The following is a 56,269-nucleotide window of genomic DNA, read 5'->3' on the forward strand; positions in this document are numbered from 1 at the left end:
TGATGGACGCACGTGCCGGCACCAGCGGCGAGCTGGAGAGTGGCCGGGCCTGGCTGTACGCCCTGTTCTTCCGGGGTGCCGGCGAGACGATCGCGGGGGCGTTCGTGCTGCGGCTGACGGTCGAGCCCTCGAGCGAGACGCTGGTGCTGCTGAGCTCGCTGGCCGAGCCGACCGGCGCGGGGCTCGCCATGGCCGGGCTCATCGCCCGGCAACGCCGGCAGGTGCTCGAGCTGCGCGAGCTCGGTCTCACCCAGGCGCGACTGAATCGGACGTTGGCGGCGAAGATCCTGCAGGTCGACAGCCATCAACGAATCCTCGACACGTTGACCGCCGCAGTCCGAGCGGGAGACGGCGACGGAGAATCACGGCTGGTCACGGCGTTGAGCGCGCTCACGCGACGATGCGTCGTGCTGCAGGATTCCCTCGGTCATCAGCGAGCGTTCGTCAGGGCGGACGACTCCCCTGCGCCGTCCAACATGCGGGCTCTCGTCCTCCGTCACCCGGCCGGCCCTTCGCCGAGCGGATGGCGTCCGAGGGAGATCCGCTCGGGCGAGGAGACCGTCGGCGTGATCGGGGTCTACGACCCGGATGACGACCTGACCGACGACGACCGGTTCGCCATCGAGCACGCGATGGCGATGATCGCCGTCGAGCTCGTGCACCACCGCAGCATCGCGCAGGTCGAGATCCGGCTGGGCCGCAACCTGGCCGACGACCTCGTCGTCGGCACCGATGTGGTCGATGCACTCGCTCGCGCGGAGATGCTCCGTTTCGATCTCGGCGGCTCGCTGCGGGCGCTGCTCGTCTCATGGGAGCACACGCCGCCGAACGGCATCGACCTCGGCGCGGCGGTGGGCCACGCGCTCTCGGCGATGCGCGTCCCCGCACTCATCTCGCGGCGGCCGGACGGCATGCTCGCGATCGTCGCCGAGCGCTCGGACCTGTCGACCCTCTACGGCAGGCTGTCGTCTACGATGCTCAGCGCCCGGGGCACGATCGGGGTCGGCGCAGCGGGCCCGGTCGAGGATCTCCCGAGCTCGTTCACCGAGGCAGGCAGGGCGTTGAACATCCGGATCGGGTCGCGCCGGCCCTACGGCGTCTCCGACTACGACGACCTCGGCCTCCTGCGCATCCTCGACGCGTCGAACGACGGGGCCGAGCTCGCCGGGTACCTCGATGAATGGCTCGGCCCACTCCTCGCGCACGACCGGGAACACCACTCCGACCTCGTCCACACGCTCACGCTGTACCTGGACTCCGGCGGCAGCTACGACCGTGCGGCGGCTGCGCTGACCATCCACCGCAGCACCCTCCGGTACCGGCTCGGGCGCATCCGCGAATTGAGCGGTCGCGACCTCACCGACCCGGAGCACACGCTCAACCTCCACATCGCCGTGCGCGCCCAGGCGGCTCTGCGGGGCGGCCTGCGCTGATCAGCGCCGGCCCGATGACGCAATGAAGGAGGAAACCCGTGACATCCGACCCACGCGAGGCAGAGTTCGTCGGCGAAGGACGGCGAGCGATCGTGGCCGGCCTCCTCGACGTGTTCGATCGAGCACAGGCAGACCGGCGGCCCGTCTGGGTCTCGCTGGAGGCGCCGACCGGCTGGGGCAAGACGCGCATCGTCCGGGAGTTCTACTCCGCGCTGGCGCAGTCTCGCCAGACCGAGCCGGCGTACTGGCCATCGGCGATCGTCACCGATCGTGCCAAGGTCTCGGAACGACGCAAGACCATCAACCCTCCCGACTTCGAGCACGTGCCGATGAGTCGACCGGATTACCTGTGGTGGGGAATCGCCTGCGGCAGGCGCAACGGCACGGCCACCGAGTCGCTGCTGCAGGACGTCGGCGTGCTGCGCAAGCACATCGACCATCTCGAAAGCGCGTGGTGGTACCGGGCGGGCTTCGTGGAGAAGTTCGCTTATCCCGCGTTCCTCGCGCTCCGTGCCAAGGTGCTTGAGGAGGGGACGGCCGCGGTCGTCGACTTCGGCGTTACGAAAACCGCTGAGATGGTCGGGGGCGCGCTTCCGGGTTTCTCGGCGATGAGCTGGCTGATTCGGAAGGGAGTGGGGGAGACGAGGGCCGCCCGGGCCCGAAGCAAGAACCTCAGGAGCGCAGAGGGGATCGTGTACCGGCCTTCCGAGGTGGACGAGGTGGTGTCATTCCTCACCAAGATCGCCCCGCAGGTTCCCGTCGTGCTGGTCGTGGAGGACGTGCACGACGCCGACGGCCTTCTCCTCGAGCTGCTCAAGCGTGTGATCCGCCGCGACGCCCCGGTGATGATCCTGACCACCGGATGGCCCGGGTTCGTCGACGCCGACCCCGGCCTCGTGCGCGTCATGCGCAGTGCGGGCGAGCGGTTGATCCGCATCGACGAGGAGTCGACGACGCTTCCGCCCCCGTTCCCACTCGATGCGTCGCTGCATGCCCTGGACACCGCAGACCTCGAATCGATCGTGCACGCGCATCACGCGCAGGTCGGTGCGGCCACCCGGGACGCGCTGGTGTCCACCTACCGCAACCCGTTCGCGTTGGAACTGGTGCTGGAGACGTACGGCGACCCCGACGACGACGTGCTCGAGATCGATCCGAGAGATCTCGAGCGGCTGTCGGGCAAGGTCGAGGACCTCTACAAGACGGCCTGGGAGCGGCTTAGCGACCCCGGTCGCGAGGCGTTGACGCTGGCGACCCTGGCCATACCTGCCATCGTCTCGGTCGATGTGGGCGGCGACCGATCGTGGGATCGGGAGATGCTGGCGACCGCGCTCGCGCAGCTCGGCGATGACCGCGGCGATCCCACCACAGGGAGGACTGTGATCGAGCGCGCCTGGGTGCGCACGATCGACGAGTTCTTCTGCCAGTTCCACGACGTGGCGCAGATGAAGCTCGCCGCCAACGACTTCGCGAAAGCGCCGCGACGGCTGCGGGTGCGGCGTGCACTCATCGAGCAGGCCAAGGATCTCATCGCCGATCGTGACACTCCTTCGCATCGAGCGGCGCAGGCCGGCCGGCTGTTGCTGGCCTACCGAGCCGACCTCGACGACCGCGAGTTCGTCGACGCGAGTCGCGCGCTGCTCGGCGTTCTCAGCGATCTGCACCAGGAGAACCGGGCGATCGAGCGCTTGGGCGATGACGTCCTCCCCCGACTCGACCTGCGCGACCAGCGCGACCGCGAGCTGCAGTGGACCTTCGCCCAGACGCAGCGGGAGCTCGGCAACCCGAGGAGGGCGATCGAGCTGCTCGACGAGCTTCTGAGCGTGGAACAGCACGTCTTCGAGCCCGACGCCTCGGAGGTTCTGGGGACTCGTCGGTCAATCGCGAGCGCCATGGCGCTCGACGGCCGACCGCAGGCCGCCGTCGAGATGCTCGAATCGGTACTGGCTCAGCAACTGATCACACGCGCTGAATCCGACGCCGATGTGCTCGACACCTGGGGGGAGCTGGCCCTCGCCCTCTCGGACTCCGACCGCCCGTCGGACGCCATCCGGCTCTCGGAAGACATCCTCGTCATCCAGGCGAAGTCTCTGGGCAGCGATAGCGCGGACCTCATCAATACCCGCGCGCGACTGGCTTCGGCCTTGGCGGACTCGGGTCGAGGGGCGGAAGCGCTTCCTCTCTGGGAACAGGTGACAAGCGCACTCGCCGCGAGGTCGGGCCGAGACAGTCCCGACACCCTTGCCGCCAGGTCGGGCGTGGCGCGCGCCACCGAGGACGCTCTCGGTGCGCAAGAAGCGATCGGGCTGTACACCGCGTTGCTCGCCGACGAGCGACGGGTGCTTGGCCGAGACGATCCGCGCGTGCTCGTCACGCGCGAGAACCTCGCTCGATCTACTGACGACGCCGGTGACCATGCGAAAGCAGCTGCCCTGTTTCAGGATCTCGCAGACGACAAGGCGCGAATCCAGATATGAGTCTCCGTGCGATGGCGGCGGCAAAATACTTGGTACTGCATCTCGGAAAACTAAAGGTTTCGAGACGTCCCAAAGAATCACCGTGACCATCTGAACGGCACAGCCACTTTCCCGCAATTGCACGACTGACAGGCATTACTAACTGTCTTGAAATGTTGTCCCGACGGGTTTGGCGACGTCGAAGCGCTCCTAGAGATTTTCGAGACACAATCAGCGCACAGGACTGCTCTTCGATAACCGCACCAGAGAACCACAACTCCAGGTCGATTCGCTCCCCTCCGTGTCTACGGGTGTCCGCATAACTGACGAGCTGGACCACGCGCCGGAAAGAGTCGCAAGATCCCCCCGTTGTAACCGCAAGTCGCCTCTGATTAGCTCGCAGCATGAGACACACGCTGGATGGAAGTCGGCGACGGGACGGCGACGTCGTCGCGCTCACGTGGGCCGTCATCGTCTCCTGGCTCCTGGCCGTGGCCGTGCCCGCGGGCGTTCTCGTACTCCTCAGTCACGCGCCAGATACATCCCCGCCCAGAACCCTCCTCATCCTCGGCGGAGCGTGTGGTGTCTTCGCGATACCAGCGGCCGCGGCGACTGTGGTACTTATCGTCATCCGAGTTCGTCAGCGGCGTTCGGCAACGACGGGCTAGGGGAACTCACAAGAATCCGCCCCGCCGGCGTCAGGGATTCGACCTCGGCCTTCGGAACCACCTTCCCGACGACAGCCCAAGGGCGCCTCCCGGTAGGAGTACGACCTGTACAGGCCGGAAGCTGCACCCGAGAAGCACCAAAAACACCTACAAAATAAGAAAACCCCCGCGCGAACGGGGGTTTTCTGTGGCGGTACCGGTGGGATTTGAACCCATTAGCCCACCCGCGCCCACATAAATAGGCGCGTCAGATGCTTGATTTTCCGCTGTTTCTACCAGCTTTTCGATAACGGTGGATAACACCGGGTCACGGGCAGTTGTGGGCGAATTGTGGGCGCTTCTACCAGTCGCGAATAACAGCGCACCCCGTGACGAAGTCCTCGTCCGGCATTCCCATCGGAGGCTCGGCTATTGCCAACTGCTTGAAGCCGGCCGGACGGTAGAGAGACTCAAATACTTTCACCTGGGCGTCGACGACCAGGAAGCGGCCCGCTATCAGTGCGCGTGACTGACGGATGATTTCCTTTGCCTCATCCAGAATTACCGAACCGGGAAGCTGCTCTCCCGTAAAGCGGTCTGACCTGGCGAGCTCCGCAATTGTGTAGGCACCCGTTTGGAGCATTGAAATACTGCCGCTGAGCTTCTTCCGAATGCCGGACGAGGCTTTGGTGAAATCGATACTCGTCATGCCAACGGTGAAAAAGGCGGGAACGTCAATGCCCTCGTCGCCAGCAGCACAGACAAGGACGTAAGTGCGACTGTGCCCATGAGACTCCCAGCCCTTTACCTTGCTGCGCGCGAACTCCTGCAAATGCGGCGACCGGGCGCACTCGAAAGAAGCGAGCCGCTCGCGGACCGCTTCTCGAAGTGGTTGGTACGTATCACCCTCAAGATCGGAGAGGGCGAAGACACTGTATGCGACCCGATCTGGACTCGGGTCAGTCACTCTGCCGAGCGCCAACAACCAGACGCTGAAGAGCAGTAAGACGACGATCCATCGTGTTGGCGTCGGGTCGAGCGGATACGAATCCAGGCGTAGCCACAGGTGCGCTGCCTCGAGACTCGAGGTCAATCAACTGGTTAACGCCTTCGTTGGAGAGAACATAGGCGCTGCCGAGAGCAGTAGATGCCATGGGGTTTGTTCCTTCTACATGGGGTGGGCAGACTGTCGGAGGATTTCGGTGTCGGACTCCGGCAGTCACGCAGTTCGACAATGGTACGTCATCGATCTAGTGCGACGGTACCCCGGATACAGGGGGTGCGCACGGATCCTGGACTCGCGTCGGCCTGCACGTGTCCTGCGTGCGGCCGAAAGCCACGGGGCGCATTCAGCACTGCGGACGTCATCGATTTGGTGGCGGAGGAAACCGCTTCCCCGTGCGACGCGTTTGATCGACCTTACGGCGACTTGGACGGGCCCAAAGATCCGCTAGTGGCTTGTCCAAGTAGGCCTTAACGTCTGATGGCCAGAAACGCCACTCCCGTCCCACCTTGAACGAAGGAAAGAGCGGATCGCTCGTAAGGGTGTAGACGGTGCTTCTCGAGATATTTAGCCACTCGCCAAGTTCCGCGACAGACATGGCCTTCTCTTTGTCCATATGGCCAGCCTAAGACTTGACCCTCGGTAGGTCAGTCGTTGCTCTGATGTTCTGCCCGGGCAAGGTCGGCCACCGCCTTCGCGAGCTCGACAACAGCAAAGCTCAAGCACTCGAAAGCGCGATCCGGCTCGCCGTTGTTTCTCATCATGGCAGCAGCGTCTGCCTGGTTTGCTGCTTCGTCTGCGTGCTTCGCCGCGGAAATATAGGACATGACGAAATCCTAAACACCCCACGCTCTCGGATTCGAGATCCGAAAGGGTGGAATCGAAAACGCGACCCGGCAAGGATCTTCACCAGCCAAGGACCCCCTGCGGGTTTTAGGAGCCCATGCCCGCCATGCCGCGCGTGAACTCGCGAGACAGAATGGTGAGAGCTGTCTGGGGGTCAAGGGATTCCATTGGACGCATCGTTACGTTCTGCTCGTTGGTGACTGACGGACGCATCTCCGCAGCCATTGCGGATGCCAGTCGCTCGTAGTTGAGGCTCTCGACGCTGGCACGGGCGTAAGTGGGTCGCATGACGGTGGTCTGACCACGGTTCATTGCTTCGAGCAGTGCCCGGTTCCGCTGGGTGCCGCGGGCGTTTACGACGAACTCGCGGCCGTGAACTACGCCGGCGACGTCCTCGACTCCACCTGCACCCGTGTATCCGCCAGCCGAGTACCCCTTAACCCCAAGGGCTTTACCGACGACTCTGCGGAGGTAGCCAGCCTGAGTGTTGATCGCCTTCGTGATCTTGTCCGCGTTCTTGTCAGCCGCGGCAAGGGCACGCTTCGCGGTTGCGACTTGAGCGTCCGCCCGAGCGATCAGCGTCTTGAAGCTTGCGTCGGCAACCGTCTTTCCGGCAGCAGCGCCGATCGTGCCCAGCTGCTTGTAGGAGGAGTTGATCGATGCGATGTCGCCACCGGACGCCTTCGCTAGGGAGCGCGCCAGCGGCAGCCCGTCAGCCGTCCCCAGAGCGGCAATCTCCGACAGCATGGCCGGCGCGATACCCCGGTCCCGGAGCTTCACCAGGAGGCCCGCAAACTCCTTCGCCGACCCCACACTGCGCGTCAGGCCAGACCGAAGCGATGACGTCGAACGGAACCCGCCGACGTCGAACTTCGACACAGCACCCGCTGTCGACGATGCCAGAGCCGCCGAGTCATCTCGGAGGCCCTTCGCTGCATCCTTGAGGCTGTCGAGCCTGTCCGTGGCCCTCTCGACGGCTTTGCCGGCGCGCTCGGAGGCTTTCTCAAGGGCAAGCATGCGCACCTCGGAGCGGTTCGCCTGCGCGGCAAAGCGGGCACGGGCACCCCGGGTGTACTTGTCGGCTTCCTGGGCCATCGAGTACAGGTCCGAGACCGCCTCTTTAGCGTCGTAGGAGTTCGACCGCACACCAGAACGGAACGCGACCCGGTCCGATGATGTCGACCCGGTCGGGAGCTTCTTCGCCGCCTCCAGCTTCTTCCGGTCAGCCGCTACTTCGTCTTGCAGCTGGCGCACCTTCTGACGTAGGGCCGCCTTCTCCGGGCCCTTCGCGTCCTGGTACGCGCGCTGCGCGGCCTTCTGCCGGGCGATGTCCGCGTCGAGCTCATTCTGAGCCCGGCCGACGGCACCACCATTGGCGTACTTCGGGAGCTTGCCGGCTCGCACCAGGGCGCGCATGTGGAGCATGGCGCGCTGTCCGCCGATCTTGGACACCTCGTCGGCCGTCCACACGTGCTCACCATTGGAGAGACGGGCGAGGATGTCGTCTGACGTGCCGGTGCCCGGGCCGACGATAGGACCACCGGTGGCGTAGGTGCCCATCTGTCCGTTGCCGGACGCTTTGCCGTTGGTGTCTTGCCGGGTGGTGCGGACGATGATCGACCTGACCGTTGTGCCGTTCAGCTTTTCGAGCTCGGCAAGTAGCGACGCGGCACTCGATCGTGCTGCAGCGTCTTCGAGGAAGGCCTGGGTGGTGACGTTCCTCGGGATGAGTCCGAGCTTGTCGGCGTAGCGCTGAGCTGCAGCGCCGGTGATACCGAACTGCGAAAGGGCTTCGATGAGGCGTTTGCGGCCGGCGGCGATCGCTGCGGAAGAGTCCTTTTGCGCTGCCGTGGCCGACTTGGTTTTGGAACTCTGCTCGAGCGTGGCTGCCGCGACGGCCTTGGCTTTCTCGGCAATCCCGTCGAGGGCCGCCTGGTTGTTGCGGCCCTGCTCCGAATTGATGTCGAGGGTCGTCCCGTTGTCCTTGACGGAGTCGGTGACGGCATCGATGGCCGCTTGCATGTCGCGCTGGGCCGAGCGGAGGTCGAGGGTGGTCGACCCAAGCCCGTTGATCTGGTCTTTCAGCCCCGAGAGTGCATCCGCGCTGTTGTCCGCGGACTCCTGGATCTGGTCAAGGCCTGAGGCGACCTCGTCGGACTTGCCTGCGATCTGATCCTGAGAGTCGGCGACGTCGACGCCGGCGTCTTTCAGGTCCTTGAACTTCGTCTTGCTCTTCTCGAACGAGTTCGCGGCGTTCTGTACGGCCGTGCCCGCCTTATCTGCGGCGAACGCGTTGCCGTTGAAGAGATCGCCGATGCCGTCGTTCTGGTAGCTGCGGATCTGGTTGGCCACCTTCTCAGCCGCGTCGCCGCCTTTGAGGACGGCCGCCGTGACTTCCGCCTGGGAAAGACCGGCCTTCTTTGCCTGCGCGAACGTGCCATCCTCGGCAAGCTTCCGCGTCAGGGTCGCTTTCGTGAGCTTCGTCGTCGCCCCCGTGACCTTGTCGAGGGTGCTGGCGAGCTCGTCGGCTGCCGCGTTGACCTGGGCCCGCTGGGCGACGAAATAGCCGACTGCGAGGCTGAGGCCACCGATGGCAACGCCGGCGGCCGCTGTTCGGAGCGCAGCGGAGCGCAGGCTGATTTGCATGTTTCCGAGCTCGTGGCGGAGAGCGGCCAGGCGCGGAATTGCGGTGAGGACCGCCCCTCCGGTGAGCGCAACACTCGCGGTCAAAACCCCACCCGCGAGGCCAGCGGCCTGCAGCGGTTTCGGCACCTCGCCGGCCATGTCCACAAGCCCGGTGAGGGTCTGCGTCAGGGTGCGAAGGGACGAGTTGGCGTTGGATCCGGTCTGGATGAGAACGGTGTCGAATGCTCCCCCGAGGCGCTCGATGTCGCCTTTTAGGTTGTCAAGTTTCAGGGCGGCGGTTTCGGCGGCGTACCCGTTGTCGTCGACCTTCTTCGTCCAGTTACCAATACCGTCCGAGCCTTGGGAGTACAGGACGTTCGCGGCACGCACGGCGTCGTTGCCGAAGATTGTCGCCAGGGCGGCATTCCGTTGCTCGTCTTTCAGGCCACCGAGGCGACCCTGGAGCACGCCAGCGATTTCCTGGAACGACTTCATGTTGCCCTGGGCGTCGTAGACCTTGATCCCGTATTGCTCCATCACGCCGGCGGCCTGCGATGACGGGTTTTGGAGGGCCAGGATTGCGGTTTTGAGCGAGGTTCCGGCATCGGATCCTTCGAGGCCAGCTGATGCGAAAGCGGCCAGGGTCCCAGTGGTCTCCTCGATCGAGAATCCCGCTTGAGAGGCGACGAGTCCGCCCTGGTTCAGGGCCTGGGAGAGGTCTTCGACAGATCCCTGCGCCTTGCCCGCACCAGCGGCGAGGAGGTCAGCGACGTGGGGGACGTCGGAACCGGTGAGCTTGAACTGCGTAAGCTCGGTGGCGGCGATCTGCGCCGCCTCTGCGACGTCGAGCTCGCCAGCCGAAGCCAGCGACAGTGCACCATCCAGGCCGCCGCCGAGGATGTCTTTTGTGGCGACGCCAGCTTTCGACAGCTCCGTGATGGCGTTTGCAGCCTCGGTCGCCGAATAGACGGTGCTCGCACCAGCCTGAACAGCCGCAGCCTGCAACTGCGCCATCTCGGCGGCACCCGCGTGCGTAGCAGCCTGGATGCCCGAGATGGCTTGCTCGAAGTCAGCGTACTTCTTGACCGCCAGCACGACACCCGCGGCCGCCACCGCTCCAAAAGCCAGTGAAGCTTTACCGAGCCGCTCGAAGCCCTCGCGCTGCGCCGAGAGACGGGCAGCTGCGGAACCGGTGCGCTGGGTAGCCTCGGACGCCCGCTGCATCCCGTTGATGTAGTTCGTGACGTTCGCGACGAGAGAGACGCGTGTAGTGCGGTCGGCCATGGCAGGGCTCAATCAATCCAACCGGCCGAGGGACACCGGAACATTTCCTCGATGGGGTGTGACGCCCGCCATGACCGCCCAACGGGCGTACTCAAATTCTACCGGCGACCACCGACATCCCGACGGATGTGCAAATGTGCCGCGATTCGAGGGCGTTTAGGTCTACAAATCACGCACTTTGCAACGTGTTTCGCGGACGCTTTTTCGGGGGTGGGAGCCCCGTCGATCGTTGATTTTGCAACGATCGGCTGAGGCTGCTAAATCCCCTGTTCCGGAACTTTTCAGGTCTGCGAACAGCGAGGGACCTCCCCGGCGGTACTGCACACCGGGGGTGGGGAGGGGCTGACCCCCCACCCCTGGTACTATTTCGAGGGTCCGGACGTCGGGCTCGTGGCTGAGTCGTCGCCGCCATCCTGGCGATGCAGTGGCGCACTCGTCAGGTGGTAGTTGCGGCAGTACGGGCACAGGTAGTAGCGGATCTCATCACGCGATCGCGCGCGACGGCTTGGATATTGGGTCGACGCGAGGGCCAGCTTCGCGTCGAGTTCGGTCGGGTATCGCCTTCGGGTCCTACATGCCATGGGTCTCCTCTCGATGGCTAGCAGGCGAGGGCATGAGCCGTGATGGTCACGCCCTCGCTGCGGCCCCGAGCGCGGCAGATCGCCCGCTGCGCCCGATGGTTGGTGTGTTGCGGGTCGTGTTCCTACTGGTGGAACGAGGACGTGGCGGAGGCAAGGTCGATGTGGCGAGTGTCCCCGTGCTTGACGTATTCGTGCTCGACGCCTATGGCCGCGTAGTAGTCAGCTCTGGCTTCCTCGAGGGCATGGAGATTCTCGATGCTTGGGTTCTGCACGAGGATCCGGCTTGCGTTGGTTGCGTCTTCGAGTTCCCGAATGGAGGGGAGCCAGGGCGTTGACTTCGTGGCTATCTGGACCAAGAAGTATTCCGGTTCAGCTTGGTAGTCCAAGGGGTGGGCCAGTTCGACTCTGCCTCGAATCCAGTCGAAGTAGGAGCGAAGGTCGTCCGACGTTGGCCGGCCGGCGGGGTTGTGCATGTTCTCGAAGGTGGTGGTGAAGTAGGGCACCACTTCCATAGCGTCGGAGAACAGGGCGATGCGTTCGTATTCCACCTGGTTGAAGGGGGTGACGTTCTCGTTCCAGGCCGCCTTCGTGTACTGGAACTGGGCTAGCCGAATTTCTTCGTAGGCCACCTCTAGCTCGCCAAGACGCTTCCACGCTTTCAGGGGTGCGCCGCCTACCCGAATCACTTCGCTCGCGGTCTGGGCCCCGTCTAGCTGCAACGCGAGCTCCTGCGCTTCGGCGACGAGCTTGCGGAGCTCTTCACTGAGGTAGGCCAGCGGGGCTTCGACGTCTTGGGGGGTGACGATGTCTGTGCGCTCGATGATGCCGGACAGGATCCTCACTTCGATTTCACGGAGAAGTTCTCGTGCTTCGTCGTGGCGACGGGCAACGAGGATGGGTTCGGCAAAGTCCTCGGGGATGGGTTCACCCGCGGCCATCATTGCCTGCACCTGAGCCGTGATTCTTTCGGTGACAGCGATCTCTGTAGGGACGAAACCCATAGAGGTCAGCGGCTTGTCGAAGGCCTCGGCGTAGGCGATCAGTGGCCTTTCGGTGAGGCCCAGCGACCGTAAAGCGTTTGCTTCCAGGCCGTAGCCGGGCAGCAGGGCGTTTGCGCGAGAGGTAATAGTTTCAGTCACTGTTTTGTCTTTCTCTTAGGAGTGGGGGTGGCGCTGAGCCACTTGAGGACTGCGACAAGAGTTGATGAGATGACGTCGTCTCCCGCCTCCGCTCGAGCGAATGCCGACTCGCTGATTCCGGCGGCACCCGCGGCGTCTCGGAGGGTCAGCGCCTCGCGGCGGCGCTTATCGCGAATCAGAACCGGAAGTGCCGCGAAGATGTCGAGGAGCTCGCCGTAGGGCGTCAGCGGTGCGCTCACGCGGCATCACGGGGTGGGTGCGGGTGTCGGGCACGGTAGGCGTCCCGCCCAGTCTGCTGGGTGGCCGCGATGTCGGTCTTGTCAGCTTCGGCCGGGGCTTGCTGATCCTCCGGCTGTGTAGCTTGCAGCGCTCGCGATGGGTGGCGGTCACGGTAGGCGGCAGCGCCGGCGTCCAGGCCCGTTGTGTTCTCGGTCAAGGTGTGTTCCTTTCGGGATACGACGAGAGCCGCCCTCGTGTGGGCGGCTCTCGTCAGGGGTGGTGGTGTCAGGTGGTGGTGGGTGGGTCCGGGTCGGGTTGCACCGCCGAGCCCGGTGCATCTGGTTGCTGCATCACCTGGCAGATGGCGAATGTGGCAATCACGGCCCGCTGGTCAGCGTCGACCTCGCCGAGGACCTGCCGAATGGCGTCGAACATCACGCCTGGGAATCCGCGCAGGTCATAAGCGAGGCGAACGATCTCGTCGATATGCGGACCCAAGATGCTTATGTCCAGGATCGCTTCGGGTAGCCCGTCGGCGTCGAGGAGGTACAGGGGCTCGTCGTCGTCGGAAGTCTCGTTCTTATCTGTCACCATCCCTCCCTTCGGAGCGTCTCGGCGAGCTCGTCGATGCGCTGTGCCAAGTCTTCGGCGGCCTCGAGGGTGATCACGGCAACCGTCGCACCGTCGTCGGCGAGCACAGCAAGGGATGGAGCCTCCTCGCCGGGTATGCGCTTGCGTCTCACGTCCACGAGCGAGCCTCCGTTCGTGAATCCTCCGCGAGCGCGTTGGGGTCGAGGTCGTTGCTACGTGAGGGTGGGGCGAGTACTTCGCGGTCGAGTGACGCGGTTGGTCGTGAGTCTTTGCCCAGACCTCGTCGACGCTTCCGGGCTCGGGCTTTGTGGGTGGGCCATGTTGCGCCGCGGGATGGACGGAGGAGCATTCTTCGTTTCCTTTCGGTGGTGGGCGCTCGCGTGCGTGGGGCACTTTTCGGGTGTCCTGTTTTCCACAGAGTTATCCACAGCAATGGTCGCTTTTCGGTGTAGCTGATATTTGTCCCTGATACCTGTCCCTGGTACCTGTACCTATTAGTGCCGCAGAGAGATGCACGGTGATGCCGCACAGAGATGCACGGCCGTGCCGCAGAGAGATGCACGCCATGCCGCACAAAGACGCACGGGCGAGCAACCGTGCGTCTCTGTGCGGCACGGTGGTCAGACAACTGCGCGGAGCGTTTTTGTCGACCGCTTCTGCCAGTCGACGTCCTTCGCTCGGTACGACTCCGGAACGTTGAGGTAATAACGCAAGCTCGCGAAAGAGCCGTGACTGGTGCGGCCGTGCTTGACCTTCCGAATCAGCCCCTTTTCCTCCAGCTTTTCCGTGTTCCGATTGATGGCGGCCCTGGACAATTTGGTTTTTAGGGCGATGACAGCCTCAGAGGGGAAGGCGTAGCCGTACTCCGGGTTCTCGTGCTCGGCGAGGCAATTCAATACGTGCTGCTCGGTGGGCCCGATCAGCTCAGGTGGCTGATCCCACGCCCAGTTCCGAGCCGACATGCTCACGTGATTTCTCCTGGTGGCAGGGGCCGATCATGGTGCCGCAATGGGTGTTCCCCCTTCTGCCCCAGGGCGTCGAATGTGTGGCAACCAGGTGTCGATCTCGTCGGCTCGGCGATTGAGCGCATCAGCGAGCGCCCGGGCTTCGACAGGTGTTAGGAGCTCAGGTTGGTCGAGCTCTGCGGCGTCGGTAACGATCGCCACCATTCCAGCCACCAGCCCGATTTGAGCGGCGAGCACGCGGGCCACTATGGCTCCCTTCGATTGAGTCGGTCGGCCTCGGCCGCAGCATCTGTGAAGACCCGCGCGAGCGCGGCTCCATAGCTGCGTGCCTCGGCTGGTGTTCGCTCGTCGGCGTCGTCCAGCCCGCCGACGACGCGCCACGGGTCATCGTTCTTGCGCCACAGCTGAACCTCGACGGCACCCAGCGCATAACGGGCCGAGGCGACATGAAAGACCACCAGCTCGTCGTCTGCAGATCCGCCCCAAGGGTTGTGCCAACTGTCGTGGACCTCACCGGCGCAACCAGGAACTAGGCACGGGTGCGGTCGTGCCGCGGTGTGGCAGGCTTCGGTTTCCAGATCCCAGTCGACGTTCCAGGCTGTCATGTGTGATCGCGCCTTCACGGTGCTCATGCTGCCTCCGCCCGACCAACGGCGAGCGCCGCAAGAGCATCGTCGGCTCGATTCCAACACCAGGCGAGCCGGACCGGAGGGGCATCGTCAAACGGCACTTCACGGCCGTCGACCTCGGCAGGGCGGAGGGCATACCAGGCTCTTGCAAGCCGCTCTCGAGTGGTCATCGTTCGGGGCGGGGCGACAGGGGCCGGGTTCGGGCCGCGGCGGTATTTCACGGCGACGCTCATGCGGAGGCCTCCCCGGTGTTCAGGGCCAGGCACAGCTCGCGCGTGTATGTGAGCGCTGTGATGAGGGCAGTCGTCATCTCGTCGTCAAATGCCCCCTCGTCGACGCGCAAGAACGGCTGCCACGGCTGTCCCTCCGTGTGATCGGCCCACAGCTCGAAAGACGGATCGCCGTTCCACGACTGAATAGGACCCCGGATGGTCGCGGTTTGGTGCATCGGCGGTTCGCCGTTGAACATTTCGTGAGTGCGGGCGTAGTCGACGCACCAGGCTTCGTCGCAAAGCACTTCCACGACAGTTGCGGGTTTGCGGGTGGCCCCCTCAAGGGGACTGTTGCCGACGGTAGTGGCGGGTACACTAGTGGTAGTCATCTTGTTCCGATCCTTTTGCTTGGTTGAGGAGCACGGGCCCCGGTTGCGCTGGCAGGCGCTGCTCCTCTTGTGGGAGCGCCGGGGTCTTTTTCGTGCGGAGGTGGAAAACCGCTCGTCGGCCGGTGCGGCTCGAGCGGGGGAAAGCGATCGACGTAAGGTGGCGAAGTACCTCCTCCGCGACGTCGGGCGCGAGGTGTACTTCAAGTGGTGCGGAGCGCTCGTTGGTCACGTCCGGGGCGGGGCCGACGAGTTTCCAGTCGGCGAGCGCTGCGTCTGCACGGAGGAGACGAACGACGGCATCGAACGTGGGGTCTCTGTGAGGGAGAACCGAGCGACCGTAGTCAAGCCCGGGTGAGGCATTGTGAATATTCGGTGACGTCATCCCGCCTCCCGAAGCTGTTCTCGGACCAAACTCTCGATTGCCAGAGAGATACGGGAAATTACCTGCGGGGACACGACCATCTCGCCGTCTTCGACGCGAGAAAGCGTGCGAGCGCCCATCGAGGCCCGCGCGGCAACCTCGTTTCGACTGAGACTGTGACTCACACGGCTCTGCTTGATCGGCGTGATCATGCGACGTGGTCCTTGGTTTGTGTCCGCGACGCGCCTTCAAGCCAGGCCAGGACATCGGCTTTGCGGTACCGAACCGTCCGCGCGGAGATCTTTCGGTAAGCGGGACCCGTGCCTCGATATCGCATCTGAGCGAGAGCCGGCACCCGCATATTCAAGTAAGCCGCCAACTCTTTCGTCGTGCTGTTTTCCGGCAAATCGCCGAACTCTGCCTCCGTAGGCGTTTCGGCTAGGACGAGCGATTGTTTCACTTTTGCCTCCTCTGGTTTCTTGTAACGCGTGGTTGACTCCGGTTAGTGAACCATAGGCAGGGTCGCTAGGTTGTGTCAACTATCGCGGTTAGTGTTTCTTGAATGGAGAATGATCGGGTTCGAGGAAATGGCATTGGCCCCACTGGCCAGACGCTTGCCTTCAACATTCGGCGGTTGCGAACAGGAATGGGAATTGACCTTCGAGGACTCAGTAGCCGGCTTCGGGAGATCGGGCGACCCATATCGCCATCAGCCTTGAGCAAGCTTGAAAACGGCGACCGAAAGGTGGATGCAGATGACCTGGTTGCTTTAGCGGTTGCGTTGAACGTGAATCCGAACGCACTTCTCTTTCCACCGGTTGACGCTTTTGGAGCAACGTTGACCATCACCGGCGATGAAAACGACGCGCATGTGATTTGGGACTGGGCCCGTGGGCTAAGGCCGCTGCATTACGACTTTCAGAACGCCCTAAGGCCCGGAAATAGCGTGGCGGTCGGTAGAGAGGCATTCCGGCAGTCGCGGGAGGTCTCGAATGATCTCTTTCGCATGCGCGTAACGCCCGGGTACGCGGACGATCCCGGGCCGAACGTCTACTGATGGCGTCTGTCGAAAGTTACTCAACCAAGGCGGGTCTTCGGTACCGAGTCAGATACAGAACCCCTGACCGGCGGCAGACGGACAAGAAAGGGTTTCGCACAAAGGAGGAGGCCAGACTGTTCCTCGCCTCGGTGGAGGTATCGAAGGCTCGCGGCGATTTCATTGACGCGAGCGCCTCGCGTGTCACTGTGGGTGAGCTCGGGGCAGGGTGGCTTGATACGCAGACGCAACTGAAACCGTCGTCCTTACGTCCCCTGGAGATTGCCTGGAGGCTTTACGTCGAACCTCGCTGGGGTGGTGTGCGTGTGGGCGAGGTGCGGCACAGCGAAGTGCAGGCGTGGGTCACGAGCCTCACGCAGGGTGAGAAGGCTCGTGGGGCCACAACGGTTCTGCGAGTCCATGGCGTCCTGTCGTCGATCCTCGATGCTGCTGTCCGCGATCGCCGCATCCTAATGAACCCAGCCCGCGACTTAAATTTGCCCCGCAAGACTCCCAAGCCGCAGCGCTTTCTGACGCACGTCCAGGTGGAGCGCCTCGCTTCGGAATCCGGCCGGCATGGAACGCTGGTGCGGTTCCTCGCCTACACCGGTCTGCGGTGGGGTGAAGCTACGGCTTTACGTCTGCGGGATCTCGACATGCTGCGCCGACGTGCGATGGTCGAGCAGAACGCCGTCAACGTGGGCGGTCACATCATCGTTGGTACTCCGAAGTCGCATAAGACCCGGAGCGTCCCATTCCCCTCGTTCCTCGCTGAGGATCTGGCCCGAACCTGCGAAGGTAAGGGTCGTGATGATCTTGTTTTCGGTACTGGATCCACGCACCTGCGATCTCCGGACAACCGGCGCGGGTGGTATGTCGGCGCTCGCACGCGGTGCATTGCAACTGACTCGACCTTCCCCAAGCTCACCATTCATGACCTACGGCACACGGCCGCATCGTTGGCCATCAGCTCGGGAGCAAACGTGAAAGCTGTTCAGAGGCTCATGGGTCACGCGAGCGCGGCGATGACGCTGGACGTGTACGGGAGCCTCTTCGACGACGATCTCGACGCAGTGGCGACCGCCCTGGATAACGCTCGATCACGGGCAGTTGTGGGCGATGTGTGGGCGGAAACTGTTTCCGGGAACTAGAAAACCCCCGCCGATCCTTGTGTTTCCAAAGATTTGCGGGGGTTTTCTGTGGCGGTACCGGTGGGATTTGAACCCACGGTGGAGTTAACCCCCACACATGTTTTCGAGACATGATCCTTCGGCCGCTCGGACACGGTACCGAGATCGAGTTTAGTACAGATTCGGGAGCTTGCCGAATCGCCCGGATGAGCCGACGGATCCTGCGCTTCGGCCAGGCGCAGACGGCCGAGCGGCCGCACACCCGCGAGGGCGTATCGTGCCGGAATGACCAACACGAAGGCGATCGCCGGAGCGGTCGGCGGAGCAGCCGCAGCAGCCGTCGCGGGCACGGCCTACTACCGCCGCTTCATGGCCCGCCGCCAGGTCGCGGCCGACGTGCTCAACAGCACGCTGCCCGTGCATTCGAAGTGGTGGCGCGAGCGCTTTACCCAGCAGGGAGCGCTCAGCTACGTGGCTCTCGGCGATTCGGCCGCGCAGGGCATCGGCGCGTCGGCTCCGTCGCGCAGCTACGTCGGCCGCATCGGTCAGCACATCAAGCGCACCACCCGCTCGACGGTGGGCGTCAAGAACCTCGCGGTGAGCGGCTCCACGACGCGCCTGTGCAAGATCAATCAGGTGCCGCGCCTAGCCGATCTGACTCCTGACATCGTCACGGTCGCGATCGGTTCGAACGATGTCGGCGAGTTCAACGCCGCGAAGTTCGAGAAGAACATCCGTGCCATTTACGGAGCCCTCCCCTCGCACGCGATCGTCGCCGACCTGCCGTTCATGCTGCTGCCCGACCTCGAGAAGAAGGTCGCCGTCGCGAACGAGATCGTGCGCCGTGTCGCCGGGGAGCTCGGCCTGACCGTCGCCCCGCTCTATGCGACCACCCGCCGGCAGGGCTACATCGGCACCTACCGCAACACTGCGAAAGACCTGTTCCACCCGAACGATAAGGGCTACACGGTGTGGGCGTCGGCGTTCTTCCCCGCCATCGACGCGCGCCTGGCCCGGATCGCCGCCGAACGGGCAGCAGCCGATGTGACCGCGTCGCGCCGGGTCACGAGTGTTGCCTCGGCCGTCGCCGACCGAGCTCACGGGGCTGCGATCGCGCGGTCCGACGACGACGTCACCGCGACTTCCTGAGCCGAACCCCAAACCCGACACACCAAGGATCCGCGGCCACCCCCGCTTGCTCCACCCGCACCAGCCGGGCCCCTGTGAGCAACACCCGCCGGTGTCGGTGGCACCACCTAGAGTTGCCCCATGGCTCGCCCTACCTCCACTTTCCGCTGCACCGAGTGCGGCTGGTCGTCGATCAAATGGGTCGGCAAATGCGCCGAGTGCCAGTCGTGGGGCACCGTCGTCGACGCGTCGGCCGCTGTCGCCTCCAGCCGCGGTGTGAGCGCGATCGCGGTGCCGGCCGATCGTGCCGCGCGACCGATCACTGAGATCCCGGCCGAGAGCGTCTCGCACTGGCCGAGCGGCATCGCCGAGTTCGACCGGGTGCTCGGCGGCGGTATCGTTCCCGGGGCCGCGATCCTGCTCTCGGGCGAGCCGGGCGTCGGCAAGTCGACCCTGTTGCTCGAGGTCGCGTCGCGTGCCGCCGCGCAGGGTGCTCGTGTGCTGTACGTCACCGCCGAAGAGTCGGCCTCGCAGGTGCGGCTCCGCGCCCAGCGCACCGGCGCCATGCACCCCAACCTCTTCCTCGCCGCCGAGGTCGATCTCGCCGTGATCCTCGGCCAGATCGAGCAGACCAAGCCGTCGCTCGTGATCGTCGACTCGGTGCAGACCGTGTCGTCGTCGGCCAGCGAGGGCATGGCGGGCGGTCCGTCGCAGGTGCGCGAGGTGGCCTCGACGCTGGTGCGCGTCTCGAAAGACCGCAACCTGCCGATCCTGCTCGTCGGTCACGTCACCAAAGACGGCAGCATCGCCGGTCCGCGCCTGCTCGAGCACCTCGTCGACGTCGTCTGCCAGTTCGAGGGCGACCGTCAGACATCCCTGCGCTTCATCCGCGCCCACAAAAACCGCTTCGGCCCGACCGACGAGGTGGGCTGCTTCGAGATGACGGGCGATGGCATCGCCGAGGTCAAAGACCCGTCGGGCCTGTTCATGTCGCGGGGCGGCGCCCCGGTCTCTGGCACCTGCATCACCATCTCGATGGAGGGCCGCCGCGCCCTGCCCGTTGAGATCCAGGCGCTCATCGTCTCCAGCACTGCGCCGCAGCCGCGCCGCGTTGTCAACGGCGTCGACGCCTCCCGCGTGGCCATGCTCCTCGCCGTGCTCGAACGTCGCGCGGGCATCCGCCTCGGCGACGCCGACGTCTACGTCTCGACGGTCGGCGGCATCAAGCTGACCGAGCCCGGCGCCGATCTCGCCATCGCACTTGCACTCGCCTCGGCCAGCCGCGAACGCGCCTACCCCCACACCCTGGCGGCCGTCGGCGAGATCAGCCTCGCGGGCGAGATCCGACCCGTCTCCTCCGGCAAGCAGCGCGCCTCCGAGGCCGCGCGGCTCGGCTTCACGCAGATCATCGACTCGTCGTCCGAGCACCTGCGCGAGGCGCTCCGGCAGGCGTTCTCCAGCGCGTCCAGCGACCGCGACCGCGAGCTCGACGCCGCGTTCTGAGCCCCGACCGTTCAGAAGTCTGGCAAAACCGGCCGATCCATGCCCCCAAACAGTCCCCTCGGGCCACTTCTGCCAGAGTTCTGAACCGTCACCCTACGATTTCGGCGTTTTCAGGCCTGCGACCCGCCTCAACCGCCCGATTAGGTAGGCCGAAGGCCCGCCAGCCCGCGCGCCTACGCCCGCAACGCCCGCAGCAGATCTTCCGGGTTCGCGGCCATCGTGTGCGGCCCGGCGATGTCGAAGAACACCTGCTCGAGCACGTCCAGGTGCGCTTCGATGAAGTCGCGCAGCTTCGCCCCGTCGTAGAGCATCACGAGTCGCACCTTCTCATTCGGCACCATGGCCTTGTACGTCTCGGCCGACGAGAACAGCAGCAGGATCCGCTTGTCGGTGTTCTCCCGCCCGAAGACCCGCACCTGCTCGTCTTTGCGGTCGGCGAGCACCAGGCGCGGCACGACCACCACGTCGTTGCGGAGCGCGAACGCGACCGCGGCGACGTCTTGAGCGGCGAGCGCCTGCTCGAGCTGCTCCGAGCGGAATTCGGGTTTCGGGGATGCCATTCGATGGTGCCGTTTCAGTTCAGAATCATGAGCGCCGACGTGGCCGATTTGATCGACCCGACGGCGACGGACAGGTGGTAGCTGGCTCCGCTGGCCGGCACCGATGCCCGCGAGCTGTTGCAGGTCGACGACGACGATCGCGTGCGATCCCAGGCGATGGCCGGGGTGGTCAGCGTCTGGCCGGCTTTCACCGTGATCTTCTGGTGCGTGCCGTTGACCTGGCAGTCTTTCGACGACCAGTACGTCTCGGCGCCGGAGGTGATCGACAGCACCTGCTCGGCCGATCCGAGGTCGAGCGAGCACGCCGACGTCGACGTGTTGGTGATCGACATCGAGATCTGCGGCTGCTCCAGCGAGGTGTACGAGGCCTGGTCGGCGACGGGCTTGAGCGTGATCGCATCCGCGTCGCAGGTGGCATTCGAGGCCGAGACCGTAGGGGCGTCGGTGGCTTTCGACGTGGCGGCGGCCGTGGGGGCGGGCTTGGGCGTGGCAGTGCGCGAAACCGCAGGATCCGACGTGGTCGGGGTCGAAGCGGGCGTCGCGTCGGATCCTGAACCCGGCTTTGCCACGATCAACACGACGATGATCACCACGAGCACCAGCACCCCGATGACGATCGCGCGGCGACGCCAGTACACCGAGCTCGGTTCCGAGCCGACGGGATGCTTGATCGACGACATGCGCACAGGGTAAGCGCCCGCCGGTACCGCGACCCGGATGTGCCCGGCGAGTCACGCGGGCGTGCGGCGGATCGTCAGGCGGAGCCCCGGTCAGGCGGGTCGACCGCGACTCAGACCGGGGGCAGCACCTTGAGCATGCGCGTGTTGCCGAGGGTGTTCGGCTTGACGCGGGCGAGGTCGAGGAACTCCGCGACGCCCTCATCGGACGACCGCACGAGCTCGGCGTAGACCTCGGGCGAGACGACCGATTCGCCGATCTCGAGGTAGTCGTGCTTGACGAAGAAGTCGACCTCGAAGGTGAGGCAGAAGATGCGGCCGACGCCGAGCGAGCGGGCGTCGTTCTCGAGCCCCTCGAGAAGCTTGTGGCCGACGCCGTGGTGGATCCACTCGGGGTCGAGCGCGAGGGTGCGCACCTCGGCGAGGTCGTCCCAGAAGACGTTGAGGGCACCGCAGCCGATCGGCACCCCGTCGGGGTCGAGCGCAATCTGGAACTGCTGGATGCTGCCGTACAGCGTGACGTTGTCTTTGCCCAGAAGGATCCGACGGCTCACGTACGGCGCAATCAACCGTTGGATGTGGGGCACGTCGCTCGCCAGCGCCTTGCGGGTGGTGATAGCGGCAGACGTCATAGTCGCAAGCCTACGGGAACGCCGAAGGCGGCCCTCCCAGTGGGAGAGCCGCCCTCGAAGTGGTGCGGTCCAGACTTACGCCTCTTCAGCGCCCTTGTCGAGCACCAAGACCTCTTCGCGGCCCGGTTGACGCCCGGTCTCGAAGGTGAACTTGCCGTCGACGTAGTCGACCTTCACGTGGTCGCCGGCGTTGAGCTCACCCTGGAGGATGTGCTCCGACAGCTGGTCTTCGACCTCGTGCTGGATCGCACGACGGAGGGGCCGAGCACCGAGCGACGGGTCGAACCCGACCTTGATGAGCTGCTCCTTGGCCGCGAGCGACAGCTCGGCGGTCATGTCGCGGTCGAGCAGGCGGTCAGAAAGACGCTTGACGAACAGGTCGACGATCTGGAGAAGCTCCGGCTGCGTGAGCTGCGGGAACACGATCGTCTCGTCGACGCGGTTCAGGAACTCGGGCTTGAAGTGCTTCTTGAGCTCCTCGGTCACCTTCGAGCGCATGCGCTCGTAGGAGGTCGCCGTGTCGCCCTCGATCTGGAAGCCGACGGGGCCACCGGTGATGTCTTTCGTGCCGAGGTTGGTCGTCATGATGATGACCGTGTTCTTGAAGTCGACGACTCGACCCTGGCCGTCTGTCAGACGTCCCTCCTCCAGAACCTGGAGCAGCGAGTTGAAGATGTCGGGGTGGGCCTTCTCGATCTCGTCGAACAGCACCACGGAGAACGGCTTGCGGCGGACCTTCTCGGTCAGCTGGCCGCCCTCTTCGAATCCGACGAATCCGGGAGGGGCACCGAACAGACGCGAGACGGTGTGCTTCTCGCCGTACTCCGACATGTCGAGGCTGATGAGAGCGTTCTCGTCGTCGAAGAGGAACTCGGCGAGCGCCTTGGCCAGCTCGGTCTTTCCGACACCGGTCGGGCCGGCGAAGATGAACGAGCCCGAGGGGCGCTTCGGGTCTTTCAGACCGGCGCGGGTGCGTCGGATCGTCTTCGAGAGCGCGGCGATCGCCTGCTCCTGGCCGATGACCCGCTGGTGCAGCGCCTTCTCCATGAAGACGAGACGCGAGGTCTCTTCTTCGGTGAGCTTGAAGACCGGGATGCCCGTGGCCTGAGCCAGGACCTCGGCGATGACGCCCTCGTCGACGGTGCCGGATGCTCCGACATCGCCCGAACGCCACTGCTTCTCGAGGCGGAGACGCTCACCGAGGAGCTTCTTCTCCTCGTCGCGGAGCGAGGCGGCCTTCTCGAAGTCCTGATCTTCGATCGCGGCCTCCTTCTGGCCACGGACGACGGCGATCTTCTCGTCGAACTCTCGCAGCTCCGGCGGGGCCGAGAGGATCGAGAGGCGCAGGCGGGCGCCGGCCTCGTCGATCAGGTCGATGGCCTTGTCGGGCAGGAAGCGGTCGGCGACGTAGCGGTCGGCGAGGTTCGCCGCGGCGACGATCGCGCCGTCGGTGATCGAGACCTTGTGGAACGCCTCGTACTTGTCGCGCAGCCCCTTGAGGATGTTGATCGCGTGAGGCAGCGAGGGCTCGTGCACCTGGACGGGCTGGAAGCGACGCTCGAGGGCGGCGTCTTTCTCGAAGTGCTTGCGGTACTCGTCGAGCGTGGTCGCGCCGATGGTCTGCAGCTCGCCTCGGGCCAGGAGCGGCTTGAGGATCGAGGCCGCGTCGATGGCGCCCTCGGCGGCACCCGCACCCACGAGGGTGTGGATCTCGTCGATGAAGACGATGATGTCGCCGCGGGTGCGGATCTCTTTGGTGACCTTCTTCAGGCGCTCTTCGAAGTCACCGCGGTAGCGGCTTCCTGCGATGAGCGACCCGAGGTCGAGCGAGTAGAGCTGCTTGTCTTTCAGCGTCTCGGGCACGTCGCCCTTGACGATCGCCTGGGCGAGGCCCTCGACGACGGCGGTCTTGCCGACGCCGGGCTCACCGATCAGCACGGGGTTGTTCTTAGAGCGGCGGGAGAGGATCTGCATGACGCGCTCCATCTCCTTCTCGCGCCCGATGACCGGGTCGAGTTTGTTATCGCGCGCAGCCTGGGTCAGGTTGCGACCGAACTGGTCGAGCACCTGCGACCCACCCTGCGGGCCAGCCTGCGTTTCTCCGCCCACTGCAACCGCCTCCTTGCCCTGGTACCCCGAGAGAAGCTGGATGACCTGCTGGCGCACCCGGTTCAGGTCGGCGCCCAGCTTGACGAGGACCTGTGCGGCAACTCCTTCACCCTCGCGGATGAGGCCGAGCAGGATGTGCTCGGTGCCGATGTAGTTGTGGCCGAGCTGCAGCGCTTCGCGCAGGCTCAGCTCAAGGACCTTCTTCGCACGGGGCGTGAAGGGGATGTGGCCGGTCGGCTGCTGCTGGCCCTGACCGATGATGTCTTGGACCTGCTCGCGCACGGCGTCGAGCGAGATGCCCAGCGACTCGAGCGCCTTGGCGGCGACGCCTTCGCCCTCGTGAATGAGGCCGAGCAGGATGTGCTCGGTGCCGATGTAGTTGTGGTTGAGCAGCTTCGCTTCTTCTTGAGCGAGGACGACAACGCGACGGGCACGGTCGGTGAATCTCTCGAACATCTTCAAACTCCCTTGGTGACGGGCTGGAACGTCACCGATATGACGGTCGACGCCCCGAGGGGGTGGGCGTCGCGTATGTCGAGAGTAACCACGGCACGGGCGGGAGTCTGCCCCTGTTCGCTGGCGGCGTGACGGTCTTCCAAGCGTCGCTCACTAGCCTCGGGTCATGGGCAACTACACGGTCGGTCTGATCCCCCACCCCACGAAGCCGGTCACGCCGTCGATCGACGTGCTGCGCGAATGGCAGGGGCCGGCCGGCGCCCACCTGATCGCGCTGACCGACGATGCGGCACGGGTCGGCGAGGGCATCGAACTGGTCGACGAGGCCACGTTCGTCGAGCGGGTCGACGTCGTCGTGTCGCTCGGTGGTGACGGCACGATGCTGGGGGCCATGCGCCTCGTCTCGCAGCGCCCTGTGCCGGTGCTCGGAGTGAACTACGGCAACGTCGGGTTCTTGGTCGAGATCGAGCCCGCCGAACTGCCGGGCGTGCTCGACACGCTCGCGTCGAACGAGTTCTCGCTCGAGTCGCACCACGCCATCGAGGTCGTCGTCTCGTCGACCGGATTCGAATCCTCCTTCCTGGCCTTCAACGACCTCTCCGTGACGCGCCGCCCCGGCCAGGGCGTCGTCACCGCCGATCTGCTCGTCGACGGCACCCCCTACGGCTACTTCAAAGCCGACTCCGTGGTCGTGTCGACGCCCGCGGGCTCGACGGCCTACAACTACGCCGCGGGCGGCCCGGTCGTCAGCCCCGCCGTCGCCGCGACCATCGTGACCCCGGTCGCTCCGATGGCGGGGATCGACCGGACCATCGTGCTCGGGCCGAAGGAGCTCCTCAAGTTCGTGGTCGGCGCGGGCACGCGCTCGGCAGCTCTCGAGCTCGACGGACGCGTGGTGTCGGACGTCGGCGAGGGCGCCGTCATCAAGGTGCGCCTCCGCGAAGACGCGGGGATCGTGGCCCGCCTCGACGCGGGTCGCCACGGCCGCAAGGGGCGACTGAAGCTGAGCCTGATGGACCTTCCGCTCCGAGAAGACCAACTGCTCGAGTTGGTCCCCCCGGCGGTCCGGGCCCGCTTCCTGCGACAGCACTGACCCGCTCGCCGCGCCCTCTTTCGGTCGCTCGTGGGCGTTCTCCGCCGGTGCTCGTCACGCTAGCGCCTCCGCCCCGATGTGTCGAGAGAGACGGTCGATCAGCGCCCTGGGCGCACCGAAGTCGTCGTCGGTCACTCGCAGCACTCGCCAGCCCGCGTCGTGGAAGTTCTCGTAGCGCAGCACGTCTCGACGCCACTGGCCCCGGTCGCTGCGATGCTGATCACCCTCATACTCGATCACCTTCTTCTGCCGTCGGTACACGAGATCGCCGTGCCCCAGCACCCGCCCGCCGTCGTCGGTGACCTCTCCGTTGAGCTCGGGTGGCTCGGGCAATCCGCCCCGCACGATCAAAAGCCTGAGCTCGGTCTCTTTCGGCGACCAGACGTTCGGTCGGATCCACCCCAGGGCCTCCCGCAGCCGCCGAGCCCCCCGCCGGCTACCCCAGCGCCGAGCCGCCACCTGCAACCGCTCGACCGGGAGCTCCCTCGCGGCTTCGAACGGCGACCACCGCCCGGCGAGCGCGTCGCCCATGATGACGATGTCGTCGAGCGGCAGGAGCGCGGCGCACTGCAGCCAGCACGTGACGGGGTCGACCACGGGGAGGATGTCGACGAACCGACCGCATACACCCAGGGAGCGATGGGCGACGACACCCGGGCGGCTCGGATGCGCCCCACTCGGGCTGACGACGTGCAGCGGGCCGGATCCTGCGCCCCCGGGAAGAGGGAGACCCCACAACGCGGCGGCCGTGAGGTGGCTGAACAGGTGATCCGGCCGCAGAGCAGGCATGAGGGCCGCACATCGTTCTTCGATGGTGGAGACCGTCCCGGCGACGCGAATGCCGTGGTGCGGCACTAGAAGATCGGTGGCGTCGATCCGTGCCCGGCGAAGGCCCAGAGCGCGTGCCTCTGCCACGGCGAAGGGAGCGCCAAGCAGGAGGGGAGGGAGGGGAGATCTCATGCATCAAGCCTGGCGAGCGGGGCTACCCCCGGACGGCGAGCACCCAATTCTGTGGAGAGATGCGGGCGCGTAATTCCCTGTGGGGACTAGGCCGCGTTCTCGAGTGCCGCCAATTGCAGCCGCCCTGCCTCCGGCGGCGGCATTAGGCGGCACTCGCATACCAGCCGTCGAACCCGGGCACCCCGAGTGACGGCAAATGCCACCGGGCAAGGCCGGGAGACGACATTCGGCGACACTCGGCGGGCCGGCCGACCGCCACCCACCGCCCACGGCAAAGGCCCGCCCGTATTCAGCACGGACGGGCCTAACAACGCCGACAAACGGGACGGGGCGGCCCCGGAAAACGCTCTACTGCAGGTATAGCTGCAGGTCTTGCGACACAGCCTTTGCGAACATGCGCAGGCGAGCTCGCGACTCGACGCGCGAGACGGCCTGGCGCGACGAGTGGACGCGCTTGGAGATCTCGTCGAGGGTCATTGGCTGGTCGTCGTCGAGGCCGAAGCGCATGCGGATCACGCGGGCCTCGTCGTCGGGCAGGCCTTCGACGAGCGAGTGGATGTCGCGGTTCAGCAACGACGTCTCGGTCGCTTCGCCGGGCGAGGGGGTCTCTTCGTCTTCGATGAAGTCGCCGAGCTCGGAGTCTTCCGCGTCGCCGACGACGGTGTGGATCGAGACGGGCTCGTGCGAGCGCGACTTGAGGTCGACCAGGTCGGCGACCTCCATCGCTACCTCGGCGGCCACCTCGTCGACAGTGGGCGCACGGCCCAGGTCGACGGTGAGGTCGCGCTCGGCGCGCGAGATGCGGTTGATGCGCTCGACGGTGTGAACCGGGATGCGGATGGCACGCGCCTTGTCGGCGAGGCCGCGGGCGATGGCCTGGCGGATCCACCAGGTAGCGTAGGTCGAGAACTTGTAGCCCTGCGTGTAGTCGAACTTCTCGACGGCACGAACGAGGCCGAGGTTGCCCTCCTGGATGACATCCATGAAGGGGAGGCCACGCTGCGTGTAACGCTTGGCGATCGAGACGACCAGGCGGAGGTTCGCCGTGATCATGCGGTCTTTGGCACGCTCGCCGTCGTGGATGAGCCAGCGGTAGTCGCTGCGGTCGGAGGCCGACACCTTGCCGGCGGCGTCGAGCTCGGCGAGCTTCTCTTCGGCGAAAAGTCCGACCTCGATGCGGCGGGCGATCTCGGTCTCCTCCTGGGCGTCGAGGAGGGGCATGCGGCCGATGTGGCGGAGGTAGTCGCCGACCTGGTCGGTCGAGGCGCCCCGCACCTGCCCGAGGACTTCCACTTCGACATCGTCGTCAGTGGAGGTGCTGGTCTGTGCGGCGGTGGTGGCGCCCTTGGTGTTCGCGCGGACGTTGCTATCGATAGTTGTCGACATGTTTTCTTCTCCATCCCTAGCGAAATCAGGCCCCTGCTGAGACCCCGATTCGACGGTGAAGCTCCGATGCTCGGATGTTTTCGCCGCACTACGAGTCTTCCGAGCGGGTACAGCCCTCCCAAAACCGTTCAGGGCGTTCCCAAGTAATCTTTGGGGACGCTCCCAGAAAAGACGGCGTATCGGGGTACGCCACTGCACATTCTTTGACATGCAGTGCCCTTCGGGTGTACTGCCCGTTCTCTCTCTACGGGGTACGCCAGGCCCAGGCAATAGCGCTGAATTCCCAAGGTTCCGTACCCCCGCTCTCGCCGATTGGGGGACGCCGGGGGTCACGAAGGTGTCCGGCGCATTTCGTTCCGATGTCCAGAGCCCCGCGCAGAAGGGGGACACCAGGATCCGCGCCACCGCCGCTCGACCCACCGTCCGCCCCGCACGACGACGACACCCCCGCACTCGAGGTGCGGGGGTGTCGGTTGCTGCGAGGGTGTCGTCGCGGAAGCCCGCTTACGCCGCCGGCCGGGCCTCTTCAGCTTCGGCCTTCGCGCGCTCTTCGGCCTCGATAGTGGCGTAGGCCGTTCGCTCGTTCTTGTCGGCGCGGAAGATCGCGCGCATGGCGAACCAGAAGATCAGGCCGACGAGGATTGTCGGGGCGATCGAGAAGACGATCCCGCCGAGGAGCGAATCAGGCATGCCCTCAGGGTACGTCACGAAGCCCGGACGCACACCGGGATCACTTGACGAGCGGGAAGAGGATCGTCTCGCGGATTCCGAGGCCGGTGATGGCCATGAGCAGCCGGTCGACGCCCATGCCCATGCCGCCCGTCGGCGGCATTCCGTGCTCGAGCGCCTTCAGGAAGTCCTCGTCGAGGCGCATGGCCTCGACGTCCCCGCGAGCCGCGAGCTGCGCCTGCTCGACGAAGCGCTCGCGCTGCACGACGGGGTCGACCAGCTCGGAGTAGCCGGTGGCGAGCTCGAAGCCGCGGACGTAGAGGTCCCATTTCTCGACGACGCCCGGCTTGCTGCGGTGCGCGCGCACGAGCGGCGACGTGTCGAGCGGGAAGTCCATCACGAAGGTGGGGCGCTCGAGCGAACCCTTGACGAAGTGCTCCCAAAGCTCCTCGACGAGCTTGCCGTGGGTCTCTTGGGCGACGCTGATGCCGAGGTCGGAGGCCATGGCCTGCAGCTCGGGCAACGGGGTGTCGACGGTGATGCGGGTGCCGGCGGCCTCGCTGAGCGATTCGTACATCGAGATGCGATCCCAGTTGCCGCCGAGGTCGAACTCGGTGCCGTCTGCCCAGGTGACCACGTGGGATCCTGCGACCGCGAAAGCGGCCTTCTGGATCATCTCTTGCGTGAGGTCGGCGATCTGGTTGTAGTCGCCGTACGCCTGGTACGCCTCGACCATCGCGAACTCGGGCGAGTGCGTCGAGTCGGCGCCCTCGTTGCGGAAGTTGCGGTTGATCTCGAAGACGCGCTCGATGCCACCGACGGCCGCGCGCTTGAGGTAGAGCTCGGGCGCGATGCGCAGGTACAGCTCGGTGTCGAAGGCGTTCGAGTGCGTGGCGAAGGGCCGAGCCGAGGCGCCGCCGTGCATCGTCTGCAGCATCGGGGTCTCGACCTCGAGGAACTCGTGCTCGTCGAACGTGGCGCGGAGCGACTTCATCACGGCCGCGCGAGTGCGAACCGTGGCGCGCGCCTGCTCGCGGACGATGAGGTCGAGGTAGCGGCTACGGACGCGCGTCTCTTCGCTCAGCTCGGAGTGGAGGTTCGGCAGCGGCAGGATCGACTTCGAGGCGATCTGCCACTCTTTGACCAACACGGAGAGCTCGCCCCGCCGCGACGAGATGACCTCGCCCGACACGAAGACGTGGTCGCCCAGGTCGACCATGGCCTTCCACCGCGCGAGCGACTCGTCGCCGACCTCGGCCAGCGACACCATCACCTGAATGCGTTCGCCGTCGCCCGACTGCAGAGCCGCGAAGCAGAGCTTGCCGCCGATGCGGAAGTGCACGATGCGCCCAGCGAGACCCACGATGTCGCCGGTGGCGGTGTCGGTCTCGATCTCGGAGTACTGCGCGCGGACGGCCGGGATCGTGGTGGTGATCGGCACGGCGACCGGGTAGGCGCCCTCGCCGGACTCGATCAGGCGCAGGCGCTTCTCGAGGCGGACGGCCTTCTGCTCGAAGACCTCGTCTTCTGTCAGGTCGGCAGGCGCGTCGGTCATCGCTCGAACTCCAAAGATCAGGTGAGGGGGCCGTCGTCGTCGAAAGACGGCATCTCGATGGTACCGGGGCCGAGCGACCCGTCGGCTGTGCCCAGCGCGCGGTCCATCGCGGATCGCACGAGCGGCGCGATCACCCGACCGGGTTCGTCGAGTCCGAGTTCGCGGAGGATGCCGACCGACTGCGACACGATCGCGGCCGAGAAGGTCGTCGCCGTCTCGACCGCCTCGGCGTACTTCGCCCGGTCGGCGTCGGCGACGACGACGGGCTCGGCGCCCATCTCGACCACGAGCGCCTGCCCGATCGGCAGCACCGGGCCCGGAGCCGTGACGGCGCAGTAGGCCTCGCGCAACCGGACGAGGTCGATGGTGGTGCCGGTGAACAGGAGTGCGGGGTGGATGGCGATCGGGATCGCGCCCGCGGCCCTCGCCGGGTCGAGCACCGAGAGACCGTGCCCGGGCGACGTGTGCACCACGAGCTGCCCGGCCTGCCAGGCCTTGGTCGCGGCGAGCCCCGAGACGAGGTCGTCGAGCTGGTCGTCGGGCACGGCGAGAAGCACGAGCTCGCTCCGTTCGACGATGTCTTGCACCGACAGGATCGGTACGCCGGGCAGGATCGCGTCGGCCCGGTCGCGGCTCACCTCCGACACGGCCGAGATGCCGACGATGGCGTGCCCGGCTGCGGCGAGCGCGGCTCCGAGGATCGGCCCGACGTGGCCGGCGCCGACGATTCCGACACCCAGTCGCCCCGAGGGCCGGCCGGCCGGGCTCACGAGGTCTCTCCGTCGACACGGCGAAACGAAGGATCCGGCGCCGGCCACTGCTGACCCGAGGTACTGGGCGCATCCCCGACCCCCTCCAGCCACCGGTGCGTCTGGTCGGCTCGAGCCGCGCCCACGGCGTGTGCCGCCGACGTCTCGAAGAACTCGGCCGCCTGCGCCTGGTCGAGCGCGCCGATGCTCGCGGTGATCGGGCCCTGCACGGTGTGGAACTGCAGGGCGGCCAACCCGAGTCGGCGCAGAAGGGGCCCCTGCGTGATTCCGACGCTCTGCACGCGCGGCAGTGGAACGACGATCAGTTGACGCCAGATCGCCCCCTTGCGCAGCAGCACAGCGCCCGGGGCTTCACGGAAGCCGTTGCGGCGCCACGAGAACCAGCGGAGCACGGCGGCACGGCGGGGCGAATTGGCGAAGCCCCCCTCGTCGCCGCTCGACGTCATGCCCGCCTCGATGAGCGACAGCGTCTCGGACGACTTCTCGACCGCCAGCCCGGGCTGCGCCGCGACGACGTCTTCGGCGGTCGTGTGCCCAGCGGCGAGCGCCTCGGCCGCGTCCGCCTCGGCGGCCGAGAGCCCGACGAGCTGCGGCAGGATCAACTCGAGCACGCGCGTGACGTCTTCTTTGCTGCCCACGGGCAGGATCGTCGTGTTGGCCTGGTTGTCTGCGCCCTTGGTCGACGAGTGCGAGGCACGGTTGATCTTGACCTCCCACCAGCCGAACGGCCGCCAGGCGAGGGGCTGGCTCAGGCGGATGGAGTGCACCCGGCCGGGCGGCAGCGTCTCGTTGCTCGTCGAGAGCAGACCCCAGCCGATCCGGATCCCGTCGGGTGTGGAGGCGATCGAGTAGCGGAGTGACTTCACCACACGACGCGAGTAGTAGCTGAACGACCCGAGGAGCGTCGGGAAGAACACGAAGAGCAGGAAGTACTCGCCCGTCGTGACGATGCTGACAACCACGGCCACGATGATGGCCACCAGAAAGAGCGTGAAGCCGCTGAGCACGGCCGAGCCGATCAGGCGCCCGAGGTGCATCCGCACGACCGAGCGCGGTTCGGTCTCTCCTTCGCCGAGCGGCTCGGCGAGGAACTCGTTGAGGCGCTTCTCGAGCACCCCGCTCGCGCCGACCTGCTGCGCGATGCCCGGCTGCGCTCTCCCGGCTGCTTCGCGCTCCGACTCCGCACGACCGCTGGCCCTGCGCAGGATCTCGGACCGCACCTCTTCGGCCGACGCCGAGCGGAGGTAGGCGAGCGGCACGTTCGCGTCGTTGCCCGCCTGGTTGATCTCGAGCTTCGCCGCCCCGAAGATCCGGGCGAACAGCTGCCGTTGCACGTTGATGCCCTGGATGCGGTCGAGGCGAGCCCGACGGTTGGTGCGGAAGAAGACTCCGCTGCGGACTTCGACGGTGTCGGCGGTGACCCGGAAGGTGTTCATCCGCCACGAGACGTAGAAGATCGCGACGATCACGACGAGCAGGGCGACGATGCCCAGCACGATGAAGAGGAGGAGCCCGTGGTCGACGGCATACCCGACCGGATCGTCGCTCTGGCCACCGCGGCGCCCGTCGGGCCCGGGCAGGAAGAACTCGACGAGCTGCTCCCGCAAGCTGTTGACGAAGATGCCCAAGACCACGATGAGCACGAAGCCGCCCTTGAGCAACGGGGTCGCCGGGTGCAGCCGGTGCCACTCGCCGTCGGTGAAGTCAATGGCGGGCGCGGCGGTCTTGGCCGACGCCCCGGGCTTGGCCGGCGGCCGCGGGGGCTCCGGCGGGTATTCGGGCCCGGGCGTCCAGCCGCTCACAGACCGGCCCGCCGCGTCTCGGCCAACTGCACGAGCTTGTCGCGCAGCCGATCGGCCTCGGCGGCGGGAACCCCCGGGATCGTCACAGCCGACGCCGCGGCGGCGGTGACGAACTTGAGGTCGCTCAGGCCGAGAGCGCGCACGACCGGGCCGCGGTTGACGTCGATCAGCTGCATGCGGCCGTAGGGCACGGCGACGAAGCGCAAGAAGAAGATGCCGCGGCGCACGAGCAGGTCGTCATCGCGCAACTGGTAGCCGATCGATCGGACTCGGCGCGGCGTGAAGGCGACCAGGAGGATCGTGACCATAAGGATCCCGGCCGTCAGCGCATAGCCCCACCACTGGCCCGTGAACCACGTGAATGCCGACACCCCCGCCAGCACGAGGCCGCTCAGCGCGTAGCTCGCCATCTCGGGCCACTTGTATTTCGGCGAGATGCGGGTCCAGCTGGCACCGTCGAGGTCGAGTCGGTCGGTCACTGGGGCTCCTGAGGTCGTGGCTGCTCTGCCTATGATCGGCGGTCGTCGTCGGACTGCCGCCCAGTCTGGCAGGCTACCTGACCCTCCGGCCTTCTCACCCTGGGGCCTCGGCGCTATTAGCGGTGTCGTCGCTCGCGAAGGTACGTGAAAACCCCTGTGGCAGCAGAGAGCACCGCGAGCATGTAGCCAAAGGTCCAGGTAAACGCCGCGTCCGTTTGCCGACCCACGAAGAAGAGTCCGATCCCGACAGCTATCGCCACGACGAGAACACCGTAAGCACGCCGAGAGGTCTGCGTCGATTTCTTCATGAACTCACTAGCCCTTTACTGTCGCCCAAACACCCTGAAGCGCAATGACCCCGGCTGAGGTCACCACCGCACAAGTGAAGCTATTCGCTGAGCACCACCTCTGCAGGGAGCGGTATCCGCTCTTGATTCTCTTTCGGAGATCAGCAAAGGTCTTGACGCGCCTGTTATCGGTTTCGCATGTAGATCCCCTTCAGCGGGCGGGGCCTCTCGCAGCCCCCTTCTCAACCCGCAAGCAACATATCAGAATGTCACGTATCTCGTTTTGAAAGTGACCGTTTGTGGCCAGGCGAGCTACTGCCTAGAGCCGCGCCTGCTGCGGCTGCCCCTTGTCGGAGTCGCCGTCCTCGGGCGGGATCGAGCACATGTGCTCGGCGACGAGTCCGGCCACGAGCAGCACGACTCCCCCGACGACGCCGACGACGGTCGGCACGAGCGAACTGGCGGGAACACTGACGCCGCGGGTCAGCATGTAGATCAGCATGCCGCCGACGAAACCGCCGAACAGCGCGCCCGAGAGGCTCGACGCCTTGGCGATGAGCACGACCCGCGTCGCGTAGTAGGCGTCGATGCGCTCTTTCGTGCGGCCTCGAGCCACGCGGAAGACCGGCACGGCCAGCGAGATGACGATTGCCGCGATCGCCAGCAGCACGAGGCCGAGCGTGATCGACGGAACCGCCACCGGGCGCTGCGTCGAGGCGAGAACGGCATTGAAGACGAAGCCTGCCGCGAGGGCGACCACGAGGAAAGCGACGACGGTGGAGGGGCTCGTGCGCTTCATGGGGTGGCTCCGGTGTGGTGGTCGGCGATGTCGGCGTCGAGGCGAGCGGCCCCGGCAACGCGAGACACCGGTTCGGAGAGCTGCGCGAGGAGGGGGGCGATCGGGCCGGATCCTGGGATCGCCGCTTCGGGGTCGACCTGCAGCCAGGGCTCGAGCACGAACGAGCGTTCGGCGGCTCGGGGGTGCGGCAGTGTGAGCCGCTCGGTGTCGAGCACGACGTCGTCGTAGGCGAGGAGGTCGAGGTCGAGGGTGCGGTCTCCCCAGCGTTCGACGCGGAGCCGGCCCTCGTCGTTCTCGATGCGGTTCAGCTGGTCGAGGAGCGCCTCGGGCTCGAGCGTCGTCGCGAGCAGCACGGCGCCGTTGAGGTAGGCCGGCTTGCTCTCGTCGAGTCCGTCGACGGTGAGGGCGACGCTCTCGATGGGAACGGAGGCGGCTACGACCTCGACTTCGGGGGTGGCTCGTAACGCGCTCACGGCACGGCGCAGCGTGGCGTCGCGGTCTCCGAGGTTCGACCCGAGAGCGACCACCGCCTTCGACGGGGGCCTCACGCGCGGCTCCGCTCGATCGTGATCGAGACGTCGGCGAACGGCACGGTGATAGGTGCTCCCGGCTTGTGCACGGTCACCGTGGTGCGCAGGGCGGCTCGGTGAGACAGGACGGTCGCGGCAATGCGCTCGGCGAGCGTCTCGATCAGGTCGACCGGCTCGTGCTCGATGTCGTGCACGATCTGCTCGGCAAGGACTCCGTAGTGCACGGTCTGGTCGAGAGCGTCGCCCGACGAGGCGGCCGTCGCATCGATCTCGACGACGACGTCGACGACGAACTCTTGGCCGTCGACCCGCTCGAAGTCGAAGACGCCGTGGTGCCCGGTGGCGCGGACACCGGTGAGGGTGAGTCGGTCAGGCACGAGAGCCTTTCTGCCAGGCGTCCCACACGTCGAGTGCGGCGCGGGTGGATGCGACATCGTGCACTCGCACGCCCCAGGCACCGGCCTGAGCGCTGAGTGCCGAGATGACTGCGGTGGCGGGGTCGCGTTCGCCGACGCCCGCCTCTTCGGGCAGGAGTGCCCCCAGGAATCGTTTGCGCGAGGCCGCGACCAGGACCGGCAGTCCGATCTCGGAGAGCTCGGCGAGATGCCCGAGGAGCTGCCAGTTGTGCTCGGCGCGCTTCGCGAAGCCGAGCCCCGGGTCGATCACGAGGCGATCCGGGTCAACGCCCTGCACGACGAGCTCAGCGACCCGCTGGAACAGCTCCGCCTTGACCTCGGCGACCGCGTCGCCGTAGACCGCGCGGGAGTTCATGGTGTCGCTGTGGCCGCGCCAGTGCATGGCGATGTACGTCGCGTCGGTGTCGACCACGACCTGGGCCATGTTCGGGTCGGCGAGGCCGCCCGAGACGTCGTTGACGATGTCGGCACCGGCCTCGACGGCGGCGAAGGCGGTCGCGGCGTTCATGGTGTCGATGCTGATGCGGAACCCGAGCGCGGCCAGCTCACGGATGACGGGGATCACGCGCCGTTGTTCTTCGTGCACCTCGACGCGAGCTGCCCCGGGCCTGGTCGACTCGCCGCCCACATCGATGATGTCGGCGCCGTCGGCCACCAGCGAGCGGGCGTGCGCGATCGCGTCGTCGTATCGGGCGTACCGGCCGCCGTCGCTGAACGAGTCGAGCGTCACGTTGAGGATGCCCATCACGAGCGTGCGTGCCGGCGGGGCATCGGCGACGGCGGGCGCGGCCACGGGGCCGGCACGACGGACGACGGCGATGGCGCGGGTCGCGACGTCATCAGCCGCAGCCGTCGGCGAAGGGGTGGCAGGCGGGAGCGCAGGATCCTGGTGGTCGCCCACCGACGAGACCTGCGGGGCGCGACTCGGCTCGGCGCCCGGCAGAGCGAGGGGCTCGACGAACAGCCCGCCCGCGATCAGTCGGCGGCTCGGGGTCGCCGCCCGATCGTCGGGAACGCTCTGCTGAACCGCCCCCTCGATCGTCGCCGGGGGCTTGACGGCGTCGGCCTCGCGGCGGCCGCGGGCCACGCGGCGCAGGGCTTCGCCCTGAGCGGCGACCGTCGCCCGGTCGGCGGCCAGCTTTTCGGCGGCCACCGCCTCGGGGGCGACCACGGGGTTGGCCCGCCGGCCGCTTGGGCGGGGCGCCGGGGGCGGTGATGCCTCGGGCGCCGGGCTTGCGGGGCGGTCCGATCGACGAGCGTCGCTCTGAGGCCGGGTCGCGCCGGGGTACCGCTTCGCACCACGCGGCCGCAGCCACGTCTGCTCGATCTCGGGGTGGAGACCGGGCGACGTGGCTGCGGTGGAGTCGAGGTCACTCGTGGGAGCGCGATGCGCTCCCCGAATCGTCTCGTCGGGGGTGGGCTCGGTCACGGCCTAGGCGGGAGCGATGCCGGGGGTCGTGCGGGGCGGGCGCTTACGAAGCGAGGGCTTGGACTCCGGCTCGGAGTCGACGCCGCCATCAACGGCTCCGGCATCGACCGGGATGCGCGACGGGATCTGGATCGCCGGCAGGTTCGAGGACGGACGCTTCGAGCTCGAGAGCCACTCGGGGCGCTCCGGGAGCTTCTTGACGTCTTTGAAGATGTCGGCGAGCTCGTCGTGGTCGAGCGTCTCTTTCTCGAGAAGCAGCGCAGCGAGGCGGTCGAGGATGTCGCGGTTGTCGTTGATGACGGCCCAGGCCTCGTCGTGCGCCTGCTCGAGCAGGAGTCGCACCTCGGTGTCGACCGTCTCGGCGATCTTCTCCGAGTAGTCGCGGTCACTACCGTCGCGGCCCATCATCATCTCGCCGGAGCCGTTGCCCAGCTTCACCGAGCCGACCTTCGCGCTCATGCCGTACTCGGTGACCATCTTGCGAGCCGTCGAGGTGGCCTTCTCGATGTCGTTCGACGCACCGGTGGTCGGGTCGTGGAAGACGATCTCTTCGGCGACGCGACCGCCCATGGCGTAGGCGAGCTGGTCGAGCAGCTCGTTGCGCGTGACGCTGTACTTGTCTTCGAGCGGGAGCACCATCGTGTAACCGAGGGCACGGCCGCGGGGAAGGATCGTGATCTTCGTCACCGGGTCGGTGTGGCGCATCGCGGCGGCTGCCAGAGCGTGACCACCCTCGTGGTACGCCGTGATGAGCTTCTCGCTGTCTTTCATGACGCGGCTCCGTCGCTGAGGGCCCGCCATGACTCGGTCGACGGCCTCGTCGAGGGCGCGGTTGTCGATCAGCTGCGCGTTGCTGCGAGCCGTGAGCAGCGCGGCCTCGTTCAGCACGTTCGCGAGATCGGCACCGGTGAAGCCCGGCGTCTTGCGAGCGAGCACCTCGAGGTTGACGCTGGCCGAGAGCGGCTTGCCCTTGCCGTGCACCTCGAGGATCTGCTTGCGGCCCTGGAGTCCGGGTGCGTCGACACCGATCTGACGGTCGAAGCGGCCCGGGCGGAGGAGCGCGGGGTCGAGCACGTCGGGGCGGTTCGTCGCGGCGATCAGGATCACGTTGGTCTTGACGTCGAAGCCGTCCATCTCGACCAGGAGCTGGTTGAGGGTCTGCTCGCGCTCGTCGTTACCGCCGCCGATGCCGGCGCCGCGGTGGCGACCGACGGCGTCGATCTCGTCGATGAAAATGATGGCCGGGCTGTTCTGCTTCGCCTGCTCGAACAGGTCGCGGACGCGGCTGGCGCCGACACCGACGAACATCTCGACGAAGTCCGAACCGGAGATCGAGAAGAACGGCACGCCGGCCTCGCCTGCGACAGCGCGAGCGAGAAGGGTCTTGCCGGTGCCGGGAGGGCCGTAGAGCAGGACGCCCTTCGGGATCCGCGCACCAACGGCCTGGAACTTCGCGGGCTCCTTGAGGAAGTCTTTAATCTCTTCGAGCTCCTCGATCGCCTCGTCGGCGCCCGCCACGTCACCGAAGGTGACCTGCGGGGTCTCCTTGTTGTTGAGCTTCGCGCGCGACTTGCCGAACTGCATGACCTTGCTTCCGCCGCCCTGCATGCTCGACAGGAGGAACCAGAAGATCACGCCGATCAGCAGGAACGGCAGGAGGATGCCGAGCAGAGAAAGGAGCGGGTTCGACTGGGAGACGACGTCGTCGTAGCCCTTGTTGTCGCTCGAGCCGGAGTACTTGGCGTCGGAGACGGCCTGGACCACTTCGGAACCGCGATCGGTCGCGTAGTAGAACTGCGCCGTCGACTTGTCGTTGAGCGTCAGGTCGACGCGTTGCTCGTTGCTGTAGATCTGGGCCGAGGCGACCTTGCCACCGGACAGGTCGGCGAGACCCTCCTGGGTGGTGATCTTGGTGGTGCCGCCGGCGTTGATGACGCTCCAGCCGATGCCGATGCCAACCAGGGCGATGATGACATACAGCCAGGGGCCGCGAAGTAAGCGCTTGAAGTCCATAGAGATCCGGGGGGCGCCCGACACCTTTCTGCAGGAAAGAACGTGAGTTGTAGGCTACCTCGCCGTTCCTTGCCATCGGATGGGTGTTCGCCGTAGGCCTAATGCGCGGCGCCAGGGAGCGGTCCGCGCATCGCGGGTCGCAGCAGCGGACGACCGAGGCTCGCACGAGGTCCGCTGCCGCGACCCGCGTCGCGCCAGAAAGAATCAGCTGTAGACGTGCGGGGCGAGGATGCCGATCGCCCGAAGGTTCCGGTACCGCTCGTCGAAGTCGAGGCCGTAGCCGACCACGAACTCGTTCGGAATCTCGAAGCCCGCGTACTTCACGTCGACCTCGACCTTGGCCGCTTCCGGCTTGCGCAGAAGCGCGAAGATCTCGACGCTCGCCGCCCCGCGACCGCGGAGGTTGGCGAGCAGCCACGACAGCGTGAGCCCGGAGTCGATGATGTCTTCGACGATGATGACGTCGCGCCCGTGCAGGTCGGCGTCGAGGTCTTTCAGGATGCGCACCACGCCCGACGACTTCGTGCCCGACCCGTACGACGAGACGGCCATCCAGTCCATCGTCGCCGGGATGCGCAGTTCGCGAGCGAAGTCGGCCATGACCATGACCGCGCCCTTCAGCACGCCGACGAGCAGCGGGTCGCGCCCCTGGTAGTCGTGCTCGACCTGGCGCGCCACCTCGGCGATCTTCGCGAGGATCTGCTCCTCCGTGTAGAGGATCGAGGTGAGGTCGCCCTCGATGTCGCTGGTCTCCATGAGGAACGGTGCTTTCGTGTCAGGGGTGGTTCTGGCGGTCCGCGGCGGCCTCGAAATGCAGGACTCCACCGCTCCTCACCACTGTAATGCCCGGCAGCGAGACGGGACCCTGGCCGTGCCAGTCGGTGACCAGGCGTGCCACCTCGAGGGTCTGGGCCCGACTCAGGGTCACGTCGAACTCGCTCGAGACGGCGAGCCGGATCAGTCGCTGCCGCAGCGCCGCCGGGTTCGCCCGCAGCCCCGAGACGCTCAGCGAGATACCCGCCTCGGCATGGTCGGCCAGATCTTCCGCCTGCTCCTCGGCCATGTGGTCGAGGGCCGCACTGTCTTCGCGGAGCTGATCGGCCGTCCGGGCGAGGGCCTCGGCGACACCCGGCCCCAGCTCCCGCTCCAGCAGCGGCAGCACGGTGGTGCGAATGCGCACGCGAGAGAACGCAGGATCCGAGTTGTGCGGGTCGATCCACGGGGTCAGCCCCGAATCCGCGCAGAAGGCCTCGGTCGACTCGCGTCGCAGACCGAGCAGCGGGCGCGCATACAGTCCGGCGCGAGGCTCCATGCCCTGGAGACTCAAAGGCCCCGATCCCCGAGCCAGCCCGAGCAGTACCGTCTCGGCCTGATCGTCGAGCGTGTGGCCGAGCAGCACTGCACGCGAACCCGTCTCCCGCGCGACCTCGGCGAGCGCCGCGTACCGCGCCGTGCGCGCCGCGGCCTCGGGCCCACCCTCGGTACCGACGACCACGCGCCGCACGATCACGGGTGACAGCCCGAGCGCTTCCGCCTGGGCTGCGGCCGCGGCGGCCACCTCGGCGGAACCGGGCTGGAGGCCGTGGTCGATCACGACCGCACCCGCGCGCAGACCTCCGTCGAGGGTCGAAAGGCCGCCGCCCGCGCCGCGCTCCTTCGACGTGGAGCCGACGCGCGGCGCCTCGAACGCCGTAGCGGCCGCGAGGGCAAGCGAATCGGGGCCGCCGCTGAGAGCGACGAGCACATCGGCCGAGGCGCCGGTTGTTGCCGGCGCGGCCGACGGATCCTTCGCTTCGGATCTGGGGCCGGCGGCGATCTCGGCGAGCGCCTCACGGACGGCACGGCGGACATCGGCAATGGCGGGAGTCAGGCGAGGTCGGGACGGCACCTTGTAACGTTATTGCAGGCGTGCCATCGCCTTCCCCACTTATCTAGGAGTAGCCATGACCGCGTATGACGTCGTCGTCGAAATCCCCAAAGGATCCCGCAACAAGTACGAGGTAGACCACGAGACCGGTCGCGTCTACCTCGACCGCGTGCTCTTCACCGCGTTCGTCTACCCGACCGACTACGGCTACTTCGAGAACACGCTCGGCCTCGACGGCGACCCCGTCGACGCGCTCGTGCTGCTCGAGTACCCCGTGTTCCCGGGCGTCGGCGTCTCGGTGCGTCCCGTCGGCGTGTTCAACATGAGCGACGAGGCCGGCTCTGACGCGAAGGTGCTCGTCGTGCCCGCGAAAGATCCGCGCTGGGCGCACATCCAAGACATCGACGACGTGCCCGAGCAGACCCGCGCCGAGATCGCGCACTTCTTCGAGCGCTACAAAGACCTCGAGCCCAACAAGTGGGTCAAGGCCGACGGCTGGGGCGATGCCGCTGAGGCCGAGGCCATCGTCGAGGCCGGTTTCAAGAAGTACGAAGAAGAGGGCGCCGGCTCGGGTCACTAGACCCCTCAGATCGGCCTGAACCCGCACGTTCGGCGTAGACACCTGCCCTAGGGCTGGTGTTTATGCCGGGCGTGCGGGTTTTGTCATGCTGGGCGCGGCGAGGGGGGTGCGGCTCAGCCGACGGGGCGACCCACGTACGAGAGCTGGAAGTAGCGCACCGCCACGATCCGCACCTTCGCGCTGGGGTTCGGTGCCTCGAGCATCTGACCGCCGCCGATGTACATGGCGTCGTGGTACATGCCGTCGGTGCCGTTGTAGTAGAAGAGGATGTCGCCGGCCTTCATCGACCCGATCGACACGAGTCGGCCCTGACCGTTGAGGTAGTCGTACTGCCAGCGCACGGAGTGCCCGCCGATGTAGACGCCGGCGGCGTTGTACGAGCCCATCATCAGGCCGGAGCAGTCCCAGACGTCGGGGCCGGCGCCGCCCCACACGTACGTCTTACCGAGCTGGGCCTTGGCGAACGCCATCGCTGTCGTCACGGCCGCGGGCGTTCCGCTCGACGCCGGCGGGGTGGGCTTGGGTGCCGGGGCCGGTGCAGGGGCGGGCGCGGGCGCCGGTTTGCCCGACGCAGGCGCGGGCTTCTTCGTCGGCGTGGTGCTCCCGCCGGTGCTGCCCGACGACGAACCCGAGCCTGAAGAGCCAGAGCCCGAAGAGCCAGAGCCCGACCCAGACCCCGAACCAGAACCAGAACCAGAACCCGAGGATCCGGCGCCCGACACCGCCGACCCGCTGCCGCCCGCGCTCGACCCCGCTGAGCCCGATCCCGACCCCGACCCCGACCCCGACCCCGACCCCGTGCTACTGCCCGTGGCGGACCCGGCCGGGCTCGCATCCGCGATGGTGCCCGCGGCCTTGCCCGCGTAGTACTTCTTCTGAACGGCCGCGGTGGTGCCCTTGAGGAAGGCCACCTGCTCGATCAGCTGGTCTTGATTCTTCTCTTGCGTGGCGACAGCCGCAGCCGCCGTCGAGGCCAGGGAATTGGCCCGCTCGAGAGCTGCCGAAGCCGCGGCCTTCCGGTCGGCCAGAGCCTTCTCGGCGGCGCCGGCCTGATCGCTGAGCGACGCCGCGACGTTTTCGTCTTGTTTCGCCTGCTTGAGGAGGCCGCTCGTGCGCGAGGTGAGGCTGGTCATCGCGCCGAGCTGGTAAAGCAGGTCGCCGGCCCTGTCGGACTCGGTGAGCATGGTGACGGTGAGCTGGCCACCGCCCGCGTGCGAGAGCTCGGCGACGAGCTGCCCGACCTGCTGCTGCGACTTCGTCGCGGTGGAGGCAGCGGCCTTCTGCTGTTTTTTCAGCCCGGCCAGGGTCTGCGCGGCCTTCTGCTCGGCCAGCGAGGCGATCTGGTACCGCTCACCCGCTCCGAGAGCGCTGTCGTTCGCCGAGGACGATCGCTGCTGCAGCGTGGTGATGGCACCGTCGAGCTCAGCGACCGCTTTGGCAGCCTTAGCCTCGTGGCCCTTGGCGGCCTGCACCTCTGACCACGACGGGTACGGCGAAGCTTGTGCCGGAGTGGCCACTCCGAGGGCGGAGGAGGTGACGACGCCGGTGCAGACGGCGAGAACGAGGAGCACACCCAGTGTGCGACGCGGGGGCGTCACAGAGCGATCGATCTGGGTGTGCGGGGTCTCATTACAGAGTCACTCCTCGTGCGGCCATGAAGGGGACGGCGTCTTGCGCCACCGTGTTGACGCGGGTCTCGAAGTGGAGGTGGCATCCGGTCGACCAGCCGGTCGAACCGACCTGCGCGATGATCTGCCCGGCCGTCACGGTCTGACCGACCGAGACGTGGATGCCTCCGTCGACGATGTGGCCGTAGCCGGTGTTGATGCCGTCACCGTTGTCGAGCAGCACGAAGTTGCCGTAGCCGCCGTAGGGGCCCGCGTAGATGACCGTGCCGGCGTGGGCGGCGTAGATGTTCGACCCGCACGAGGCGCCGAGGTCGGTGCCGGCGTGCAGCTGGTAGATGCCGATCGCCGGGTCGAGGCGGTAGCCGAAGCCGCTGGTGATGTAGCCGCCGGCGGGGCGAGTCCAGCCCTGTGCGTTGGCGACGCCGGTGGCACCGCTGGCCTTGGCTGCCGCGGCCGCGGTCCTCGCCTGAGCCGCAGCGATCTTCGCCTTGCGGATCTTCTCACCCTTGTTGTACTTAGTCTGCGTGAGCACACGATCGGCCTTGATCGACGCAAGCTGCGCCTCGAGGCGAGAGGCGTTGGCCGATTGCTCGTCGACAGCCGCCTGCGCCTCTTCGGTGGCCGCCTGGGCCGTCTCGAGGGCGGCGTCGGCCTTCGCCTTGAGATCGCCGAGGGCTTTGGTCGCGACTGTCGCCTGATCGGTGAGGCCCTGCGCGGTGTTGCGGTCTTGGACGGCCTGCGAGTAGATGCCGTTGGCCTGCTCGGTGAGCTTGCTCATGGCCCCGAGCTTGTAGAGCAGGTTGCTGGCTTTGCCGGGGTTCGCGATGAGGTCGGACGAGATGTCGTTCGAGCCGGATCGCCCGAGCTGCGCCGCCAGCTGACCAGCTCGCGTCTCACTCGACTTCGCGACCCGATCGGCCGAGTCGGCCTTCGCCTGAAGCTTGGATCGGATGTCTTCCTGGTTGTCGTAGGCGAGCTGAGCCTTTTGCAGCTCGTCGCCCTTCTCGGCCTGGACGGCCTGCTTGGCCTTCACATCGGCGTCGAGCGAGACGAGAAGCGCCCGGATCGACTTCACCTCGCGGTTCTTCACCGCCTGGTTCTGCACGGCCACCTGCACGTCGTGCCACGAGGGGTACTTCGTCGCCGCACTCGCCTCGAGGGGAGTGCCCAGCACGGCACCGGCGGCGAGAAGGGCGCCCACCGCGAGCATGGCCACGGGGCCTCGCGCGCGCGATCGACTCCGACGCGGCCCTGTGGGGCGAGCGGTGCGAGAGGAGCGGAAGAAGAGAGTCATTGTTCCCGAATCGTCGTCACGGTGAGGTCGGAACCCGCGAGTCACACCGTCAACACGAGCAACAGTAGCAACGCAGGGTCTGCCGCCCAAGGGTCGAAACGACCCTCAGAGCGGCACAGCAACCGACCGGGCTCCCCGTCGGAAAGCCTCGATTACTGCATGAAGCTAATGCTGGCACGGGTTGCCGGGGGTGCACCCGGTCGGAGTGGCGCATCTGTGGACAAATCGGACGTCCCCCCAACTGGGGAGACGAGGGGCCCAGGATCCGACGGTGCGTCAGACCCGGATCCTCACGATTTTGCATTTCCGGTCTCGATCCGTATGCTTGTCCCTCGGTTGCTGGAATGCCTTCAAGCCTTCACGGCCCCATCGTTTAGTGGCCTAGGACACCGCCCTTTCACGGCGGCAGCACGGGTTCGAATCCCGTTGGGGTCACAAGGCAGTAGTATCGAAGACAACGCTGAAGCAAGTCGCAGCACCGCAACAAACACAGATTCATCAGCAACATCGTTTGGCCCTGTAGCGCAGTTGGTTAGCGCGCCGCCCTGTCACGGCGGAGGTCGCCGGTTCAAGTCCGGTCAGGGTCGCCAAGGCTGGGTAGCTCAGTTGGTAGAGCGTTCGACTGAAAATCGAAAGGTCCGCGGATCGATGCCGCGTCCAGCCACGTGCTAGTCATCACGACTCGCAGAAGCACAGAAAAGCCGCCCCCTGAGGGCGGTTTTTCGGTTAACCCCTGCCCCGCCCGCCAGTTTCCGGCAATGGCACCGCCTTTCGACGGTGTTTTCGCCGAAACGTGGTGCCACAAGCGCCGCAGGGCATTTATGCCTCAGGCATGTATACTTCAGATGCCGGTGTGAGGGTCGCTGAGCAGGCGGGAGGCTGGGTACGGCCGGCCTCCCGCCCCCGCCTACCTGCCGGCACCAACCGGCGCCGGCCAGCCCGGGTTGCCTCCCGAGTGCCGCCCACGCCCGCGGCGACGAGGCATTTGGCGGCACGCGGCAGCGCAGCACGCGGCACCGCAAGCGTCAGCGCAGCTCGTCCAAGACGGCCGCGAGCTGCTCCACTGCCCAGTCGAGCTCCTCGCCCGTCACCACCAGCGGCGGCGCGAGGCGAATCGTCGACCCGTGCGTGTCCTTGGCCAGGACGCCGCGACGCATGAGCCCTTCGCAGACCTCGCGCCCCGTGCCGATTGCGGGGTCGATGTCGATACCCGCCCAGAGCCCCGCCGTGCGAATGGCGACCACGCCGCGACCGAGGAGGCCGTCGAGCGACTCTCGCAGCCGCGCACCGAGCACCGACGCACGCTCCTGGAACTCCCCCGTCGACAGCATCGAGACGACCTCGCGGCCCACCGCAGCGGCCAACGGGTTGCCTCCGAACGTCGACCCGTGTTCGCCGGGCCGGATCACGCCGACCACCGCAGCGTCGCCGACGACGGCGCTGACCGGAACGATCCCGCCGCCGAGCGCCTTGCCGAGCAGGTACAGGTCGGGCACGACGCCGCTCAGGTCGGAGCTGACAGTGGTGCCGGTGCGGCCGAGCCCCGACTGGATCTCGTCGGCGATCATGAGCACGTTGCGAGCCGAGGTGAGCTCGCGCACCGCCGGCAGGTACTCTGCCGGCGGGATGACGACTCCGGCCTCGCCCTGGATCGGCTCCAGCAGCACGGCGACTGTGTCGTCGTCGATGGCTGCGGCGAGCGCGTCGACGTCGCCGTACGGCACCGAGACGAACCCGGGGGTGTACGGGCCAAAGTCGGCGCGGGCCTCCGGGTCGCCCGAGAAGCTGATGATCGTCGTCGTGCGGCCGTGGAAGTTGCCGTCCATCACGATGATCTTCGCGCGACCGTCTGCCACTCCCTTGACACGGTAGCCCCAGGCCCGCGCGATCTTGATCGCCGACTCGACGGCCTCGGCGCCGGTGTTCATCGGCAAGACCATCTCTTTGCCGAGAAGGGTGCCGAGCTCGGCGGCGAACGGCCCCAGCTGGTCGTTGTGGAACGCCCGGCTCGTGAGCGTCACCCGGTCGAGCTGCGCCCGGGCGGCCTCGATCAGCCGCGGGTTGCCGTGCCCGAAGTTGACGGCCGAATACGCCGCCAGGCAGTCGAGGTAGCGATTGCCCTCAATATCGGTCACCCAGGCGCCGTCACCCGAAGCGACCACGACGGGCAGCGGGTGATAGTTGTGGGCGAGCGTGCGCTCCTCGACCTCGATGGCGGCTGACGACGAGCCCGACGACGGGAGAGCAGAGGATCCGGCCGAAGCCGCTCCGGTTGACGTCGTCATCGCCGCAGCTCGAGCGTGCAGCACTTCACGCCGCCGCCGCCGAGCAGCAGCTCGGAGAGGTCGACGCCGATGGGGTTGTAGCCGCGCTCGCGCAGCTGCTTCTCGAAGCCCTTGGCGCGGGCGGCGATCACGACGTTGTAGCCGTCGCTGTACGAGTTAAGACCGAGGATTGCGGCGTCTTCTTCGCTGACGAGGATCGCGTCGGGGTAGCGCTCGCGCAGAATGGCCAGCGAGGGCTCGTCGAAGGCGCTCTCGAGGTAGGCGATGTTGTTGTGGCCGTCGACGGGCTCGGGGTCGAGCACGGCGATCGCCGTGTCGAGGTGGTAGAAGCTGGGGTTGATGAGTTTCAGCGTGATGACGGGCCGACCGAAGATGGCCGCCAGTTCTTCGTGCGACGTCGAGTCGCTGCGGAAGCCGGTGCCGGCGAGGATCACGTCGCCGACGAGGAGGAAGTCGCCCTCGCCCTCGTTGATCTGCTCGGGCGCTTTGACGTCGTAGCCGTTGGAGCCGAACCACTCCATGTAGGCGGGGCCCTCGGGCTGGCGCTCGGGGTAGGTGAAGCTGGCCCCGTAGGCCTTGCCGTCGAGCACGAAGCCGCCGTTGGCCGAGTAGACCATGTCGGGCAGGCCGTCGATCGGGTCGATCAGCTCGACGTCGAAGCCGAGGCCGACGTAGGTGTCGTAGAGCGTCTGCCACTGGGCGACGGCCTTCGAGGTGTCGGTGGGGTCTTCCGGGTGCATCCACGGGTTGATGCGGTAGCTCACGGTGAAGAAGTCCGGTCGGCACATCAGGATGGTTCGGTGGGACGCGACGCGCGTCGGGACGGTGGTCTGCTGGGAATCGGTGTCGATGCTCACGCTTGCCAGTGTCACACGTCAATCGCGCATGCTGGAAGCGTTACACGCAACTTTCCTGCAGGATCCCCCGGCTCGCGCAATAAAAGACCGGTACAGTCGCGACGTGGACAATCTCGACTTCAGCATCATCGACCTGCTCCGTCAGAACGCCCGCGCCGGCTACGGCGACATCGGCGCGGTGGTCGGTCTCAGTGCCTCAGCTGTCAAGCGGCGGGTGGATCGCATGGTCGGCGACGGGGTCATTCGCGGGTTCACCGTTCAGGTCGACCCGGCCGTCGACGGGTTGGCGACGGAGGCCTATGTCGAGTTGTTCTGCCGGGGAACGGTGTCTCCTGCAGAGTTGCAGCGGATCCTGAGCACTGTTCCCGAAGTCGTCGATGCTGGAACGGTGACGGGCAGCGCCGACGCGATCGTGCACATGCGGTCGCGCGACATTCCGTCACTGGAGGGCGCGCTCGAGCGGGTGCGGAACGCGCCGAACGTCGATCACACGCGAAGCGCCATCGTGCTGTCGAAACTGATCAACCGGCAGCCCGCCTAGTCGGCACTGCCTAGAAGCGCAGTCGCTCCAACGCCGGCACCGGATTGCCGAACCGGTGCGCAGTCAGCGAGATCGCCTGCTCCCGGAGGAACGGCAGCAGCTCGACCCGCCCCGCTTCGGTCACCTCGCCGGCGTAGATCGCGACATCGAGGCTGCCCTCGACCGCTCGCGCCAGCGCCGACGCGTCGCCCCCGATGAGGCGGATGCGGACTCCGCGGTACGTCGACGGGCCCGGGCCGTCGAGCCTCGACGACGGGTCTCGGGCCAGAAGTGCCGCTCGGTCGAGCGAGACGGTGTTCTGCATGCCGAGCTGGATCAGACCGGAGTCTTGGGTGGCCCGCTCGATCAGGGCGAGGTCGTCGTCGACGGGTTCGTCGGGTGCGCCCTGGAGGAGGCCCGCCGCGGCTCGCGCGAGCCAGAGCCCCTCGTTCTCGACGGTGATGTCGTCGACCCGCACCGGCGTCGAGTTGGATCGCAGCAGCTGCACGAGCGTCGACGGCAGGGGCTGGGCCGTGCTGATGGTGAGGGCCGAACCCGAGACCGCCGCGGCGATGACGACGCGGACGAGGTCGGCCATTCGAGCACCCGTCGACAGCCGCACGATGACCGGCACCGGCAGGTACCTCAGCACGTTGCGCTCGACGCCGAGGGCGGAGACGTCGCTCGGGACGGCGAAGCGCTCACGCCAGGCCCGGAGGTCGGAGGCCGCGGCGGAGCGAACGAAGTCGAACTCTTCGAACGAGAGCACCGAGCGGGTGGCCTCGATGATCTCGACTCCGACGCCCGGAACCCCGTCGAGGCTGATCGACGCGGCCGGCTCGCGTGCGACGCGCTTCCAGTCGGTGAGGGCGGCCACGTGGTTCGGGCCCCCGGCTTTCGCCCCGGTGCCGACCGACGAGCGCTTCCAGCCGCCGAAGGGCTGTCGGCGAACGACGGCCCCGGTCGTGCCGCGATTGACGTACAGGTTGCCGGCCTGCACGCGGCTCGACCAGATGGCGATCTCGTCGGGGTCGAGCGACTGCAGACCGGCGGTGAGGCCGTACTCGACCGCGTTCTGCCACTCGATGGCCTGCTCGAGCGTCTCGGCGCGCATGATGCCGATCACGGGGCCGAAGTACTCGGTGAGGTGGAACTCGCTGCCCGGCCGGACACCCTCGCGGATGCCGGGGCTCCAGAGCACGCCGGTCTCGTCGAGGGATTTCGGGGCAAGGATCCAGGACTCGCCTGCCGACAGCACGCCGAGGCCTCGTGCGAGCTTGCCCTCCGGCGGGTCGATCAGCGGGCCCATCCTCGTCGTCGCCACGTCGGGGTAGCCGACCCGGATGCTCTCGACGGCGTCGATCAGCTGACGCCGGAAGCGGGCGCTCTCGCCCACGGAGCCGACGAGGATCACCAGGGAGGCCGCGGAGCACTTCTGGCCCGCATGCCCGAAGGCGCTCGAGACGATGTCGGCCACGGCGAGGTCGAGGTCTGCCGTCGGCGTGACCACGATCGCGTTCTTTCCGCTGGTCTCGGCGTTGACCGGCAGATCGGCCCGCCAGGAGCGGAAGGTGGCGGCGGTCTCGAAAGAGCCGGTGAGGAGAACTCGGTCGACGGCGGGGTGGGCGATGAGATCGCGACCGAGGGCCTCCTCGTCGAGGTCGACGAGGGCGAGCAGAGAACGGGGCACGCCCGCCTTCCAGAGGATCTCGGCCACGACGGCCGCGGAGCGATGAGCCTGGGGTGCTGGCTTCAGGATCACCCCGCTGCCGGCCGCGAGGGCGGCGAGGATCCCGCCCACCGGAATCGAGACCGGGAAGTTCCAGGGCGGGGCGACCACGGTGACCCGCGGCGGGACGGCGATCGCGCCGTCGACGAGGTCGAGTTCGCGAGCCAGCTCGGCGTAGTAGTGGGCGAAGTCGATCGCCTCGGTGACTTCGGGGTCGCCCTCCGCCATCGTCTTGCCGGTCTCGCTCGCCATGACCTCGATCAACTCGGCACGGTGGGCCGCCAGGGCCATTCCGGCCAGGTCGAGCAACTCGGCGCGCGTCGACCCGTCTTCACGGCCCCACTTCACCCCGGCCTCAGCCACGCGCGCAATGACCTCTTCGAGGGCGCTGGCGTCGTCGATCCAGGATTCGTCTATCGTCTCGACTCCGAGCTCGGAGGTGCCGGCGCGACGGAGGAGGCGACGGGCCCAGGTGCGATTGGCCTCGAGCGAGGCGTCGGTGTCGCTGCTGTTCGAGAATCCGCCGGTCGTCAACGCCGCCGGAGCCGTCTCGGAAGCGAGACGCCGCGAGCGGTCTTGACGACGGTTCGGCCGGGGCACCCGGTCGTCGAGCGCCTCGAGCGAGGCGAGGAAGCGCGATTTCTCCCGGTCGAAGACCTCTGGGTCGGTTGCCAGGTCGAAGGCTCCCGAGAGGAAGTTGTCGGGTGACGCGCTTTCTTCGAGGCGCCGCACCAGGTAGCTGATGGCGGAGTCGAACTCGCGCGGGTGGACGACGGGCGTGTAGAGCAGGAGCTCCCCCACGTCGGCCCGGACGGCCGCGGCCTGAGCCGTCGTCATGCCGAGCAGCATCTCGAAGTCGACGCGGTTCGTCACCATGCGCGCTTTGGCGAGGTTCCAGGCGTAGGCGACGTCGAAGAGGTTGTGCCCCGCGACGCCGATCTTGACGACGGCCGCATTGTCGAACGTCAGCGCCCAGTTGAGCAGGCGCTTGTAGTTGGTGTCGGTCTCGACCTTTGACGACCAGGTCGCGAGCGGCCAGCCGTGCACCGCGGCGTCGACCCGCTCCATCGCGAGGTTCGCCCCCTTGACGATCCTGACTTTGATCGGGGCGCCGCCGCGCGAGACCCGACTGCGCGACCAGTCCGTCAGCAGCTGAAGAGAGGCGAGGGCATCGGGCAGGTAGGCCTGGAGCACGATACCGGCCTCGAGACCGAGCATCTCGGGGCTGTCGAGGATCCTGGTGAAGACATCGATGGTGAGATCGAGGTCGTGGTACTCCTCCATGTCGAGGTTGATGAACTTCGGAGTGGGTGAGGCCACGGCGAGCTCGTAGAGCGGACGAAGGCGATCGACGAGGCGGTCACTCGTCTCTTCGAACGCCCAGAGCGAGAGCTGGCTGGCGACGGCACTGACCTTGATCGACACGTAGTCGACGTCGTCGCGTTCGAGAAGATCGCGGGTGCCCTGGAGGCGGCGATCCGCCTCGGCCTCGCCGAGCACGGCCTCGCCGAGGAGGTTGAGGTTCAGCCGCGACCCGTCGGCCCGCAACTTCGTGAGCGCGGAGCCGAGCCTCGACGGTGTCGCGTCGACGATCAGGTGCTCGACCATCTTGCGGAGGGCCCGCCGGGCCAACGGCACGGTCGGCCACGCGGCGCCGGATGCGAGACCGCCACCCGCCGAGAACGCCGCGCGGAGGTGCCAGGGCAGGAACTTCGGGATCGAGTGGCTCAGCTCTTCGAGACTGCGGGCAGCCACGGTGAGGTCTTCGGGGCGGACAACTCGGTCGACGAAATCGAGGGTGAAATCGAGGCCCTCGCGATTGCGCAGCACGCCGGCGAGCCGAGCCGCCGACGGGTCGATCTTGACCTCGGACGACGCCTCGAGCCAGCGCCGAACGGTCTCGACGGTCTCGGAGGCGAGGTCAGTGGTGCGCACGTCGGACATGATTCGAGGATATGCCGCACCCCCGTCCCTACACTGGGCGAATGGCCGAGGGATTGACGGAAGACGACTGGGCCGTCTGGGACGCCTTCTACTCGATGCGCCGACGCCTCGATCGAGCCCTCGAAGTGCAGCTGCACGAAGAGAGCGGGGTCTCGGCTCCCGAATACGAGATGCTCGTCGGCCTGGGCCGCTCCCGTGACCGGCGGCTCCGAGTGCGCGACATCGCCGAGCAGATCGGCTGGGAGAAGAGTCGCGTCAGCCACCAGGTCACCCGGATGGAGAGGCGTGGGTTCGTCCGCCGAAGCGACTGCGATTCGGACGGCCGCGGCACCTGGGTGGAGCTGACCGCCGATGGCAGACGCGCGATGCTGGAGGCGAGCCGCGGCCACAACGAGGCGATCAAGCGCTACTTCGTCGACCTGCTGGGCGACGACGCCGACCGGTTGTCTGCGTTCTCGGAGCGGGTGCTCGGAGCTCTCCGGGCGGAGTCTGACCCCCGGCCATAGGCTCACGCCGCCCCGTGCCCCGAGCGCTGGCTCGAACTCAGTGGCCGCGGTGATCCTGGATCGTCATGCGCGGTCCGAACCTCGGCTTGCGGAATCCGCTCACCCCGATCAGTCGCATCACCCTCTCGCGATTGCCCCGCCACGGCTCGAGGAGCTCGAGCATACCGTCGTCGTCGACCGGCTTTCCGATCAGCGCCCAACCGACCAGGGCCGGGAGGTGATAGTCGCCGACACTCGGTGAATCGGGGTCGCCGTGAGCCCGCTGGCTCGTCTCGGCGGCGGTCCAGATGCCGACGCCGACGACGCTCCGCAGCCTTCGCTGCACCTCGTCGCCGCCTCGGCCGAGCGCGAGAGTGCGCTCGAGGCCCGGCGCGACCGCGCACACCCGCATGATCGTCGCCGATCGTTGCGGGCCTACGCCGGCACGGTGCCACTCCCAGCTCGGGATCGACTTGAAGGTCGAGGCGTCGGGCGGCACCATCAGCTCCGACAGGCCCGGCACGGTGGCGACCGGCCCCGGCGCAGCTTCGCCGAAGCGGCGGACGAGATAGCGCCAGGCACCCCAGGCCTCCCGGCTCGTCACCTTCTGCTCAAGGATCGCCGGAACGAGCATCTGCAGCACCTGATTGGTGCGAGTGAGTCGAAGGCCCGGGTTTCGTCGCCAGGCGTCGGCGAGGAACGAGTTGGCCGCGACGTCGAGCGACGACCAGTCGTCGCCGTGGCCGAGGAGATCGGGGACCGCGCCGATCACCCAGTCGGCACCCGCGCCCCAGGCAACCGCCTCGACGCTGGATGAGCGTGCCGTCAGCCGGAGCGTGGCGGCGCCCAGCGGGGTTCGGACACCGCGCCAGACCGAGCCGTCGACCACGCGGAAGGTCGGGTCGCCGGCGCCCCGAGAGAGTGAACGCACGGTCTGGCCGAGATGAACCGGATCGCGGGGCGCGTACACGGTGCGGACTTCGCGAACCGGCTCACCGCCCGGGGCGGACCCCGGAGCGGTAATTGTCGACATGGCAGAAGGTTAACCGCTGCCACCGACGCGCACGATCCGCCAGGAAAGCCGTTCGCGAAGCACGTCGGCCACGACGCGGCCGTCGCGCCGATCGGCTGCGGCGAGCAGAGCCTCGGCCAAGGCCGTCAGCTCGGCCCCGTCGCCGAAGGCGCGCAGGCTCGAGAACGAGAACGCCAACCGGACGCGAATTTCGAAGAGCAGGTCGAGCAACAGGGGGTTGCCCGTCCGGTGGGCGAAGAACGAGACCGCCTCGTCGACGAGGGCGAGATCGGCGCGCGACCACGCGTGCTCGCCCTGTTGCGCCGCGAGCTCGGTTACCCGGCCGAAGCACCGGTGGAGTTCGGCGAGATCGTCGTCGCCGAGACCGGGAACGACCGCCTCTGCGACCCACGCGTGTAGGGCGGCATACAGCTGCAGCGTTTCGAGCAGCGACGACCGCGTCGGAACAGCGACCCGCGTGAACCGGTTCGGGGCCATCTCGACCAGCCCTACCTCGGCGAGGCGCTCGAGGGCGGTGCGGATCGGCGTGCGCGAGACCCCGAGCCACTGGATCAGCTCATCGTCGTGCAGGCGCTCCCCGGCCACGAGGGTGCCGTTCAGGATCGCCACGAGAAGGCTCCGCCGCGCGCCGTCGCTGAGCAGTTCACGGGTACGTGCCGAGTGCGCAGCCCCGGGGACGGGGCTCACGCGGTCACTCCACAGAGCCGTCGACCCGTGGATTGCACGTGACGGATCGCCTCCCGGGCCGCCGCGGAGTCGCGCGCCTCGACCGCCTCGTCGAGCCGTTCGAAGACGCTCTCGAGCAGGAGCTTGTCCATGGAATCGCCCTGCAGTGACATCTGGAACCGGAGCGCGGCCCCGATCCGCACGACCAGAACGCGGAGGAGCTCGTTGTCGGAGTGCTCGCTGAAGAAGAACATCGCGCGGCGCATGTGTTCGACCGCCTCTTCGGCGCGGGAGCCGTCGTGCTCTCGACAGGCCCGGGCCGCTTCGGCCAGCAGCTCGCGGCACGCGAGAGCGCTCGTCTCGTCGAGGGTCTCGATGGTGAGGCGGGTCGCGAGCTCCCAGAAGGCGCACATCACCTGGAGGAGCTCGGGGATCCGGCCGGGCGCCGCGGGGCTCACCCGGGTGAAGCGGTTGGGTCGGCTCTCGATCAGGTTCATCTCGACGAGACGGTCGATGGCCAGACGGATCGGGGTGCGCGAGACTCCCAGCCACTCCTGCAGTTCGACGTCGCGAATTCGCTCACCCGGCTGGAGTGTTCCGTCGAGGATCGCCTGGAACAGACGGTCGAAGACCTCGTCTTTTCGGAGTCTCCGATGGAAATCGACTGTCGGGCGTGATGGTATCGGCATCGGGCTCCCTAACTGCTCGAATGGTGGAGAATACACATGTCACACACTACTGCAGGCGGGGAGAGCGGCATGGCTAGACTCCTGCAGTGGCAACCCCGAAGATCCTGTTGTTCTATGTGTTCACCCCCCTCCCCGACCCGGCGGCGATTCGGCTCTGGCAGCGCGATCTGTGCGAGCTCCTCGGGCTGACCGGGCGCATCGTCATCTCTCGGCAGGGCATCAACGGCACGGTGGGCGGCGATCTGCCGAACGTCAAGCGCTACCTCCGCAAGACGCGTGAGTACGCACCGTTCCGCGACGCCGACGTCAAGTGGAGCGAGGGTCAGGGCGACGACTTTCCTCGACTCAGCGTGAAGGTCCGTGACGAGATCGTCAGCTTCGGCGCTCCAGGCGAGCTCGAGGTCGACAGCGGCGGGGTGGTCGGAGGCGGGGTGCGGCTGAGCCCGGAGGAGCTGCACGCCCTCGTCGCCGAGAAAGACGTGACCTTCTTCGACGGACGCAACGAATTCGAGGCGAGGATCGGTCGATTCCGGGGTGCCGTCGTGCCCGACGTCCAGAACACGCGCGAGTTCGTGACCGAAATCGACTCGGGCCGCTACGACCATCTCAAAGACGAGCCGATCGTCACCTACTGCACCGGTGGCGTGCGCTGCGAAGTCCTTTCCTCGCTCCTGATCGATCGCGGGTTCCGCGAGGTGTATCAGCTCGACGGCGGCATCGTCCGCTACGGCGAGCGCTTCGGCGACGACGGCCTCTGGGAGGGCGCGCTCACCGTGTTCGACGGACGGGAGAAGGTCGAGTTCAGCGACCACGCGAAGGTCCTCGGATCCTGCGTCCTCTGTGGCACCCCCTCCTCGCACCTCCAGAACTGCTCCGACCCGTCGTGCCGGGTGCGGCTCGTCGTTTGCGACGAGCACTTGCCTGAGGCTCCGCTGTGCGAGGTTCACGCACCCCGGGCGTAGCGTCCGAGCCATGACTGCCACCGCTGAAGAACTCCAGACCGTCTCCGATGTGCTCGACAAGGCGCGCATCGGCTTGCTCACCACCGTCGACGCCGAGAAGCACCTCGTCAGCCGCCCGCTGGCCCTGATCGACCGTCCGTTCGACGGCGACGTCTGGTTCTTCGTCGCGAAAGACAGCCACAAGGTGCACGACATCGAGACCACCCCCGAGGTGAACGTCGCCGTCGACACGTCGAAGGGCTGGCTGTCGATCTCGGGCACGGCGTCGCTGACACAGGACTCCGCGAAGATCGACGAGCTCTGGAACACCGGTGCCGAGGCCTGGTTCGATCAGGGCCGCGACGACCCGCAGGTCTCGCTGCTCCGTGTCGAGGCGTACACCATCGAGTCGTGGACGAGCACCGAGCCGAAGGCGATCACCCTCTTTAAGTACGCCAAGGCGGCCGCGACCGGCGGCCACCCCAAGAACGTCGGTGAGAACGAGACGATCTCGCTCTAGATGCGTTGCCCTCTGGTCGCCCTGAGGGCTAGCTGCAGGTCACGAGGTCGCCCGACGACGTGTAGTACTGCCCCGGGCCGACGAGTGAGCACTGCTGTGCCAGCTCGACCTCGTAGCGCACCCACGACAGGACGACCGAGCCGAACAGCAGCACGCTGAGGCTGGACACGATCACGCCGGCGATGCCGATGCCGCCCGTGAGCCCCACGGCTCGGGATTTGCGGATCGAGTGGACCCCGATGAAGAGCCCGACGATGCCGAAGAAGATCCCGACGGCGATCGAGGCGATTCCGGTCGACCGGCCGGGGTCGACCTCGACCGGCATCCAGTCGTACGCGGGAGTCTCGTAGAGCGGTTCGGCACCCTTCTCGCTCTCGAACTCGGCGAAGAGGTGCTCGCTCGACGGCGCCTCGCGCGAGGGCACCGACGAGT

At 66.9% G+C, this 56,269-nt stretch carries 55 protein-coding genes and 4 tRNA genes (2 of these 59 cut by a window edge); 17 read left to right on the forward strand and 42 right to left on the reverse strand.

The window, feature by feature from the left end:
- From ITJ49_RS02545 to ITJ49_RS02555, 3 genes are all read left to right on the forward strand, one after another.
- Positions 1-1,433: the 3' portion of a CdaR family transcriptional regulator gene (locus ITJ49_RS02545; RefSeq protein WP_194600965.1), read on the forward strand. It extends 247 nt beyond the left edge of the window; the window shows 1,433 of its 1,680 coding nt (coding positions 248-1,680); the start codon falls outside the window, past its left edge; the stop codon is at positions 1,431-1,433.
- 38 nt (positions 1,434-1,471) lie between these two features.
- On the forward strand, positions 1,472-3,910 hold the full coding sequence (locus ITJ49_RS02550) for a tetratricopeptide repeat protein (RefSeq protein WP_194600968.1): 2,439 nt from the start codon (positions 1,472-1,474) through the stop codon (positions 3,908-3,910).
- A gap of 383 nt (positions 3,911-4,293) precedes the next feature.
- The gene (locus tag ITJ49_RS02555) at positions 4,294-4,557 is read left to right on the forward strand and encodes a hypothetical protein (RefSeq protein WP_194600971.1); all 264 of its coding nucleotides are present in this window, start codon (positions 4,294-4,296) and stop codon (positions 4,555-4,557) included.
- Positions 4,558-4,897: 340 nt separating this feature from the next.
- On the opposite strand, the gene ITJ49_RS02560 is transcribed toward ITJ49_RS02555, so the two are convergent.
- The 11 genes from ITJ49_RS02560 to ITJ49_RS02610 form a co-directional block, all read right to left on the reverse strand.
- Positions 4,898-5,629, reverse strand: coding sequence for a hypothetical protein (locus tag ITJ49_RS02560; protein WP_194600975.1), 732 nt, complete (start codon positions 5,627-5,629; stop codon positions 4,898-4,900).
- Between the two features lie 271 nt (positions 5,630-5,900).
- Positions 5,901-6,155 carry a helix-turn-helix domain-containing protein gene (locus ITJ49_RS18025; protein ID WP_194600978.1) on the reverse strand — a complete coding sequence of 85 codons (255 nt, stop codon included), beginning with the start codon at positions 6,153-6,155 and terminating at the stop codon, positions 5,901-5,903.
- Positions 6,156-6,186: 31 nt separating this feature from the next.
- Positions 6,187-6,366 (reverse strand): hypothetical protein, encoded by a 180-nt coding sequence (locus tag ITJ49_RS02570; RefSeq protein WP_194600981.1) that lies wholly within the window; start codon positions 6,364-6,366, stop codon positions 6,187-6,189.
- 106 nt (positions 6,367-6,472) lie between these two features.
- Positions 6,473-10,294, reverse strand: coding sequence for a phage tail tape measure protein (locus ITJ49_RS02575; RefSeq protein ID WP_194600983.1), 3,822 nt, complete (start codon positions 10,292-10,294; stop codon positions 6,473-6,475).
- Positions 10,295-10,997: 703 nt separating this feature from the next.
- Entirely contained in the window at positions 10,998-12,014 is a 1,017-nt protein-coding gene (locus ITJ49_RS02580) for a hypothetical protein (RefSeq protein ID WP_194600986.1), read from the reverse strand.
- Complete coding sequence (locus ITJ49_RS02585; RefSeq protein ID WP_194600988.1) at positions 12,011-12,253, reverse strand: helix-turn-helix transcriptional regulator; 243 nt, start codon at positions 12,251-12,253, stop codon at positions 12,011-12,013. The genes ITJ49_RS02580 and ITJ49_RS02585 overlap by 4 nt, the downstream gene beginning before the upstream one ends.
- 265 nt (positions 12,254-12,518) lie before the next feature.
- On the reverse strand, positions 12,519-12,824 hold the full coding sequence (locus ITJ49_RS02590) for a hypothetical protein (protein ID WP_194600991.1): 306 nt from the start codon (positions 12,822-12,824) through the stop codon (positions 12,519-12,521).
- Entirely contained in the window at positions 12,821-12,982 is a 162-nt protein-coding gene (locus ITJ49_RS02595; protein ID WP_194600994.1) for a hypothetical protein, read from the reverse strand. Before ITJ49_RS02595 ends, ITJ49_RS02590 begins: the two co-directional genes overlap by 4 nt.
- A 462-nt stretch (positions 12,983-13,444) precedes the next feature.
- The gene (locus tag ITJ49_RS02600) at positions 13,445-13,786 is read right to left on the reverse strand and encodes a helix-turn-helix domain-containing protein (protein ID WP_228513992.1); all 342 of its coding nucleotides are present in this window, start codon (positions 13,784-13,786) and stop codon (positions 13,445-13,447) included.
- Between the two features lie 248 nt (positions 13,787-14,034).
- Positions 14,035-14,421 carry a hypothetical protein gene (locus ITJ49_RS02605; protein WP_194601000.1) on the reverse strand — a complete coding sequence of 129 codons (387 nt, stop codon included), beginning with the start codon at positions 14,419-14,421 and terminating at the stop codon, positions 14,035-14,037.
- A 226-nt stretch (positions 14,422-14,647) separates the two neighbouring features.
- Positions 14,648-15,019: a hypothetical protein gene (locus tag ITJ49_RS02610; RefSeq protein WP_194601003.1), complete on the reverse strand. Its 372-nt coding sequence runs from the start codon at positions 15,017-15,019 to the stop codon at positions 14,648-14,650.
- A 157-nt stretch (positions 15,020-15,176) separates the two neighbouring features.
- On the opposite strand from ITJ49_RS02610, the gene ITJ49_RS02615 reads away from it, so the two are divergent.
- Positions 15,177-15,374 (forward strand): hypothetical protein, encoded by a 198-nt coding sequence (locus ITJ49_RS02615; RefSeq protein ID WP_194601006.1) that lies wholly within the window; start codon positions 15,177-15,179, stop codon positions 15,372-15,374.
- 23 nt (positions 15,375-15,397) lie between these two features.
- Here ITJ49_RS02615 and ITJ49_RS18030 read toward each other — a convergent pair whose 3' ends face one another.
- Complete coding sequence (locus ITJ49_RS18030) at positions 15,398-15,592, reverse strand: helix-turn-helix transcriptional regulator (RefSeq protein ID WP_194601009.1); 195 nt, start codon at positions 15,590-15,592, stop codon at positions 15,398-15,400.
- A complete protein-coding gene (locus ITJ49_RS02625) occupies positions 15,589-15,840 on the reverse strand; it encodes a helix-turn-helix transcriptional regulator (RefSeq protein ID WP_370544338.1) in 252 nt (83 codons plus the stop codon). The genes ITJ49_RS18030 and ITJ49_RS02625 overlap by 4 nt, the downstream gene beginning before the upstream one ends.
- A 102-nt stretch (positions 15,841-15,942) precedes the next feature.
- On the opposite strand from ITJ49_RS02625, the gene ITJ49_RS02630 reads away from it, so the two are divergent.
- Together ITJ49_RS02630 and ITJ49_RS02635 are read left to right on the forward strand one after the other, a co-directional pair.
- Positions 15,943-16,437 carry a helix-turn-helix domain-containing protein gene (locus ITJ49_RS02630; protein ID WP_194601012.1) on the forward strand — a complete coding sequence of 165 codons (495 nt, stop codon included), beginning with the start codon at positions 15,943-15,945 and terminating at the stop codon, positions 16,435-16,437.
- Complete coding sequence (locus tag ITJ49_RS02635) at positions 16,437-17,567, forward strand: site-specific integrase (RefSeq protein WP_194601016.1); 1,131 nt, start codon at positions 16,437-16,439, stop codon at positions 17,565-17,567. The genes ITJ49_RS02630 and ITJ49_RS02635 overlap by 1 nt, the downstream gene beginning before the upstream one ends.
- A gap of 49 nt (positions 17,568-17,616) precedes the next feature.
- Here the strand turns inward: ITJ49_RS02635 and ITJ49_RS02640 are convergent.
- A tRNA-Ser gene (locus ITJ49_RS02640) sits at positions 17,617-17,707 on the reverse strand.
- A 124-nt stretch (positions 17,708-17,831) separates the two neighbouring features.
- Between ITJ49_RS02640 and ITJ49_RS02645 the strand changes: the two genes are divergently transcribed.
- The gene (locus ITJ49_RS02645) at positions 17,832-18,695 is read left to right on the forward strand and encodes an SGNH/GDSL hydrolase family protein (protein WP_194601019.1); all 864 of its coding nucleotides are present in this window, start codon (positions 17,832-17,834) and stop codon (positions 18,693-18,695) included.
- A gap of 120 nt (positions 18,696-18,815) precedes the next feature.
- Positions 18,816-20,177, forward strand: a complete 1,362-nt coding sequence (radA, locus tag ITJ49_RS02650; protein WP_194601022.1) for a DNA repair protein RadA — start codon at positions 18,816-18,818, stop codon at positions 20,175-20,177.
- A 173-nt stretch (positions 20,178-20,350) separates the two neighbouring features.
- On the opposite strand, the gene ITJ49_RS02655 is transcribed toward radA, so the two are convergent.
- From ITJ49_RS02655 to ITJ49_RS02675, 5 genes are all read right to left on the reverse strand, one after another.
- Positions 20,351-20,737, reverse strand: a complete 387-nt coding sequence (locus ITJ49_RS02655) for an SseB family protein (protein WP_055964528.1) — start codon at positions 20,735-20,737, stop codon at positions 20,351-20,353.
- Between the two features lie 14 nt (positions 20,738-20,751).
- Positions 20,752-21,417: a hypothetical protein gene (locus tag ITJ49_RS02660; RefSeq protein ID WP_194601025.1), complete on the reverse strand. Its 666-nt coding sequence runs from the start codon at positions 21,415-21,417 to the stop codon at positions 20,752-20,754.
- Between the two features lie 110 nt (positions 21,418-21,527).
- Complete coding sequence (locus tag ITJ49_RS02665; RefSeq protein ID WP_055964522.1) at positions 21,528-22,046, reverse strand: amino-acid N-acetyltransferase; 519 nt, start codon at positions 22,044-22,046, stop codon at positions 21,528-21,530.
- A 75-nt stretch (positions 22,047-22,121) separates the two neighbouring features.
- On the reverse strand, positions 22,122-24,611 hold the full coding sequence (locus tag ITJ49_RS02670; RefSeq protein WP_055964520.1) for an ATP-dependent Clp protease ATP-binding subunit: 2,490 nt from the start codon (positions 24,609-24,611) through the stop codon (positions 22,122-22,124).
- A 2-nt stretch (positions 24,612-24,613) separates the two neighbouring features.
- Positions 24,614-24,754, reverse strand: coding sequence for a hypothetical protein (locus ITJ49_RS02675; RefSeq protein ID WP_194601028.1), 141 nt, complete (start codon positions 24,752-24,754; stop codon positions 24,614-24,616).
- Between the two features lie 23 nt (positions 24,755-24,777).
- Here ITJ49_RS02675 and ITJ49_RS02680 point away from each other — a divergent pair, with 23 nt between their 5' ends.
- Complete coding sequence (locus ITJ49_RS02680; protein WP_123939933.1) at positions 24,778-25,704, forward strand: NAD(+)/NADH kinase; 927 nt, start codon at positions 24,778-24,780, stop codon at positions 25,702-25,704.
- Between the two features lie 54 nt (positions 25,705-25,758).
- Here the strand turns inward: ITJ49_RS02680 and ITJ49_RS02685 are convergent, their stop codons facing one another.
- From ITJ49_RS02685 to tilS, 14 genes are all read right to left on the reverse strand, one after another.
- Positions 25,759-26,664, reverse strand: a complete 906-nt coding sequence (locus tag ITJ49_RS02685; protein ID WP_194601031.1) for a hypothetical protein — start codon at positions 26,662-26,664, stop codon at positions 25,759-25,761.
- A 348-nt stretch (positions 26,665-27,012) separates the two neighbouring features.
- Positions 27,013-28,050 carry a sigma-70 family RNA polymerase sigma factor gene (locus ITJ49_RS02690; RefSeq protein ID WP_194601034.1) on the reverse strand — a complete coding sequence of 346 codons (1,038 nt, stop codon included), beginning with the start codon at positions 28,048-28,050 and terminating at the stop codon, positions 27,013-27,015.
- Between the two features lie 504 nt (positions 28,051-28,554).
- Complete coding sequence (locus ITJ49_RS02695) at positions 28,555-28,740, reverse strand: hypothetical protein (protein WP_194601036.1); 186 nt, start codon at positions 28,738-28,740, stop codon at positions 28,555-28,557.
- 40 nt (positions 28,741-28,780) lie between these two features.
- Complete coding sequence (lysS, locus tag ITJ49_RS02700) at positions 28,781-30,274, reverse strand: lysine--tRNA ligase (protein WP_194601039.1); 1,494 nt, start codon at positions 30,272-30,274, stop codon at positions 28,781-28,783.
- 17 nt (positions 30,275-30,291) lie between these two features.
- Positions 30,292-31,044 carry a Rossmann-like and DUF2520 domain-containing protein gene (locus ITJ49_RS02705; protein WP_194601041.1) on the reverse strand — a complete coding sequence of 251 codons (753 nt, stop codon included), beginning with the start codon at positions 31,042-31,044 and terminating at the stop codon, positions 30,292-30,294.
- Positions 31,041-32,846 (reverse strand): PH domain-containing protein, encoded by a 1,806-nt coding sequence (locus tag ITJ49_RS02710; RefSeq protein WP_194601044.1) that lies wholly within the window; start codon positions 32,844-32,846, stop codon positions 31,041-31,043. Before ITJ49_RS02710 ends, ITJ49_RS02705 begins: the two co-directional genes overlap by 4 nt.
- Positions 32,843-33,325: a PH domain-containing protein gene (locus tag ITJ49_RS18035; RefSeq protein ID WP_370544339.1), complete on the reverse strand. Its 483-nt coding sequence runs from the start codon at positions 33,323-33,325 to the stop codon at positions 32,843-32,845. The genes ITJ49_RS02710 and ITJ49_RS18035 overlap by 4 nt, the downstream gene beginning before the upstream one ends.
- A 606-nt stretch (positions 33,326-33,931) precedes the next feature.
- Positions 33,932-34,411, reverse strand: coding sequence for a DUF3180 domain-containing protein (locus ITJ49_RS02720; protein ID WP_194601047.1), 480 nt, complete (start codon positions 34,409-34,411; stop codon positions 33,932-33,934).
- The gene (gene folK / locus ITJ49_RS02725) at positions 34,408-34,959 is read right to left on the reverse strand and encodes a 2-amino-4-hydroxy-6-hydroxymethyldihydropteridine diphosphokinase (RefSeq protein ID WP_194601050.1); all 552 of its coding nucleotides are present in this window, start codon (positions 34,957-34,959) and stop codon (positions 34,408-34,410) included. The genes ITJ49_RS02720 and folK overlap by 4 nt, the downstream gene beginning before the upstream one ends.
- Complete coding sequence (gene folB, locus ITJ49_RS02730) at positions 34,956-35,318, reverse strand: dihydroneopterin aldolase (protein ID WP_370544340.1); 363 nt, start codon at positions 35,316-35,318, stop codon at positions 34,956-34,958. Before folB ends, folK begins: the two co-directional genes overlap by 4 nt.
- Entirely contained in the window at positions 35,311-36,102 is a 792-nt protein-coding gene (gene folP / locus ITJ49_RS02735) for a dihydropteroate synthase (RefSeq protein ID WP_194601417.1), read from the reverse strand. The genes folB and folP overlap by 8 nt, the downstream gene beginning before the upstream one ends.
- Before the next feature lie 687 nt (positions 36,103-36,789).
- Positions 36,790-38,799, reverse strand: a complete 2,010-nt coding sequence (gene ftsH, locus ITJ49_RS02740; RefSeq protein WP_123939961.1) for an ATP-dependent zinc metalloprotease FtsH — start codon at positions 38,797-38,799, stop codon at positions 36,790-36,792.
- A gap of 204 nt (positions 38,800-39,003) precedes the next feature.
- On the reverse strand, positions 39,004-39,555 hold the full coding sequence (gene hpt, locus ITJ49_RS02745) for a hypoxanthine phosphoribosyltransferase (protein WP_055964472.1): 552 nt from the start codon (positions 39,553-39,555) through the stop codon (positions 39,004-39,006).
- Between the two features lie 19 nt (positions 39,556-39,574).
- Positions 39,575-40,687 (reverse strand): tRNA lysidine(34) synthetase TilS, encoded by a 1,113-nt coding sequence (gene tilS, locus ITJ49_RS02750; protein ID WP_194601054.1) that lies wholly within the window; start codon positions 40,685-40,687, stop codon positions 39,575-39,577.
- 55 nt (positions 40,688-40,742) lie between these two features.
- On the opposite strand from tilS, the gene ITJ49_RS02755 reads away from it, so the two are divergent.
- Positions 40,743-41,246 (forward strand): inorganic diphosphatase, encoded by a 504-nt coding sequence (locus ITJ49_RS02755; RefSeq protein WP_055964466.1) that lies wholly within the window; start codon positions 40,743-40,745, stop codon positions 41,244-41,246.
- Positions 41,247-41,359: 113 nt separating this feature from the next.
- Here ITJ49_RS02755 and ITJ49_RS18040 read toward each other — a convergent pair whose 3' ends face one another.
- Both ITJ49_RS18040 and ITJ49_RS02765 read right to left on the reverse strand, forming a co-directional pair.
- On the reverse strand, positions 41,360-42,844 hold the full coding sequence (locus ITJ49_RS18040; RefSeq protein ID WP_194601056.1) for a C40 family peptidase: 1,485 nt from the start codon (positions 42,842-42,844) through the stop codon (positions 41,360-41,362).
- 31 nt (positions 42,845-42,875) lie between these two features.
- Complete coding sequence (locus ITJ49_RS02765; protein ID WP_228513896.1) at positions 42,876-44,168, reverse strand: M23 family metallopeptidase; 1,293 nt, start codon at positions 44,166-44,168, stop codon at positions 42,876-42,878.
- A gap of 362 nt (positions 44,169-44,530) precedes the next feature.
- On the opposite strand from ITJ49_RS02765, the gene ITJ49_RS02770 reads away from it, so the two are divergent.
- The 3 genes from ITJ49_RS02770 to ITJ49_RS02780 all read left to right on the forward strand — a co-directional run bounded on the left by ITJ49_RS02770 (position 44,531) and on the right by ITJ49_RS02780 (position 44,832).
- A tRNA-Glu gene (locus tag ITJ49_RS02770) sits at positions 44,531-44,603 on the forward strand.
- A gap of 78 nt (positions 44,604-44,681) precedes the next feature.
- A tRNA-Asp gene (locus ITJ49_RS02775) sits at positions 44,682-44,758 on the forward strand.
- Position 44,759: 1 nt separating this feature from the next.
- Positions 44,760-44,832: transfer RNA gene (locus ITJ49_RS02780), tRNA-Phe, on the forward strand.
- A 361-nt stretch (positions 44,833-45,193) separates the two neighbouring features.
- Here ITJ49_RS02780 and rocD read toward each other — a convergent pair.
- Both rocD and ddaH read right to left on the reverse strand, forming a co-directional pair.
- A complete protein-coding gene (gene rocD / locus ITJ49_RS02785; protein WP_194601060.1) occupies positions 45,194-46,453 on the reverse strand; it encodes an ornithine--oxo-acid transaminase in 1,260 nt (419 codons plus the stop codon).
- Positions 46,450-47,241, reverse strand: a complete 792-nt coding sequence (gene ddaH, locus ITJ49_RS02790; protein WP_194601420.1) for a dimethylargininase — start codon at positions 47,239-47,241, stop codon at positions 46,450-46,452. Before ddaH ends, rocD begins: the two co-directional genes overlap by 4 nt.
- Positions 47,242-47,413: 172 nt before the next feature.
- Between ddaH and ITJ49_RS02795 the strand changes: the two genes are divergently transcribed.
- On the forward strand, positions 47,414-47,851 hold the full coding sequence (locus tag ITJ49_RS02795; RefSeq protein ID WP_055964454.1) for an Lrp/AsnC family transcriptional regulator: 438 nt from the start codon (positions 47,414-47,416) through the stop codon (positions 47,849-47,851).
- Positions 47,852-47,861: 10 nt separating this feature from the next.
- Here the strand turns inward: ITJ49_RS02795 and ITJ49_RS02800 are convergent, their stop codons facing one another.
- Complete coding sequence (locus tag ITJ49_RS02800) at positions 47,862-51,503, reverse strand: proline dehydrogenase family protein (protein ID WP_194601062.1); 3,642 nt, start codon at positions 51,501-51,503, stop codon at positions 47,862-47,864.
- Positions 51,504-51,544: 41 nt separating this feature from the next.
- On the opposite strand from ITJ49_RS02800, the gene ITJ49_RS02805 reads away from it, so the two are divergent.
- A complete protein-coding gene (locus ITJ49_RS02805) occupies positions 51,545-52,009 on the forward strand; it encodes a MarR family winged helix-turn-helix transcriptional regulator (protein WP_194601064.1) in 465 nt (154 codons plus the stop codon).
- A 37-nt stretch (positions 52,010-52,046) separates the two neighbouring features.
- Here the strand turns inward: ITJ49_RS02805 and ITJ49_RS02810 are convergent, their stop codons facing one another.
- Genes ITJ49_RS02810 through ITJ49_RS02820 form a run of 3 tightly spaced genes read right to left on the reverse strand, consistent with a single transcriptional unit; the run spans position 52,047 to position 54,376 of the window.
- A complete protein-coding gene (locus ITJ49_RS02810; protein ID WP_194601067.1) occupies positions 52,047-53,021 on the reverse strand; it encodes a DNA-3-methyladenine glycosylase in 975 nt (324 codons plus the stop codon).
- Between the two features lie 9 nt (positions 53,022-53,030).
- A complete protein-coding gene (locus tag ITJ49_RS17475) occupies positions 53,031-53,708 on the reverse strand; it encodes a GntR family transcriptional regulator (RefSeq protein WP_370544341.1) in 678 nt (225 codons plus the stop codon).
- The gene (locus ITJ49_RS02820; protein WP_194601070.1) at positions 53,705-54,376 is read right to left on the reverse strand and encodes a GntR family transcriptional regulator; all 672 of its coding nucleotides are present in this window, start codon (positions 54,374-54,376) and stop codon (positions 53,705-53,707) included. The genes ITJ49_RS17475 and ITJ49_RS02820 overlap by 4 nt, the downstream gene beginning before the upstream one ends.
- An 86-nt stretch (positions 54,377-54,462) precedes the next feature.
- Between ITJ49_RS02820 and ITJ49_RS02825 the strand changes: the two genes are divergently transcribed.
- On the forward strand, positions 54,463-55,338 hold the full coding sequence (locus ITJ49_RS02825; protein ID WP_194601073.1) for a rhodanese-related sulfurtransferase: 876 nt from the start codon (positions 54,463-54,465) through the stop codon (positions 55,336-55,338).
- A gap of 10 nt (positions 55,339-55,348) precedes the next feature.
- Positions 55,349-55,837 (forward strand): pyridoxamine 5'-phosphate oxidase family protein, encoded by a 489-nt coding sequence (locus ITJ49_RS02830; protein WP_194601076.1) that lies wholly within the window; start codon positions 55,349-55,351, stop codon positions 55,835-55,837.
- Between the two features lie 28 nt (positions 55,838-55,865).
- Here ITJ49_RS02830 and ITJ49_RS02835 read toward each other — a convergent pair whose 3' ends face one another.
- On the reverse strand, positions 55,866-56,269 hold the 3' portion of the coding sequence (locus ITJ49_RS02835) for a DUF4190 domain-containing protein (RefSeq protein ID WP_194601079.1). 241 nt of this gene lie beyond the right edge of the window; 404 of the gene's 645 nt are visible here — the last part of the coding sequence; its start codon lies off the right edge, out of view; the stop codon is at positions 55,866-55,868.

The organism is Frondihabitans sp. VKM Ac-2883 (genome assembly GCF_015350875.1).
Taxonomy (GTDB): Bacteria; Actinomycetota; Actinomycetes; order Actinomycetales; family Microbacteriaceae; genus Frondihabitans.

Excerpts from the sequence above, each read along its gene's own strand:
- ITJ49_RS02575 (WP_194600983.1), bottom strand. The coding sequence starts at position 10,294 with ATGGCCGACCGCACTACACGCGTCTCTCTCGTCGCGAACGTCACGAAC.
- ITJ49_RS02665 (WP_055964522.1), bottom strand. The coding sequence starts at position 22,046 with ATGACGTCTGCCGCTATCACCACCCGCAAGGCGCTGGCGAGCGACGTG.
- ITJ49_RS18030 (WP_194601009.1), bottom strand. The coding sequence starts at position 15,592 with ATGATCACGCCGATCAAGCAGAGCCGTGTGAGTCACAGTCTCAGTCGA.
- ITJ49_RS02570 (WP_194600981.1), bottom strand. The coding sequence starts at position 6,366 with ATGTCCTATATTTCCGCGGCGAAGCACGCAGACGAAGCAGCAAACCAG.
- ITJ49_RS18025 (WP_194600978.1), bottom strand. The coding sequence starts at position 6,155 with ATGGACAAAGAGAAGGCCATGTCTGTCGCGGAACTTGGCGAGTGGCTA.
- ITJ49_RS02635 (WP_194601016.1), top strand. The coding sequence starts at position 16,437 with ATGGCGTCTGTCGAAAGTTACTCAACCAAGGCGGGTCTTCGGTACCGA.
- lysS (WP_194601039.1), bottom strand. The coding sequence starts at position 30,274 with ATGACCGACGCGCCTGCCGACCTGACAGAAGACGAGGTCTTCGAGCAG.
- ITJ49_RS02720 (WP_194601047.1), bottom strand. The coding sequence starts at position 34,411 with ATGAAGCGCACGAGCCCCTCCACCGTCGTCGCTTTCCTCGTGGTCGCC.
- folP (WP_194601417.1), bottom strand. The coding sequence starts at position 36,102 with ATGGGCATCCTCAACGTGACGCTCGACTCGTTCAGCGACGGCGGCCGG.
- ITJ49_RS02630 (WP_194601012.1), top strand. The coding sequence starts at position 15,943 with ATGGAGAATGATCGGGTTCGAGGAAATGGCATTGGCCCCACTGGCCAG.
- ITJ49_RS02690 (WP_194601034.1), bottom strand. The coding sequence starts at position 28,050 with ATGTCGACAACTATCGATAGCAACGTCCGCGCGAACACCAAGGGCGCC.
- ITJ49_RS02680 (WP_123939933.1), top strand. The coding sequence starts at position 24,778 with ATGGGCAACTACACGGTCGGTCTGATCCCCCACCCCACGAAGCCGGTC.
- ITJ49_RS02605 (WP_194601000.1), bottom strand. The coding sequence starts at position 14,421 with ATGAGCACCGTGAAGGCGCGATCACACATGACAGCCTGGAACGTCGAC.
- ITJ49_RS02755 (WP_055964466.1), top strand. The coding sequence starts at position 40,743 with ATGACCGCGTATGACGTCGTCGTCGAAATCCCCAAAGGATCCCGCAAC.
- ITJ49_RS02555 (WP_194600971.1), top strand. The coding sequence starts at position 4,294 with ATGAGACACACGCTGGATGGAAGTCGGCGACGGGACGGCGACGTCGTC.
- radA (WP_194601022.1), top strand. The coding sequence starts at position 18,816 with ATGGCTCGCCCTACCTCCACTTTCCGCTGCACCGAGTGCGGCTGGTCG.
- ITJ49_RS02695 (WP_194601036.1), bottom strand. The coding sequence starts at position 28,740 with ATGCCTGATTCGCTCCTCGGCGGGATCGTCTTCTCGATCGCCCCGACA.
- ITJ49_RS02610 (WP_194601003.1), bottom strand. The coding sequence starts at position 15,019 with ATGACTACCACTAGTGTACCCGCCACTACCGTCGGCAACAGTCCCCTT.
- ITJ49_RS02830 (WP_194601076.1), top strand. The coding sequence starts at position 55,349 with ATGACTGCCACCGCTGAAGAACTCCAGACCGTCTCCGATGTGCTCGAC.
- ITJ49_RS02670 (WP_055964520.1), bottom strand. The coding sequence starts at position 24,611 with ATGTTCGAGAGATTCACCGACCGTGCCCGTCGCGTTGTCGTCCTCGCT.
- ITJ49_RS02660 (WP_194601025.1), bottom strand. The coding sequence starts at position 21,417 with ATGTCGTCGATCAAGCATCCCGTCGGCTCGGAACCGAGCTCGGTGTAC.
- ITJ49_RS02645 (WP_194601019.1), top strand. The coding sequence starts at position 17,832 with ATGACCAACACGAAGGCGATCGCCGGAGCGGTCGGCGGAGCAGCCGCA.
- ddaH (WP_194601420.1), bottom strand. The coding sequence starts at position 47,241 with ATGTGCCGACCGGACTTCTTCACCGTGAGCTACCGCATCAACCCGTGG.
- hpt (WP_055964472.1), bottom strand. The coding sequence starts at position 39,555 with ATGGAGACCAGCGACATCGAGGGCGACCTCACCTCGATCCTCTACACG.
- ITJ49_RS02805 (WP_194601064.1), top strand. The coding sequence starts at position 51,545 with ATGGCCGAGGGATTGACGGAAGACGACTGGGCCGTCTGGGACGCCTTC.
- ITJ49_RS02600 (WP_228513992.1), bottom strand. The coding sequence starts at position 13,786 with ATGTCGGCTCGGAACTGGGCGTGGGATCAGCCACCTGAGCTGATCGGG.
- ITJ49_RS02820 (WP_194601070.1), bottom strand. The coding sequence starts at position 54,376 with ATGCCGATACCATCACGCCCGACAGTCGATTTCCATCGGAGACTCCGA.
- ITJ49_RS02685 (WP_194601031.1), bottom strand. The coding sequence starts at position 26,664 with ATGAGATCTCCCCTCCCTCCCCTCCTGCTTGGCGCTCCCTTCGCCGTG.
- ITJ49_RS02655 (WP_055964528.1), bottom strand. The coding sequence starts at position 20,737 with ATGGCATCCCCGAAACCCGAATTCCGCTCGGAGCAGCTCGAGCAGGCG.
- rocD (WP_194601060.1), bottom strand. The coding sequence starts at position 46,453 with ATGACGACGTCAACCGGAGCGGCTTCGGCCGGATCCTCTGCTCTCCCG.
- ITJ49_RS02810 (WP_194601067.1), bottom strand. The coding sequence starts at position 53,021 with ATGTCGACAATTACCGCTCCGGGGTCCGCCCCGGGCGGTGAGCCGGTT.
- ftsH (WP_123939961.1), bottom strand. The coding sequence starts at position 38,799 with ATGGACTTCAAGCGCTTACTTCGCGGCCCCTGGCTGTATGTCATCATC.
- ITJ49_RS02765 (WP_228513896.1), bottom strand. The coding sequence starts at position 44,168 with ATGACTCTCTTCTTCCGCTCCTCTCGCACCGCTCGCCCCACAGGGCCG.
- ITJ49_RS02800 (WP_194601062.1), bottom strand. The coding sequence starts at position 51,503 with ATGTCCGACGTGCGCACCACTGACCTCGCCTCCGAGACCGTCGAGACC.